The organism is Microbacterium sp. F2 (genome assembly GCF_052274505.1).
Taxonomy (GTDB): Bacteria; Actinomycetota; Actinomycetes; order Actinomycetales; family Microbacteriaceae; genus Microbacterium.
Genome location: NZ_JBNVBV010000007.1, coordinates 113,373 through 162,206 on the forward strand (window position 1 = coordinate 113,373; position 48,834 = coordinate 162,206).

The 48,834-nt window shown below is 66.1% G+C and carries 49 protein-coding genes and 2 tRNA genes (1 of these 51 cut by a window edge); 31 read left to right on the forward strand and 20 right to left on the reverse strand.

Annotation, left to right across the window (positions count from 1 at the left end):
- Positions 1 to 766: the 5' portion of an NtaA/DmoA family FMN-dependent monooxygenase gene (locus ACQVDU_RS12735; RefSeq protein ID WP_443477324.1), read on the reverse strand. It extends 590 nt beyond the left edge of the window; 766 of the gene's 1,356 nt are visible here — the first part of the coding sequence; its start codon is at positions 764 to 766; its stop codon lies off the left edge, out of view.
- A gap of 214 nt (positions 767 to 980) precedes the next feature.
- Between ACQVDU_RS12735 and ACQVDU_RS12740 the strand changes: the two genes are divergently transcribed.
- Positions 981 to 2,387, forward strand: a complete 1,407-nt coding sequence (locus tag ACQVDU_RS12740) for an SIR2 family protein (protein WP_300591760.1) — start codon at positions 981 to 983, stop codon at positions 2,385 to 2,387.
- A 407-nt stretch (positions 2,388 to 2,794) separates the two neighbouring features.
- Here the strand turns inward: ACQVDU_RS12740 and ACQVDU_RS12745 are convergent.
- Both ACQVDU_RS12745 and ACQVDU_RS12750 read right to left on the reverse strand, forming a co-directional pair.
- Positions 2,795 to 2,867: transfer RNA gene (locus ACQVDU_RS12745), tRNA-Ala, on the reverse strand.
- 10 nt (positions 2,868 to 2,877) lie between these two features.
- Positions 2,878 to 2,951 (reverse strand) — tRNA-Ile (locus tag ACQVDU_RS12750).
- Between the two features lie 145 nt (positions 2,952 to 3,096).
- Here ACQVDU_RS12750 and ACQVDU_RS12755 point away from each other — a divergent pair.
- Positions 3,097 to 3,810: a VIT1/CCC1 transporter family protein gene (locus tag ACQVDU_RS12755; protein WP_300591335.1), complete on the forward strand. Its 714-nt coding sequence runs from the start codon at positions 3,097 to 3,099 to the stop codon at positions 3,808 to 3,810.
- A gap of 38 nt (positions 3,811 to 3,848) precedes the next feature.
- On the opposite strand, the gene ACQVDU_RS12760 is transcribed toward ACQVDU_RS12755, so the two are convergent.
- From ACQVDU_RS12760 to dnaA, 7 genes are all read right to left on the reverse strand, one after another.
- Positions 3,849 to 4,250, reverse strand: coding sequence for a DUF3566 domain-containing protein (locus tag ACQVDU_RS12760; protein WP_292712685.1), 402 nt, complete (start codon positions 4,248 to 4,250; stop codon positions 3,849 to 3,851).
- The gene (gene gyrA / locus ACQVDU_RS12765; RefSeq protein WP_443477325.1) at positions 4,247 to 6,814 is read right to left on the reverse strand and encodes a DNA gyrase subunit A; all 2,568 of its coding nucleotides are present in this window, start codon (positions 6,812 to 6,814) and stop codon (positions 4,247 to 4,249) included. Before gyrA ends, ACQVDU_RS12760 begins: the two co-directional genes overlap by 4 nt.
- Before the next feature lie 38 nt (positions 6,815 to 6,852).
- On the reverse strand, positions 6,853 to 8,892 hold the full coding sequence (gene gyrB, locus ACQVDU_RS12770; RefSeq protein WP_443477326.1) for a DNA topoisomerase (ATP-hydrolyzing) subunit B: 2,040 nt from the start codon (positions 8,890 to 8,892) through the stop codon (positions 6,853 to 6,855).
- Positions 8,893 to 9,013: 121 nt separating this feature from the next.
- Entirely contained in the window at positions 9,014 to 9,511 is a 498-nt protein-coding gene (locus tag ACQVDU_RS12775) for a DUF721 domain-containing protein (protein ID WP_300591331.1), read from the reverse strand.
- Positions 9,508 to 10,677 (reverse strand): DNA replication/repair protein RecF, encoded by a 1,170-nt coding sequence (gene recF, locus ACQVDU_RS12780; RefSeq protein ID WP_443477327.1) that lies wholly within the window; start codon positions 10,675 to 10,677, stop codon positions 9,508 to 9,510. The genes ACQVDU_RS12775 and recF overlap by 4 nt, the downstream gene beginning before the upstream one ends.
- A 46-nt stretch (positions 10,678 to 10,723) precedes the next feature.
- A complete protein-coding gene (dnaN, locus tag ACQVDU_RS12785) occupies positions 10,724 to 11,875 on the reverse strand; it encodes a DNA polymerase III subunit beta (protein ID WP_443477328.1) in 1,152 nt (383 codons plus the stop codon).
- Between the two features lie 452 nt (positions 11,876 to 12,327).
- Complete coding sequence (dnaA, locus tag ACQVDU_RS12790) at positions 12,328 to 13,746, reverse strand: chromosomal replication initiator protein DnaA (RefSeq protein WP_443477329.1); 1,419 nt, start codon at positions 13,744 to 13,746, stop codon at positions 12,328 to 12,330.
- A 296-nt stretch (positions 13,747 to 14,042) separates the two neighbouring features.
- Between dnaA and rpmH the strand changes: the two genes are divergently transcribed.
- The 9 genes from rpmH to ACQVDU_RS12835 all read left to right on the forward strand — a co-directional run bounded on the left by rpmH (position 14,043) and on the right by ACQVDU_RS12835 (position 19,632).
- Positions 14,043 to 14,180: a 50S ribosomal protein L34 gene (rpmH, locus tag ACQVDU_RS12795; protein ID WP_193597422.1), complete on the forward strand. Its 138-nt coding sequence runs from the start codon at positions 14,043 to 14,045 to the stop codon at positions 14,178 to 14,180.
- A gap of 7 nt (positions 14,181 to 14,187) precedes the next feature.
- Complete coding sequence (gene rnpA / locus ACQVDU_RS12800) at positions 14,188 to 14,523, forward strand: ribonuclease P protein component (protein WP_300595143.1); 336 nt, start codon at positions 14,188 to 14,190, stop codon at positions 14,521 to 14,523.
- Positions 14,520 to 14,870: a membrane protein insertion efficiency factor YidD gene (gene yidD / locus ACQVDU_RS12805; RefSeq protein WP_300595141.1), complete on the forward strand. Its 351-nt coding sequence runs from the start codon at positions 14,520 to 14,522 to the stop codon at positions 14,868 to 14,870. Before rnpA ends, yidD begins: the two co-directional genes overlap by 4 nt.
- Before the next feature lie 6 nt (positions 14,871 to 14,876).
- The gene (yidC, locus tag ACQVDU_RS12810; RefSeq protein WP_363494948.1) at positions 14,877 to 16,034 is read left to right on the forward strand and encodes a membrane protein insertase YidC; all 1,158 of its coding nucleotides are present in this window, start codon (positions 14,877 to 14,879) and stop codon (positions 16,032 to 16,034) included.
- Positions 16,035 to 16,050: 16 nt separating this feature from the next.
- Complete coding sequence (locus ACQVDU_RS12815) at positions 16,051 to 16,563, forward strand: Jag family protein (protein ID WP_300595139.1); 513 nt, start codon at positions 16,051 to 16,053, stop codon at positions 16,561 to 16,563.
- Positions 16,564 to 16,587: 24 nt separating this feature from the next.
- Positions 16,588 to 17,214, forward strand: coding sequence for a 16S rRNA (guanine(527)-N(7))-methyltransferase RsmG (gene rsmG / locus ACQVDU_RS12820; protein WP_363494676.1), 627 nt, complete (start codon positions 16,588 to 16,590; stop codon positions 17,212 to 17,214).
- Between the two features lie 130 nt (positions 17,215 to 17,344).
- Positions 17,345 to 18,316, forward strand: a complete 972-nt coding sequence (locus tag ACQVDU_RS12825; RefSeq protein WP_363494674.1) for a ParA family protein — start codon at positions 17,345 to 17,347, stop codon at positions 18,314 to 18,316.
- Positions 18,316 to 19,245 (forward strand): ParB/RepB/Spo0J family partition protein, encoded by a 930-nt coding sequence (locus tag ACQVDU_RS12830; protein ID WP_443477330.1) that lies wholly within the window; start codon positions 18,316 to 18,318, stop codon positions 19,243 to 19,245. Before ACQVDU_RS12825 ends, ACQVDU_RS12830 begins: the two co-directional genes overlap by 1 nt.
- A 48-nt stretch (positions 19,246 to 19,293) precedes the next feature.
- Positions 19,294 to 19,632 (forward strand): tryptophan synthase subunit alpha, encoded by a 339-nt coding sequence (locus ACQVDU_RS12835; protein ID WP_300593591.1) that lies wholly within the window; start codon positions 19,294 to 19,296, stop codon positions 19,630 to 19,632.
- Between the two features lie 89 nt (positions 19,633 to 19,721).
- Here the strand turns inward: ACQVDU_RS12835 and trxA are convergent, their stop codons facing one another.
- From trxA to ACQVDU_RS12855, 4 genes are all read right to left on the reverse strand, one after another.
- Entirely contained in the window at positions 19,722 to 20,045 is a 324-nt protein-coding gene (gene trxA / locus ACQVDU_RS12840; RefSeq protein WP_292712659.1) for a thioredoxin, read from the reverse strand.
- A 76-nt stretch (positions 20,046 to 20,121) separates the two neighbouring features.
- A complete protein-coding gene (trxB, locus tag ACQVDU_RS12845; RefSeq protein ID WP_443477331.1) occupies positions 20,122 to 21,105 on the reverse strand; it encodes a thioredoxin-disulfide reductase in 984 nt (327 codons plus the stop codon).
- A gap of 106 nt (positions 21,106 to 21,211) precedes the next feature.
- Positions 21,212 to 22,810 (reverse strand): murein biosynthesis integral membrane protein MurJ, encoded by a 1,599-nt coding sequence (gene murJ / locus ACQVDU_RS12850; protein ID WP_443477332.1) that lies wholly within the window; start codon positions 22,808 to 22,810, stop codon positions 21,212 to 21,214.
- The gene (locus tag ACQVDU_RS12855; protein ID WP_443477333.1) at positions 22,807 to 24,984 is read right to left on the reverse strand and encodes a DUF6049 family protein; all 2,178 of its coding nucleotides are present in this window, start codon (positions 24,982 to 24,984) and stop codon (positions 22,807 to 22,809) included. Before ACQVDU_RS12855 ends, murJ begins: the two co-directional genes overlap by 4 nt.
- A 105-nt stretch (positions 24,985 to 25,089) precedes the next feature.
- Between ACQVDU_RS12855 and ACQVDU_RS12860 the strand changes: the two genes are divergently transcribed.
- Both ACQVDU_RS12860 and ACQVDU_RS12865 read left to right on the forward strand, forming a co-directional pair.
- Positions 25,090 to 26,634 (forward strand): DUF7059 domain-containing protein, encoded by a 1,545-nt coding sequence (locus tag ACQVDU_RS12860; protein WP_443477343.1) that lies wholly within the window; start codon positions 25,090 to 25,092, stop codon positions 26,632 to 26,634.
- Positions 26,635 to 26,881: 247 nt separating this feature from the next.
- Positions 26,882 to 28,324 (forward strand): CCA tRNA nucleotidyltransferase, encoded by a 1,443-nt coding sequence (locus tag ACQVDU_RS12865; protein WP_443477334.1) that lies wholly within the window; start codon positions 26,882 to 26,884, stop codon positions 28,322 to 28,324.
- A 97-nt stretch (positions 28,325 to 28,421) separates the two neighbouring features.
- Here the strand turns inward: ACQVDU_RS12865 and cofD are convergent, their stop codons facing one another.
- Positions 28,422 to 29,432: a 2-phospho-L-lactate transferase gene (cofD, locus tag ACQVDU_RS12870; protein ID WP_443477335.1), complete on the reverse strand. Its 1,011-nt coding sequence runs from the start codon at positions 29,430 to 29,432 to the stop codon at positions 28,422 to 28,424.
- 106 nt (positions 29,433 to 29,538) lie between these two features.
- Here cofD and ACQVDU_RS12875 point away from each other — a divergent pair, with 106 nt between their 5' ends.
- The 8 genes from ACQVDU_RS12875 to rplI all read left to right on the forward strand — a co-directional run bounded on the left by ACQVDU_RS12875 (position 29,539) and on the right by rplI (position 35,640).
- Positions 29,539 to 30,903, forward strand: a complete 1,365-nt coding sequence (locus ACQVDU_RS12875) for a GAF domain-containing protein (protein WP_443477336.1) — start codon at positions 29,539 to 29,541, stop codon at positions 30,901 to 30,903.
- Positions 30,904 to 31,052: 149 nt separating this feature from the next.
- Positions 31,053 to 32,603, forward strand: coding sequence for an acetaldehyde dehydrogenase ExaC (exaC, locus tag ACQVDU_RS12880; RefSeq protein WP_292712644.1), 1,551 nt, complete (start codon positions 31,053 to 31,055; stop codon positions 32,601 to 32,603).
- A 124-nt stretch (positions 32,604 to 32,727) separates the two neighbouring features.
- Positions 32,728 to 33,126, forward strand: a complete 399-nt coding sequence (locus tag ACQVDU_RS12885; protein WP_443477337.1) for a DUF779 domain-containing protein — start codon at positions 32,728 to 32,730, stop codon at positions 33,124 to 33,126.
- Between the two features lie 51 nt (positions 33,127 to 33,177).
- Entirely contained in the window at positions 33,178 to 33,840 is a 663-nt protein-coding gene (locus ACQVDU_RS12890; RefSeq protein ID WP_443477338.1) for a TMEM175 family protein, read from the forward strand.
- A 181-nt stretch (positions 33,841 to 34,021) separates the two neighbouring features.
- Positions 34,022 to 34,378, forward strand: a complete 357-nt coding sequence (rpsF, locus tag ACQVDU_RS12895) for a 30S ribosomal protein S6 (RefSeq protein WP_300594056.1) — start codon at positions 34,022 to 34,024, stop codon at positions 34,376 to 34,378.
- A 5-nt stretch (positions 34,379 to 34,383) separates the two neighbouring features.
- Positions 34,384 to 34,878 (forward strand): single-stranded DNA-binding protein, encoded by a 495-nt coding sequence (locus tag ACQVDU_RS12900; RefSeq protein WP_300594054.1) that lies wholly within the window; start codon positions 34,384 to 34,386, stop codon positions 34,876 to 34,878.
- 45 nt (positions 34,879 to 34,923) lie between these two features.
- Positions 34,924 to 35,178 carry a 30S ribosomal protein S18 gene (rpsR, locus tag ACQVDU_RS12905; protein WP_292712636.1) on the forward strand — a complete coding sequence of 85 codons (255 nt, stop codon included), beginning with the start codon at positions 34,924 to 34,926 and terminating at the stop codon, positions 35,176 to 35,178.
- 9 nt (positions 35,179 to 35,187) lie between these two features.
- Positions 35,188 to 35,640 carry a 50S ribosomal protein L9 gene (rplI, locus tag ACQVDU_RS12910; protein ID WP_228179191.1) on the forward strand — a complete coding sequence of 151 codons (453 nt, stop codon included), beginning with the start codon at positions 35,188 to 35,190 and terminating at the stop codon, positions 35,638 to 35,640.
- A 64-nt stretch (positions 35,641 to 35,704) separates the two neighbouring features.
- Here the strand turns inward: rplI and ACQVDU_RS12915 are convergent, their stop codons facing one another.
- Both ACQVDU_RS12915 and ACQVDU_RS12920 read right to left on the reverse strand, forming a co-directional pair.
- Positions 35,705 to 36,688 (reverse strand): hypothetical protein, encoded by a 984-nt coding sequence (locus ACQVDU_RS12915; RefSeq protein WP_443477339.1) that lies wholly within the window; start codon positions 36,686 to 36,688, stop codon positions 35,705 to 35,707.
- Between the two features lie 86 nt (positions 36,689 to 36,774).
- Positions 36,775 to 37,791: a hypothetical protein gene (locus tag ACQVDU_RS12920; protein ID WP_443477340.1), complete on the reverse strand. Its 1,017-nt coding sequence runs from the start codon at positions 37,789 to 37,791 to the stop codon at positions 36,775 to 36,777.
- A 569-nt stretch (positions 37,792 to 38,360) separates the two neighbouring features.
- Between ACQVDU_RS12920 and dnaB the strand changes: the two genes are divergently transcribed.
- Positions 38,361 to 39,734 (forward strand): replicative DNA helicase, encoded by a 1,374-nt coding sequence (gene dnaB, locus ACQVDU_RS12925; protein ID WP_292712629.1) that lies wholly within the window; start codon positions 38,361 to 38,363, stop codon positions 39,732 to 39,734.
- A gap of 159 nt (positions 39,735 to 39,893) precedes the next feature.
- On the opposite strand, the gene ACQVDU_RS12930 is transcribed toward dnaB, so the two are convergent.
- Positions 39,894 to 40,244 carry a hypothetical protein gene (locus ACQVDU_RS12930; protein WP_005052795.1) on the reverse strand — a complete coding sequence of 117 codons (351 nt, stop codon included), beginning with the start codon at positions 40,242 to 40,244 and terminating at the stop codon, positions 39,894 to 39,896.
- Between the two features lie 60 nt (positions 40,245 to 40,304).
- On the opposite strand from ACQVDU_RS12930, the gene ACQVDU_RS12935 reads away from it, so the two are divergent.
- The 6 genes from ACQVDU_RS12935 to ACQVDU_RS12960 all read left to right on the forward strand — a co-directional run bounded on the left by ACQVDU_RS12935 (position 40,305) and on the right by ACQVDU_RS12960 (position 45,192).
- Positions 40,305 to 40,778 carry a MurR/RpiR family transcriptional regulator gene (locus tag ACQVDU_RS12935; RefSeq protein WP_164743636.1) on the forward strand — a complete coding sequence of 158 codons (474 nt, stop codon included), beginning with the start codon at positions 40,305 to 40,307 and terminating at the stop codon, positions 40,776 to 40,778.
- Positions 40,694 to 41,284 carry an SIS domain-containing protein gene (locus ACQVDU_RS12940; protein WP_005052796.1) on the forward strand — a complete coding sequence of 197 codons (591 nt, stop codon included), beginning with the start codon at positions 40,694 to 40,696 and terminating at the stop codon, positions 41,282 to 41,284. The genes ACQVDU_RS12935 and ACQVDU_RS12940 overlap by 85 nt, the downstream gene beginning before the upstream one ends.
- A gap of 102 nt (positions 41,285 to 41,386) precedes the next feature.
- Positions 41,387 to 42,220, forward strand: coding sequence for an extracellular solute-binding protein (locus ACQVDU_RS12945; RefSeq protein WP_005052797.1), 834 nt, complete (start codon positions 41,387 to 41,389; stop codon positions 42,218 to 42,220).
- The gene (locus ACQVDU_RS12950) at positions 42,217 to 43,047 is read left to right on the forward strand and encodes a tyrosine-protein phosphatase (protein WP_005052798.1); all 831 of its coding nucleotides are present in this window, start codon (positions 42,217 to 42,219) and stop codon (positions 43,045 to 43,047) included. The genes ACQVDU_RS12945 and ACQVDU_RS12950 overlap by 4 nt, the downstream gene beginning before the upstream one ends.
- Positions 43,048 to 43,065: 18 nt before the next feature.
- Positions 43,066 to 43,971, forward strand: a complete 906-nt coding sequence (locus ACQVDU_RS12955) for a phosphodiesterase (protein WP_005052799.1) — start codon at positions 43,066 to 43,068, stop codon at positions 43,969 to 43,971.
- A gap of 54 nt (positions 43,972 to 44,025) precedes the next feature.
- Positions 44,026 to 45,192 carry an amidohydrolase family protein gene (locus ACQVDU_RS12960; protein WP_045245739.1) on the forward strand — a complete coding sequence of 389 codons (1,167 nt, stop codon included), beginning with the start codon at positions 44,026 to 44,028 and terminating at the stop codon, positions 45,190 to 45,192.
- 22 nt (positions 45,193 to 45,214) lie between these two features.
- Here the strand turns inward: ACQVDU_RS12960 and ACQVDU_RS12965 are convergent, their stop codons facing one another.
- Complete coding sequence (locus tag ACQVDU_RS12965; RefSeq protein WP_005052801.1) at positions 45,215 to 45,796, reverse strand: ABC transporter permease; 582 nt, start codon at positions 45,794 to 45,796, stop codon at positions 45,215 to 45,217.
- A 169-nt stretch (positions 45,797 to 45,965) separates the two neighbouring features.
- On the opposite strand from ACQVDU_RS12965, the gene ACQVDU_RS12970 reads away from it, so the two are divergent.
- Both ACQVDU_RS12970 and ACQVDU_RS12975 read left to right on the forward strand, forming a co-directional pair.
- Positions 45,966 to 46,809, forward strand: a protein-coding gene (locus ACQVDU_RS12970) for an IS5 family transposase (protein ID WP_241186004.1) whose coding sequence is annotated in 2 segments (ribosomal slippage) — positions 45,966 to 46,271 and positions 46,273 to 46,809 — 843 coding nt in all. Because the reading frame shifts where the segments join, the coding sequence is not laid out codon by codon here.
- A 58-nt stretch (positions 46,810 to 46,867) separates the two neighbouring features.
- Positions 46,868 to 47,521 carry a GNAT family N-acetyltransferase gene (locus ACQVDU_RS12975; RefSeq protein ID WP_005055300.1) on the forward strand — a complete coding sequence of 218 codons (654 nt, stop codon included), beginning with the start codon at positions 46,868 to 46,870 and terminating at the stop codon, positions 47,519 to 47,521.
- Between the two features lie 271 nt (positions 47,522 to 47,792).
- Here ACQVDU_RS12975 and ACQVDU_RS12980 read toward each other — a convergent pair whose 3' ends face one another.
- Complete coding sequence (locus tag ACQVDU_RS12980) at positions 47,793 to 48,086, reverse strand: hypothetical protein (protein WP_005055297.1); 294 nt, start codon at positions 48,084 to 48,086, stop codon at positions 47,793 to 47,795.
- 402 nt (positions 48,087 to 48,488) lie between these two features.
- Here ACQVDU_RS12980 and ACQVDU_RS12985 point away from each other — a divergent pair, with 402 nt between their 5' ends.
- Positions 48,489 to 48,773, forward strand: coding sequence for a helix-turn-helix domain-containing protein (locus ACQVDU_RS12985; RefSeq protein ID WP_139833211.1), 285 nt, complete (start codon positions 48,489 to 48,491; stop codon positions 48,771 to 48,773).
- Positions 48,774 to 48,834 lie beyond the last annotated feature (61 nt).

Here is a 48,834-nt window from a genome sequence, read left to right on the forward strand (position 1 = left end):
ATGCCGTGTGGCTCGGTGTCGTCGCCTGCACGAAGACGCACTCGGCGTGGCGGGCAGCAAATGACCTTCCGGCTGGGGATGTTCCAGCCTGAAAGAGCAGCGGCGTGCGTTGCGGCGTGGGCGGGGCGCCGTAGTACCCGCGGGAGCGGTAGTGGTCACCGTCGTAGACCACGCGATGGATGCCGGACCGCTGCGCGTACACTCCGGACTCACGGTCGGCCACGAGCGCGTCGTCGCTCCAGGCATCCTCCCAGTACCGCCGTGCGAGCGAGACATACTCTTCGGCCATCGCGTATCGGGTGTCGTGGGCAACCATCTCGTCGTGGCCGAAGAGTTCGGCCACCGCGTTCTGCGATGCGCCGGTGACGATGTTCCAGCCGATCCTCCCTCCCGAGATCGCATCGAGCGTCGAGAAGCGGCGGGCAAGTTGCACCGGATGGTCAATGCCGGTGGTCGCGGTGACGACGAATCCGAGGTTGGATGTCTCACGCATGAGCACGGGCAGGAGCGTCGCCGGGTCGTAGCCCGAGAAGTTGATGCCGTGCGCGACGGCATCCGCGCTGATGTCATCGCCGACGATCGGGTAACCGTACCCGTCGGCGAAGAAGAGGAAGTCGAAGCCGGTGGCATCCATCACCTTCGCAAGGCGCACCCAGCGCTCGGGGTCGGCGAAGTCGATCGAGTCGCTGAGCGGATGCGGCCAGCTGAGCGTGCCACCCACTTGCGGGCCGTAGACCTCGAAGACCCCAAACCGCAGCGCCGACACGTTCGCTCCCTTCGCCGCGCACGCGCGTGTCGCGGTGACGCAACGCTACGCGCCGGCTGTTTCACGCACGTGACGCTGTGCAAGAGGCAGGAGTGCCTCGGGGGTTCGACAGATGAGTGCCAATCTCACGGTGAACGAGTTTCCCAGATCTTCGAGGGCCTCGGCCGTCGGTGTGGTGGTGCGGTATGTCTGGGGCCATCGATAACGTGAGATCGTGAGTGCACCCGACATCGACCGGAAGGTCATGGAGAGTTTCGCCGCGCTTACTGGTGACACCCATCTGACTGTCGTGCTTGGGGCGGGCGCGTCAGCACCCTCCGGTCTCCCGACTTGGGACGACTTCGCCACGCGAATCGCGGTTCTGAGCGGACTCGTGACGACCTCCACTGCAGCCAAGGTGCTGCTCAGCAAGCAAGATCCCATGATCGTGCTAGAGGCGGCGCACGCACGCTCTGGATCGAGCTGGGCCGCTCACCTAAATGAGGCGCTGTACGGCCGACCTCCTAGTAGCGCCGACCCCTCGCCGCTTCACCTTGCGGCAGCGGGTCACTTTGCTGCAATGCCGGGGGCAACCACGCTCGCCACCCTGAATTTCGACGATCTCTTGGAGTCGGCGGCGCTAACTAGCGGCGCACCTGTAGTAGTCATGGATACTGAGGGTCAAGCAGAGCCCGACGTGCCAACTGTTCACCATCTTCATGGGGCGGTGTTCGGCGGGAACGAGTACTCAGCTGTCGTTGGTTACAACGACTTCGCAGAGCTTGTCGCCGACCCTCACGCATGGCAACGACAGTTCTTGTCCTCGGCTCTCGCACGCGGCCCTCTACTCCTTGCCGGGACGTCCTACCGCGATCCGGACATCCGCCATTGGCTGCATCTCATTGTTCGCGACGAGAAGCCGAGATACCGTGCCCTAGTAACAATTGTGCGCGAGGGACTCGGTCTTGACCGTGAAACGTTCGAAACAATCGAGGATGCGCTCACCTCAGAGTGGGAGTCAATCGGTCTACAGGCACTAACCCTGCACGACCTCGCCGATGTAGCCCTCGTGATCCGAGAACTGAGGCACGCAGGGAGTGATAGCTACCTAACCCCGGCTGAGCGATCACGCCGCATATGGGACGCCCACACTCGGAGATTCGGAACACTTCAACGCGAGTATGTTGAGCAACTCGAAGCAGATGCAGAGATGATCGCGGCAGCGCTCGGCAGTCCCGCGTACCGGGCCACATTTTGGTTGGCCAATGCACGAGGCAAGCTCGCTCGATGGGCATCGGAGGGCACGTATTACGCCGGTGTGCGGCAGCTGAAGCTCGTGCCGACCGGACACGATAGTCCATGGATCGCGGGCGAGGCGATCGGATCCGAAGAGGTCAAGCTCAGGGACGTGGAGCGCGCCGCGGGTGTTAGTCCAACGTGGCGATCAGTATTGGCTATCCCCGTCTTTGCTGGTGACGGAACCCACCCCGACTTCGCAACGGGCGTCCTCACGTTTGGACTAGCTCAAACAACATCGGCGCTGCTTGCGCGCCAAGACGAGTGGATCAATGCTGCCTCCGAGTTGAGCGCAGCGTGGGGAACACGCATCAACGGTGTCGCGTTCTCGACGAAAGATAACTAGCCTGAGGAAAAGAGTAGGAGTCGCCCATGGCCGCCAAGAAGAGCACTGCCGCGCGTAACGCAAAGACGGGTTCCTACACTGTGCACGTGCCGAAAAGCGCCGCGACTGGAAAGTTCGTGTCGGAGTCCAGCGCCACGGGACGCATAGTAGTCCGTGGGTCTGCGAAGAAGGCATCCTAGTAAATCCGTGCGCTGCTTCGGCGCAAAGGGCTCAGCGACCCATTTCACCTCGCGGCAGCGCCCATGTTGTCCAACTAAGTTCGAGGTGCGAACGGATGGTGGCCCAACAACACGGACACTGAGCTTTCCTAGCGGGCGATCTGATCTACGACATAGATGCCCGCCGAGGCGGGAGTGATTCAGCACAACGCATCAGTCAAAGGATGCGCACGATCTATCAAAAATGCGTGGAGCCTAGGAGATTCGAACTCCTGACATCCTGCTTGCAAAGCAGGCGCTCTACCAACTGAGCTAAGGCCCCGGGGCTTGCGTGGGGCTACCAGGACTTGAACCTGGGACCTCTTCATTATCAGTGAAGCGCTCTAACCGCCTGAGCTATAGCCCCGTGTGGTGCCGGCACATCGCACCGTCAACCTCCAAGACTTTACCCGAAGCGACGCGGTTTCCACGAATCCGGATGCACGCTGGCCGGAGTTCGCTTAGCCGATCCTTCATTGCGCGCCGTCTTGGCGGGTTGTTGACTGAGCGGCGTGACCGATGCAACGCACGCCCACGAACCGCACGCGACCGGCGTCAGCCAGAAACTCAACTGGCTACGTGCCGGCGTTCTCGGTGCCAATGACGGCATCGTCTCCGTCGCCTCGCTCGTGGTCGGTGTCGCCGGTGCGACCACCGACACTCCTGCCCTCTTACTCGCGGGTGTCGCGGGCCTGGTGGGTGGGGCGATCTCGATGGCCCTGGGCGAATACGTGTCGGTCAGCAGCCAGCGCGACAGCGAGAGAGCGCTGATCGCCAAGGAGCGGAGCGAGCTCGCCGAGATGCCCGAGGAAGAGCTCGAGGAGTTGACCCAGCTCTACCAGGATCGCGGGCTGAGCCGGGACACCGCGGTGCAGGTCGCGAAAGAACTCACGGCCCACGATGCCCTCGCGGCTCACCTCGAGGTGGAGCTGCACATCGACCAAGACGATCTGGTGAGCCCGTGGCAGGCAGCGTTCTCCTCCGCCGTCGCGTTCACGTTCGGTGCGCTCCTGCCCCTGCTGGCGATTCTTCTTCCGCCGCCGGAGTGGCGGGTACCGGTCACTGTCGTGGCAGTCCTCATTGCACTGGCCGTCACGGGTTCGATCTCGGCACGCCTGGGAGGCTCGTCACAGGGACGTGCGGTGCTGCGGCTGGTCATCGGCGGTGCGCTCGCGCTGGCAGCGACCTATGGGATCGGCACCTTGCTGGGCACGACCGTCGTATAGCCCGGCCTTCGCCGGCGACGTCGCGAATGCGCGGCGCGTCAGTTCGAGGTGAATCCGACGAGCAAGCCGCCCGTGACCTTCACCGCGAGGTTGTAGATACCGGCAACCACGGCGCCCATGACGGTGACGACCACGAGGTTCAGGATCGCGACGATCGCCGAGAACGCCAGCACCTGCGGGAGAGACAAAACTGCCGACAGCGAGAACGTGCCGTCGGTGAAGCTACCGATGAACGCGTCAGCCTGGCTGATCAGACCCGTCGTCTGCAGGATGAGGAAGATCAGCACGAAGAAGACGACGGTTGCGATGGCGATCGCCACGGCAGCCAAGAACGACAGCTTCACGGCCGACCAGAAGTCAAGGTAGACCAGGCGCAGGCGCACCTGCTTCGTCGTGGTCTTGCTGGATTTCTTGGCGAGTTTGTCGGCTACCGTCGTCATGCGTCGGGACTTCCTTCAACGATCTGGGGGGAGGCGGCGTCATCCGACGCATCCGTGGCCGCGGCATCTTCTGCCACAACCCGCTCTCCGTTACGCGCGACCGCGATGATGCGATCCTCGTCATCGGGGCGGGCGAAGACGACACCCATGGTGTCGCGACCCTTGGCGGGGACCTCGGCCACGGCAGAGCGTACCACCTTGCCGCTGGCAAGAACCACCAAGACCTCGTCGTCCTCCGAGACGATCAAACCGCCCGCGAGGACCCCGCGATCCTCGGTCAACTTCGCGACTTTGATGCCCAGGCCGCCTCGGCCCTGCTCGCGATACTGGGCGACATCCGTGCGTTTCGCGTAGCCGCCCTCAGTCACGACGAACACGTATCCCTCGTCACGAACCACGGATGCCGACAGCAGGCAATCATCTCCACGGAACGACATTCCCTTGACGCCCTCGGTCGCCCGTCCCATGGGGCGAAGCGCCGAATCCGTGGCCGTGAACCGCAGCGACATGCCCTCGCGGCTGATCAACAGGATGTCGTCACCCTCGTCCACGAGCATCGCGGAGGTCAGTTCGTCTCCGGCATCCTCACCCTCGCCGGCGCGCAACTTGATGGCGATGACGCCGCCCTGGCGGTTGGTGTCGTACTCGGTCAGGCGCGTCTTCTTCACCAGTCCGTTGCGGGTGGCAAGCACCAGGTAGGGAGCTGCCTGATAGTCACGGATGTCGAGGATCTGGGCGATCTCTTCCTCGGGCTGGAGCGCGAGGAAGTTCGCGACGTGCTGGCCCTTCGCGTCGCGGCCGGCCTCGGGAAGCTCGTACGCCTTCGCGCGGTACACGCGGCCCTTGTTCGTGAAGAACAACAGCCAGTGGTGGGTCGTCGTCACGAAGAAGTGCTCCACGACGTCGTCAGCCCGCAACTGCGCACCCCTCACACCCTTACCGCCGCGGTGCTGCGACCGGTAGTTGTCGCTGCGGGTGCGCTTGATGTACCCGGCACGGGTAACGGTGATGACCATCTCCTCTTCGGGGATGAGGTCTTCGACCGACATGTCGCCGTCATAGCCGGGCAGGATCTCGGTGCGTCGGTCGTCACCGAAACGCTCGACGATGGCGGTGAGCTCCTCCCGGATGATGGAGCGCTGGCGCATCGGGTCGGCCAGGATCGCCTGGAAGTCCAGGATCTGTGCCTCGAGCTCGGTGGCTTCGTCGATGATCTTCTGCCGTTCGAGGGCGGCAAGGCGGCGCAGCTGCATCTGCAGGATCGCGTCGGCTTGCACGTCGTCGATCTCGAGCAGGTCCTTCAGACCCTCGCGCGCATCATCGACGGTCGCCGAGCGACGGATGAGCGCGATGACCTCGTCGAGCGCGTCGAGCGCTTTGAGGTATCCGCGCAGGATGTGCATCCGCTCTTCGGCCTTGCGGAGGCGGAATCGGGTGCGCCGGACGATGACCTCGACCTGGTGCTCGATCCAGTAGCTGATGAATCCGTCAAGCGGCAGCGTGCGGGGCACGCCGTCGACGATCGCCAGCATGTTCGCGCCGAAGTTTTCCTGCAGCTGCGTGTGCTTGTACAGGTTGTTGAGCACGACCTTCGCGACGGCGTCGCGCTTGAGGACGATGACCAGGCGCTGACCGGTGCGGCCCGATGTCTCGTCACGGATGTCGGCGATGCCGGTGATCTTGCCCTCGCGGGCAAGGTCGCCGATCTTCACAGCGACGTTGTCGGGGTTGACCTGGTAGGGCAGTTCGGTGATCACCAGGCAGGTACGTCCCTGGATCTCCTCGACGCTGACCACTGCGCGCATCGTGATCGATCCGCGGCCGGTGCGGTAGGCCTCCTTGATGCCCTTCGTGCCGAGGATCTGCGCGGCAGTCGGGAAGTCGGGTCCGGGGATGCGCTCCATGAGCGCTTCGAGGAGTTCCTCGCGGGTCGCCTCGGGGTGTTCGAGCGCCCACAGCGCGCCGGCGGAGACCTCGCGGAGGTTATGCGGCGGGATGTTTGTTGCCATGCCGACCGCGATACCCACGGAACCGTTGACCAACAGGTTCGGGAAGCGGGCCGGCAGGACGATCGGTTCCTGCGTCTGTCCGTCGTAGTTGGGCTGGAAGTCGACGGTCTCTTCTTCGATGTCCCTGACCATCTCCAGCGCGAGGGGCGCCATCTTGGTCTCGGTGTATCGCGGTGCAGCGGCGCCCTGGTTTCCTGGGGTCCCGAAGTTACCCTGGCCGAGAGCGAGCGGGTAACGCAGCGCCCAGGGCTGCACCAGTCGGACGAGAGTGTCGTAGATCGCCGAGTCACCGTGCGGGTGGTACTGACCCATCACCTCACCGACGACACGCGAGCACTTCGAGAAGGACTTGTCGGGGCGGTACCCACCGTCGTACATGCCGTAGATCACGCGGCGGTGCACGGGCTTGAGGCCATCGCGCACGTCGGGAAGGGCGCGACCGACGATGACGCTCATCGCGTAGTCGAGGTAGGACCGCTGCATCTCCAGCTGCAGGTCGACCTGGTCGATTCGACCGTGGTTGTGCTCCGGCTCGGGACGTTGTTCGTCTGCCATGTCTGTCTCTACTTCGTCGTTTCGATGTGCTCGCGTACTCAGATGTCCAGGAAGCGGACGTCTTTCGCGTTTCGCTGAATGAACCCGCGGCGCGACTCCACGTCCTCGCCCATGAGAATCGAGAAGATCTCGTCGGCGGCCGCCGCGTCATCGATCGTGACCTGCCGGAGCGTTCGGGTCTGGGGATCCATCGTGGTTTCCCACAGTTCCTCGGCGTTCATCTCGCCGAGACCCTTATAGCGCTGGATCGCGTTGTCTTTCGGGATGCGCTTACCCGCGGCGGCTCCCTCGGTCAACAGCGCGTCACGCTCCCGATCGGAGTAGACGTACTCGTGGGGAGAGTTCGACCACTTGATCCGGTACAACGGGGGTTGGGCGAGGTACACGTAGCCGGCTTCGATGAGACCGCGCATGTAGCGGAACAGCAGGGTCAGCAGCAGCGTCGTGATGTGCTGACCGTCGACGTCGGCATCCGTCATCAGCACGATCTTGTGGTACCGCGCCTTAGCGATGTCGAAGTCCTCACCGATTCCCGTGCCGAAGGCCGAGATCATCGCTTGCACTTCCTTGTTGCCGAGAGCCCGGTCCAGGCGCGCCCGCTCGACGTTCAAGATCTTTCCGCGAAGGGCAAGGATCGCCTGCGTGTGAGGATCGCGACCACCGACAGCCGAACCGCCGGCCGAGTCCCCCTCCACGAGGAAGATCTCACTGATCGACGGGTCCTTCGAGACACAGTCCTTGAGCTTGTCGGGCATCGCCGCCGACTCGAAGACGCTCTTGCGCCGTGCCGTCTCGCGAGCCTTGCGCGCAGCAAGTCGCGCGCTCGCGGCGTCGATGGCTTTGCGGATGACGTTCTTGGCCTGCGCAGGATTGCGATCGAGCCAATCCGTCAACTGGTCGCCGACGACCTTCTGCACGAAAGCTTTGGCCTCGGTGTTGCCGAGCTTCGTCTTGGTCTGGCCCTCGAACTGGGGTTCGGAGAGCTTCACTGAGATGACAGCGGTCAAGCCCTCGCGGATGTCCTCACCGGTGAGGTTGTCATCCTTCTCCTTGAGCATGCCCTGGGCACGTGCGTACCGGTTCACGAGCGTCGTCAACGCGGCTCGGAACCCTTCTTCGTGGGTTCCACCCTCGTGAGTGTTGATCGTGTTCGCAAAGGTGAACACGTTCTCGGTGTAGCTCGTTGTCCACTGCATCGCCAGCTCGAGCGAAATGTGGCGCTCGGTGTCTTCGGACTCGACCTCGATGATCTCGTCATTGACGACCTCGGTCTTGCGCACCTTGTTGAGGTACTCGACATAGTCGACGAGCCCGCGCTCGTAAAGGTAGTCGTCGTGCGGCTGGGTGGCGCTGGTGTTTCCCGACTGATCATCGACAACGTAGGCGGATTCGGGGCGCTCATCGCGAAGCGTGATGCGCAGCCCCTTGTTCAGAAACGCCATCTGCTGGAAGCGAGTGCGAAGAGTGTCGTAGTCGAAGTCGACAGTGTCGAAGATTCCGGCATCCGGCCAGAAGGTGATGGTCGTTCCGGTCTCGTCGCTCGGCTCACCCTTCTCAAGCGGCGCAACCGGGGTTCCGCCGTCACGGAACGACTGCCGCCAGACGAATCCCTGGCGCTTGACCTCGACCTCGAGCCGCGTCGACAGGGCGTTCACGACAGAGGAGCCGACGCCGTGCAAACCACCGGAGACCGCGTACCCGCCGCCGCCGAACTTGCCGCCGGCGTGAAGCACCGTCAGCACCACCTCGACGGTGGACTTTCCCTCGGTGCGGTGCATATCGACGGGGATTCCGCGGCCGTTGTCGACCACCCGAACGGCACCGTCTTCGAGGATCGTGACAGTAATGGTGTCGCAATAGCCGGCCAGGGCCTCGTCGACCGAGTTGTCGACGATCTCGTACACGAGGTGATGAAGGCCCCGCTCACCGGTCGACCCGATATACATGCCGGGACGCTTGCGCACCGCCTCCAGTCCCTCGAGGACCTGGATCGCGTCAGCTCCGTACTCGTTCTGGACCTTGCCGGCGTTTGCGAGCTGCGGATCTTCGGGAACGCTTTCAGGGACTTCTGAGGGCATGGTGAGAGGCGCTCCACATCGACGATAGGACTGTGGGCCAGTCTATCAAGTCCAGACTCTGTTCGAGCGCTCTACGGTCCTGTGGCGCGATGAAATTCGTCGCGACGTCCCGGGAGGTGGTTCAGCCGTAGGTATCGCGCGGACCGCGGCCTGGAACGGCTCTCGGCCCCCATTTCCAGGAGGGGACGTCCGGCCCGATGAAGCGGACGCTCTCGACCCCGGCGTCCGGGAACCGACGAATGATCTCGGTGAGGATCTGTGAGCGCATGTTCTGCAACTGCCGAGCCCACGCCGTCGAATCAGCCTGGACGGTGAGGATGCCGTCGACAAAGCCCACCGGACGGGTATGGCGCGCCGTCTCAGCCCCGGCCACCTCGTTCCAGGTGAGAACCACATCTTCCCGGGCAAGCTGTGCGTCCCATCCGGCCTCCCGGGTGAGAGCGGTGAGGACATCGCCGACACCCTTCGGATCCCGGCCCGGCGTGAACGGCTCGTTCTCGTCATCCATCCGGCGCCGTCGGCGGCGAGCGACGCGGGCAGTGGGGGCAAGCCCTCGCAGGCGCAGGTACGTCGCGATCGTTTCGGGTACCGAGGATGCCTGCTCCGCGTCCACGGTCATGACACTTCTCGATCAACCGGACCGCTACCACTCAGGGTGCCCGCCTCGACACGGACGGTGCCGACGCGAAGCTCAGCAGGAACATCCTGCTCAACTGCGGCAGTCACGATCACCTGTTCGAACTCGCCCACGATGTCGGCCAGCCGCACCCGGCGGCCCGCGTCGAGTTCGGCAAAGACATCATCAAGGATGACGATCGGGTCACCGAGCTGCGACTCGGCTCGGAGCAGATGAGCCGACGCGATGCGCAGCGCCAGAGCCAGAGACCAGGATTCGCCATGCGAGGCGTACCCGCGCGCCGGCAGACCGCGAAGCGAGAGCACAAGGTCGTCGCGGTGCGGACCCACGAGGTTGACCCCGCGCTCCAGTTCTGCGCTGCGCTTCTCACGCAGGGCTGCGCGGAACCGCTCGAACAGGTCGCCGGATTCGGTGACACCGGCCGTGCCCTCGTCGTCATCGGGGTCGGCGCCGTCCACGGAGAGCACCCACCGCGCGTCCGGAGCGTGATCGGCCCCGGCGATCGACGCGTAGGCGTCAGCGATCGGTCCCGCGAGATCCCTCACGAGTGCTTCGCGCGCCCGGATGATCTCGACCCCGAGAGCGACGAGTTTGTCATCCCACACGTCCAGGGTTGGCAGGGCATCAGTGCCCAGGCGCCTGGCGCGGGCTGATTTCAGCAGCGCACCGCGCTGCTTGAGCACGCGATCGTAGTCGGCGAGCGTCGCCGACAGTCTCGGGTATCGCTGCACGAGAAGCTGGTCGGCGAAGCGGCGCCGGGCACCCGGATCACCGCGGACGATCTGCAGGTCTTCCGGCGCGAACAGTACGACATGCGCATAGCGACCGAGTTCGCCCGTACGGATGCCGGTTCCATTCACCTGTGCGCGGTTCGATCCCTGGCGGTTGATCTGGACATCGACGTTCAACCGACGCTCCCCGTGCGCAAGGGTTGCCCGAACGATGGCGAAGTCGGAACCGTCTCGCACCAGTGGTGCGTCTGAGGAGACTCGGTGTGAGCCGGCCGTGGCGAGATACGCGACGGCCTCAGCGAGGTTCGTCTTGCCCTGCCCGTTGCTTCCGACCAGAACTGTCGGCCCGCTGGAGAGCTGGAGATCGGCGCGCGCGTAGTTGCGAAAGTCGGTGAGACTCAGCCGCTCGACGATCATCGGTACAGGCTATCCGCCACGACTGACGCCTGACCCGCGCCAGAACTCAGCGCAGCAGCAGGTTCGGCTGCAACAGGTACTTGAAGGAATCCTCGCCCGACCGGTCGACCGAGGTCTGCGCCGTGATGAGCACGGGGCTGAGCTTGTTGGCGTTGTCGCTGGAGGTGAAGGTGACCCGTGCGAACTCGCTGCGAACTGCACCGAGCGCCTCGAGCAGATACTGGGGGTTCAGGCCCAGCGTCACATCCTCCCCGCTCAGCGTCGCATCGACGGACTCAGTTGCCCGGGCCTGTTCGGTGCCCGCGGCATCCATCGACACGCCCTCTGCAGTGAAGGTGAATCGCAGCGGTGCGGACCGATCCAGAACCAGCGACACACGCCGGACCGCTTCGGCGAACTCCGAGGTGCTTACGACGGCGTGATGTTCGGTCTGCTCCGGGAAGAGCCTGCGCACCGGCGGGAAGTTGCCCTTGATCAGCAGCGACGTGACGGTCTTGTTGCCCGCGGTGAACGCGATAATCTCGCGATCGCCACTACCCGAGAACGCGATGGAGATCTGCCCCGAGTGCGCGAAAGTCTTGCCGACCTCGGTGAGAGTGCGCGCGGGAACGAGTGCCGTCGCGCCCTCTTCGGATGCTCCTCCAGCGGGATCCCACGGGATCTCGCGCAGCGCGACACGATAACGGTCGGTGGCAACCAGACTCAGGCGGGTACCCGAAACCTCGAGCTGAACGCCGGTGAGCACCGGGGTGACATCGTCGCGAGAGGCCGCGAACGCGACCTGCGCAATCGCGGTGGCGAAATCTTCGGCCGGGACGAGACCCGACTCGCCGGTGACCTCGGGGATTGCGGGGTACTCAGCGACCGGCATGGATGCCAGCGTGAAGGTCGCTGACCCGCAGGTGAGCAGGATGCCGCCGTCATCGTCGACGCGGACGGTGACCGGAGCGTTCGGCAGTCGGTTCGCGATCTCGGACAGCAGTCGTCCGTGGACGAGGATCGTGCCCGGGTCATCGACAGTCGCCTCGATGAGGGTTCGCGCCGATGCCTCGTAGTCGAAGGCCGAGAGCGAGAGGCCGTCTGCGCTGGCCTCGATCAGGATGCCCGCGAGGATCGGCTGCGGGTTGCGTTGTGGCAGCAGCTTGACGACGAACGACACAGCCTCGCTGAACACATCGCGGTTTACTTCGAACCTCACGTGCGCTCCCTCGATCCGGTTGGGCTCTCCCATGCTAGTGCCCTCATGTCTTGTGACCTCAAGAGATCCGCGGGCGCTTACGCCCGAAGTGCACGCTCGCACTCAAGGTCATCGAACCGGATTCATTTAAGAAGTTCTTTGTCATGGTGTTAACACCTGTGGGAACTGTGGATGAATCGCACGATCCCTTGCGCCGAGCCGAAACCACATTCGTGTCATTTGTGGACGGGCTGCGGATGAATCGCGTGAAGCCTCGTGCTGGAGCTCACTGCCAACGCTCGTGTTCCACAAGTGACGGTCGCTTCACTCACAGCTGAGAGTGCTGCTTCCACACTTATCCACAAGTTATCCACACTGTGGGGAACGCGTATTTTTGTGGAGGGACAGCGCGGTGTCAAGTGAGAATCCATGAGGCTCCTATGAGCCCTGGTTTGCGCGGGCGGGAAGACGGGTCAGCGACCGTTTCGACCGAGCTGAGCGGTGATCTCGGAGACCTGGTTGTAGATCGAGCGCCGCTCCTTCATGAGGTCGCTGATCTTCTTGTAGGCGTACATCACCGTCGTGTGGTCTCGGTTTCCGAAGAGCTGACCGATCTTGGGGAGCGAAAGACTCGTCCGTTCGCGGCACAGATACATCGCGATCTGACGAGCGGTGGCGACGGCCTGCGAGCGGCTGGACCCGTACAGGTCATCGACCGAAAGCTTGAAGTAGGTAGCGGTGGCCGCGATGATGTCGGTCGGTGAGACGACGTTCGCGTCATCCTGATCGATGATGTCGCGCAGCACGGTCTGAGCCAGCGAGATATCGAGGCTCGAGCGGTTCAAGCTGGCAAAAGCCGACACCCGGATCAGCGCGCCCTCCAGCTCACGGATGTTCGACGAGACCGCGGTGGCGATGTACTCCAGCACCTCATCGGGAATGTGGAGCCGCTCGCTCTGCGCCTTCTTGCGGAGGATTGCGATGCGGGTTTCCAGGTCGGGCGCTTGAACGTCTGTGATGAGCCCCCACTCGAACCGGCTCCGCATCCGATCTTCGAATCCGGTCAGGTGCTTGGGCGGCACGTCGCTGGTGATCACCACTTGCTTGTCGTGATCGTGGAGCTGGTTGAAGGTATGGAAGAAGGCTTCCTGGGTCTCTGCGCGACCCTGCAGGAACTGGATGTCATCGATGAGCAGGATGTCGACATCCCGGTATCGAGCCTGGAACGCGGCGCCCCGGTTGTTCGCGATCGAGTTGATGAAGTCGTTCGTGAACTCTTCGCTCGAGACGTAGCGAACCTTGATACCGGCATAGAGGCTGATCGCGTAGTCACCGATCGCGTGCAGGAGGTGGGTCTTGCCGAGCCCGGAGTCTCCGTAGATGAAGAGGGGGTTGTAGGCCTTTGCGGGAGCCTCGGCCACGGCCACGGCTGCTGCGTGCGCGAACCGGTTGGACTGGCCGATGACGAAATTGTCGAAGGTGTACTTCGGGTTCAAGCGCGTGTCGGTGCGTGAGGAGGTACTCGTGGATTCGACGGGTTCCTCGGCAGTGCGGTGCATGGATGCCGCGGGCGGCGCCGCCAACGGCAGGACCGCTGTCAGGTGGGACTCGGCCAGGTCCGGATTTACGACGACACGGAAGGCCGACACGCTCTCGCCACTGCCATCTTCGGCGTGTGCGAGCGCCTCGAGGATCGGCGCGCGCATCCTCTTGTTGATCTGCGCGGCGGTCAGTTCGTTCGGAACATCCAGGTAGAGGGTGCCCCCCATGACGCCCTGAGCTACCGCGAGATTGAGGAACCCCTCCAGCTGCGGGGTGATCCGATCGTCTCCACGCATGATCTCTAGCGCGGCGGTCCAGACCGGAACATCCGGAATCTCCTGGGTCGACATGGCCCCCCTCAGGCTTCAGCGGCATCGGTGCGGCGAGCCCGTCCCCGGCTGTGGATAACTTTCGGAGCAACGGTAGTCAGCGGCATCCGTCAGCGCAAAATCAACTGTAGACGCCATGCGCGTGTCGTCTCCAGATGGTGGATGACGCTGGGGATAATGTCCCTTCGCCTCCACTCGGTTTGAGTTCGAGCGCTGCGCCACGTACCCTTAGTCGGTTGACTTGTGCCCTCGCGGCAGTCCCCGATTCATCGTCCCGGTGTGAGCATCCCGGCGACACCTCATCCGGAAGTGATCTCATGAGCAAGCGTACGTTCCAGCCCAACAACCGCCGCCGCGCCAAGAAGCACGGCTTCCGCGCCCGCATGCGCACCCGCGCCGGCCGTGCCATCCTCTCGGCTCGCCGCGCCAAGGGTCGCAGCGAACTTTCGGCCTGACCTCACAGTGCTTGCGCGCGCCCACCGGATCACCCGGGGCGCGGACTATCGTTCCGTCGTCCGCCGGGGTCGCAGGTGTGTGGGCGCGCATCTCATGAGCTACACGGCGGTTTCGGTGGATGCCACTCCGTCGCGGTTCGGGTTCATCGTCAGTAAGCAGGTGGGTTCTGCTGTCACCCGCAATACGGTGCGCCGCCGGCTGAAGGCGATCAGCGCGGGTCTCGTGGACGAGATTCGCCCCGGCTCGCAGGTCGTCATCCGTGCCTTGCCCGCCGCAGCCGACGCACCGTACGAGGTCCTCGCGGGCGAGGTCAGGCGTTGCCTCACGGGAGAGCACCGATGAGTGAGTTGCCCTCGTACGCGCTCGGCCATGCTCACCTCGACGCTGTCGACGCGGCGCGTGCGCTCCCGCTTGTTCCTCGTAACGCTGTGCTCGCGGTGCTCCACGGGTATCGCGCGACGATCTCCCACCTGTACGGCGACGTGTGCCGGTACTATCCCTCGTGCTCGGCCTATGCCGTGGGTGCAGTACAACAGCACGGCGCTCTCAAAGGATCGGCGCTTGCTGCGGCACGGCTGAGCCGATGCCACCCGTGGGCCGAGGGTGGCGTCGATGACGTTCCGCCCCACGAGCACTTCCGATTCGATCTCACCCGGCACGGGTTCGTCGTGCCACGCAGAAAGGACTGATCCTTGCTGGATCTCCTCGCCAGTGCGACACCCTCCCCGTCCCCCACCGCGGCGGCTGGAGGCGGCTTCGACCTGTTCGCGATCATTCTGTGGCCGCTGAAGTGGGTCGTCGAACTCATCCTCGTCGCGTGGCATTGGCTCTTCACCGCGATCGGACTGCCACCGGCCGACGGCATCACCTGGGTACTCGCGATCGTCGGACTCGTCGTGGTCGTGCGCGCCGCGCTCATCCCGCTGTTCGTCAAGCAGATCAAGTCGCAGCGCAAGATGATGGAGATCGCTCCGGAGCTGCGGAAGATCCAGGACAAATACCGCGGCAAGAAGGACCAGCTCTCGCGAGAGGCCATGAGTCGCGAGACGATGGCGCTCTACAAGAAGCACGGGACGAGCCCCGTCTCCGGTTGCCTTCCACTGCTGGTGCAGATGCCGGTCTTCTTCTCGCTGTATTCGGTGCTGAGCAGCGTGAAGGTCAACGCGGAGCTGGGTCTCGGTGGCGTCGGAGCCCTCAGCCCCGAACTTACGAAGCAGTTCTATGACGCTTCCCTCTTCGGCGTCGCATCGCTCCACGAGACCCTCATCGATGCCTGGAACACGGGTAACACCCCGGCGGTCATGATCCTCGTGGTGCTCGTGGTTCTGATGATCGCGTCGCAGTTCTTCACCCAGCTGCAGATCATTTCGAAGAACCTCTCCCCCGAGGCAAAGACCGGCCAGGCCTACCAGATGCAGCGCATCATGCTGTGGGTACTTCCGTTCGCGTTCGTCTTCTCGGGCGTCTTCTTCCCGCTGGGTGTCGTTCTGTACTGGTTCACGAGCAACATCTGGACGATGGTTCAGCAGTTCATCGTCATCCGCGAGATGCCGACCCCCGGCTCTGAGGCGGCGAAGCAGCGCGAGGAGCGACTGGCCCGCAAGGGGAAGGCCATCGACTCCAGCGGCAAGGTCGTTCCGATGGACAAGTACCTGGCCGAACAGCAGCGACTGCTGGAAGAGGCCGAGAAGGCTAAGGCTCAAGCTCCGAAGCGTGAGCAGCCGATGAGCAAGCAGCGCGCGAAGAAGCAGGGCCAGCGGCCGACGGGTGGGACCAGTTCCCGGCCGCAGAACCAGCGTCCCCCAGGCAGTGCGGCGGAGGGCTCATCACCCACCCCGGAACCGAACAACTAGGAATATGAGGGTGGAGATGACAACGACCCCCGACACCGCTTCGTCTCGCGCGGAGGCGACCATCGAGGAGCTGGAGCAGGAAGGCGACGTCGCCGCTGATTTCCTAGAAGGCCTTCTCGATATCGCGGATATCGACGGCGACCTCGCATTGGACGTCCGCAACGGTCGTGCCTACGTGTCGATCGAACGGGACGGTGGAGAAGGAGCCGCGGGCCTCGGCGCTCTCTCCGACCCGATGACCGTGCAGGCGCTGCAGGAACTCACCCGCATCGCGGTCCAGAATCAGACGGGCCGTTTCTCCCGCTTGATCCTGGACATCGGTGGGTCGCGCGACACCCGGCAGCGAGAGCTCGACACTCTCGTCGATCGCGCCGTAGCTCGGTTGGACGAAGGAGCATCGCAGGCCTCACTCCCGCCGATGTCCAGCTACGAGCGCAAGCTCATCCACGACCTCGTTGCTGAGCGTGGCCTGGTTTCGGAGTCGTACGGCGAGGGCGCCGATCGGCACACCGTCATCCGTCGCGCGTAAGTGCATGTTTCACGTGAAACATCGATGAGCACTCTTGAGGCAGAGCCTCTGGCAGCCGCGGGTCTCTTCGGCGATCGCATCGGTCTCGCCCGTCTATTCACCGCAGCGCTGGCCGATCAGGGCGAGACCCGTGGGCTCATTGGACCCCTCGAGCTGCCGCGGCTGTGGACGCGACACATCCTGAACAGTGCGATCGCTGCCCCGCTGTTCCAGGGGCACGTCGCCGACATCGGTTCGGGCGCAGGACTTCCCGGGATCGTGCTGGCGATCGCGAGGCCTGATGTCAGGTGGACACTCGTGGAACCGATGGAGCGGCGTGTTGCCTGGTTGACGGAGCAGGCTCATGCGCTGGGGCTCGACAACGTCGCGGTCGTTCGAGCACGCGCCGAAGAGTGGGCTCCCGCGGAGCCCGTGGACGTCGTTACGGCGCGTGCTGTGAGCGCGCTTCGCACACTGATCCCGATGACAGCTCCACTCGTGCGTCCTGGGGGCAAGCTCATCCTGTTCAAAGGACGTGGCGCCGAGGCGGAGATTGACGCCGCGCAAAAGCAGATCCGCCGATTCGGGCTTACCGACGTCGGGGTGCTGACCCTTGGTGAAGGCGTTCTCGATGAGACGACTCGCGTCGTGCACGCCACGGTGGGTGACTGAGTGTGCGAAGCAATGACGACTGCGAAGCGGATGTTTCACGTGAAACGGTGAGCCGCCACGACCGACCCGGGGTCGATTCGGTACCCGCACATAGAGTAGAGAAGCCCTTGACCCGATCGGAGCGTTTCACGTGAAACACGACGAGGATCCCGCGACGGACTCGTTCTACGACACCCCCTTGGCGCGCGAACTCGCAGACCTCACGGCACGCCGCCGAGCCCTTGACGCTATCCCGCTGGAGTACTCGGGTCGGCGACGGATCTTCACGGTGTCGAATCAGAAGGGTGGGGTCGGCAAGACCACGTCGACCGTCAACCTCGCAGCTGCATTCGCGCACATGGGTGCCACGGTGCTGGTCGTCGACCTCGACCCGCAGGGCAACGCGTCCACTGCGCTCAGCATCCCGCACAATGCGGAGACACCGAGCGTCTACGACGTTCTCGTCGAGGAGCGACCACTGTCAGAGGTCGTCCAGCAGAGCCCTGAGTCCCCCAGGCTCTTCTGTGCTCCGAGCACGATTCACCTCGCGGGAGCTGAGATCGAACTCGTTTCTCTCGTGGCTCGCGAGCGGCGGTTGCGGACAGCACTGGAGAAGTATCTGTCCACGACGGGCGCGGACATCGACATCGTGCTGATCGACTGCCCACCCTCCCTCGGCCTGCTCACCATCAACGCGTTCACCGCCGCCGACGAGGTCCTCATTCCTATCCAGTGCGAGTACTACGCGCTCGAGGGGCTCAGCCAGCTGATGGGAACGGTATCCATGATCCAGAAGCACCTGAACCCCACGCTGGAGCTCTCGACGATTCTCCTCACGATGTACGACGGCCGCACCCGTCTCTCGCAGCAGGTGGCTGATGAGGTTCGTGCGCACTTCGCTGATCAGGTGCTCACCACGGTCATCCCGAGGTCGGTTCGCATCTCCGAGGCGCCGAGCTTCGGGCAGACTGTGATCGCCTACGATGGGCAGTCCGTCGGAGCGGTGGCGTATCGCGAGGCTGCCGTGGAAATCGTCCGGCGTGATCAGCACCCGGATGTCGCGACCGCGGAAGCCGCTGGGATATCTCCGCACGATCGTGGCACTGAAGAGAGGGACGCGTGATGGCCAAGAGAACAGGGCTTGGGCGGGGAATCGGCGCACTCATTCCCACCACCGATCAGGGCGAGAGCCGCCCCGTCGACGTGTTCTTCCCCGAGGCGGCGCCCGCCGAGGATCTCGTCACGGTGCCGGGAGCGCGGCTGATCCACGTCGATCCGAACACGATCGTTCCGAATCCTCGGCAGCCTCGCACCAACTTCGACCCGGACGAGCTCGCGGAACTCGTCCACAGCGTGCGCGAGTTCGGTGTGCTCCAGCCTGTCGTTGTCCGCGATCGGGGCGATGGGACCTACGAGCTCATCATGGGCGAGCGCCGCACCCGGGCCTCTCGGGAAGCGGGTCTCGACTCGATCCCGGCAATCGTCCGCGATACGGCAGACGAGAACCTGCTGCGAGACGCTCTGCTCGAGAACCTGCATCGCTCGCAGCTCAACCCGCTGGAAGAAGCGTCCGCCTACCAGCAGCTGCTCGAGGACTTCGGCATCACGCAGGAGGAGCTCGCGGGGCGGATCGGTAGGTCCCGACCTCAGATCAGCAACACGATCCGCCTGCTGAAGCTCCCGATCCCCGTGCAGCAGCGGGTAGCAGCTGGTGTCATCAGTGCCGGCCACGCCCGCGCGATTCTGTCGGTGGAGGGCGAAGCGGCCATGGCTCGGCTCGCTGACAAGATCGTCAACGAGGACCTTTCGGTGCGAGAGGCGGAAGCTGCAGCGAAGGGCGCAGCATCCGCCGGCCGAAAGACAGCCAAGCCGCAGGCTGGTGGCCGTCGCGGTCACCTCGACGAACTCGCCGAGCGGCTCGGTGATCGCCTCGACACCCGTGTGAAGATCACCCTTGCTGCGAAAAAAGGGCAGATCAGCATAGATTTCGCAAGCATTCAGGATCTCAATCGCATTCTCGCGGAGCTCGGTGTTGACGGCTTCGGGTCCTGATCATCCACAGCTGGGCAACCTGGGCTCACGGCGACGTACGCTGGAGTCATGACGCGCGAGAATTCGGCCCCGACCCGTCGGGCGAGTCTCGAGTTGTTGCGTGCTGAAGCGGCTGACGAACTGTCGGTTCTGGTCGAGGAGAGGCTGCGCGCGGGTGAGGATCCGTGGGAGTTCATGGAGGATCTCCCCACGGTGGATGAGCTCGTCGTGTTGATGCTGCGCGCCGAGAACATCCTCACGACCGGGTTGCCCTCCACCGGCATCCGGCATTACCGCGTACTCCGGCAGATAGCGCTCGACTATCCACCGCTCACCCGAGCTGTGTGGCGGCTCCTCGGCTCCTCGCGCCACCGCACCTGGGACGCGCTGCTACCCGACGTCCCCTGACTCGTACGTGTCAGCTGTCGCTCTGAGCGCAGAAAGACGGATGCCGCGGCCCCCTGGAGGGAACCGCGGCATCCGCGTGGTGGCGAAGATCAGCCGATGAACTCGGCCAGATCCTGCTCGAGGGCGTACTTCGGCTTGGCGCCGATGATGGTCGTCTTGACCTCGCCGCCCTGGAAAACCTTCATCGCCGGGATCGAGGTGATCTGATACTTCATCGCGAGATCGGGGTTCTCATCGACGTTGAGCTTGAGAATGGTGATCTTGTCGGGGTGCTCGGCCTGGATCTCATCCAGCACCGGGGCGACCATGCGACACGGGCCGCACCACGCTGCCCAGAAGTCGACAAGAACGGGGCCGTCGGCCTGCAGGACATCTTGGTCCCACGTCGCCGAGGTGGTTGCAGCGGCAGTCATGTGTTCTCCTTCGTCAAAGCTTTCGGTTGTGAAAACGCGTCAGTGGGCGCGATTGTTCCTGGGCAAACCCCGGCGCTCAGGCCAAGGCCTCGCTGGGGACGTCGACAGGCTCGTCAGGCAGCGGGTCGGTGGCGTCCTCGAGCAGGGCGGCGAGGTAGTGCTCAACGTCCAGGGCAGCAACCGCGCCCGATCCGGCGGCGGTGACTGCCTGTCGGTAAGTCGGGTCGATCACGTCACCGGCGGCGAAGACGCCGGGAAGTGACGTGCGCGAGGAGCGGCCTTCGAGCTGGATCGTGCCATCCTCGGTGAGGTCGAGCACGCCATGCACGAGGTGCGTGCGCGGGTCGTGGCCGATCGCGACGAAGATTCCGTCGAGCGCGAGCTCGGAGGTCTCGCCGGTGGTGGTGTCGCGCAGCGTCGCACCGGTCACCTGGTCGCCACCACTGATGTCGATGATCTCGCTGTTCAGGATGAACTCGATCTTCTCGTTCGCGAACGCGCGATCCTGCATGATCTTCGATGCGCGCAGCTCATCGCGGCGGTGAATGATGTACACCTTCGAGGCGAATTTGGTGAGGAACGTCGCCTCCTCCATGGCGGAGTCGCCACCGCCGACCACCGCGATCACGCGCTCGCGGAAGAAGAACCCGTCGCAGGTCGCGCAGTACGAGACTCCGCGGCCGGAGAAGGTCTTCTCGCCCTCGATGCCGAGCTTGCGGGGGGCGGAGCCTGTTGCGAAGATCACGGCGTGAGCCTCGTGCACCGCTCCCGACCCGAGGGTGACGGACTTCACGGGCCCGTCGAGCGACACGGAAACGACGTCGTCGTAGACAATCTCAGAACCGAATTTTTCCGCCTGGACCTGCATTTTTGCCATCAGGTCAGGACCCATGATGCCGTCGGGGAAGCCGGGGAAGTTCTCGACCTCGGTCGTATTCATGAGTTCGCCACCGGCTTCGACAGAGCTGGCGATGACGAGTGGCTGGTGCCCACCACGGGCCGCATAGATTGCTGCGGTGTATCCGGCAGGGCCGGACCCGATGATGATGACGTTGCGCATGAGCGACCCTTCGTTGCGGTTCCGGATGCTTCAACACATGCTATCCGCGCGGCATTCCCCGGTCCCGGTGGCTTGGAGTGTCGTTCACCGTTCGGAGGAGAGACGTTCACCGTCGAGAGATGATCCGCCGGACGGTCTGCCATGCCGCGATGAGTTCGGGAACGCGCAGCAGGGCCAGGATGCCGACATACACCGCTAGGGCGACGACGCCGATCAGAGCCGAGCCGAGTGCGCCGGTGAACTGATTCTGGAGCATCCAGCTGGTTTCAGCGCCGGACAGAAGGTACACACCCCAGCCGACCAGTCCGGCTGGCACGGCAGCCGCGGCAAAGAGCGCAAGGGACGGCATCCATCGTCTGATTCCGATGCGGGAGAGGCGGCGACGGAGGAACCAGGTGGCCAGGGCCAGCTGGACGCACACCGCGATGGACTGGCCGAGGGCGATGCCGGCGGTGACGAACGCTGTCGGCAGGTTCAGTGCGAGCACCGCCGTGATGATGACGATGCTCGCCTGCACGAGGGTGAAGAAGAACGGGGTTCGGGTGTCGTTGTAGGCGTAGAAAACGCGCCCGATGATGAACAGCACGGTCTGGGGGATGAGCCCGACCAGGAAGGCGAGCAAAACCCACGACGCATCCACTGCGTAGTCCGCTGTGGTGGTGAAGATTCGGGAGGCCGGTACTGCGGCGGCGGCGAGGACCGCGGTGGAGATCACCATGAACAGGCCGAGAAGACGGATGCTGCGCGCGATGTCGGCGCGGACCTCTTCGTCTCGGCCGGCGGCTGCGTGCTCGCTCAGCTGCGTGAAGTAGGGGGTACCGATCGACAGGACGAACACCGAGAAGGGCAGCATGTACAGCAGCCACGCGTTGGCGGCGACGGTGGCGGCCGGAGCGTCACCCGACACGACCGACATGATCTGGCTCTGCACGATCCCCGCGACCTGACCGACCACGACCATGAGGAAGGTCCAGCCTGCGAGGCGTCCGATGTTGCGAAGGCCCACGCCTCGCCACGCGAAGTCGGGGCGCAGGTGCAGCCCGGCCCGCACCCAAAAGACCATGAGCACTGCGGCCTGCACGACGATGCCGAGGGTGGCGGTGCCTGCGAGCAGCGCGATCATCGTCGGTGTCCAGTCGACGACCTCCGTGACCGGGCCTCCGAAGATCACGATGAAGACACCGAAGCCCGCGATCGAGATGACGTTGTTCGCGATCGGGGCCCAGGTGAACGGGCCATACACACGCCGGGCATTGAGGATCTCGCCGAGGAGCGCATACAGCCCGTAGAACAGCAGCTGCGGGATGCACCAGTAGGCGAACGCCGTCGCGAGGGCGAACTGATCTGGGGTGAACTGCGAGGCATACAGCTGCACGAGCAGCGGCGCGGCGATCGTGCCGACCGCGGTGGTCACAACGAGGGCGACAGTGCCGAGGGTGAAGAGCTTCGAGATGAACGCGCGACCGCCGTCGGCGTGCGCGGCAGCCTGGACGATCTGCGGCACGACGACAGCGGTCAGCAGGCCCGTAGAGATGATCGCGTAGAGGTTGTTGGGCAGCTGGTTCGCGATCGTGAAGGCGTCGGCGGCGCGGCTGCCCACGGAACCGACGGCTGCGACCAGTACGACCGAGCGCAGGAACCCGGTGAGCCGGGACACGAGTGTGCCGGCGGCGATGAGGGTGCTCGCGCGTCCAATGGAACTCACGACCGCTCCCTGGGACCGGCGCTGTCGGCATCCGTCGAGGCCTGCGCATCATCCGACTCAGCGCCCTCCTCTTCAGGGCGGCGACGGATGCGGCGGACCGTTCGAACGGCACCGAGAGCCAGGAACGCCGCCGCTAGAACCGACAGGATGACCAGACCGATCGTCTCCCAGTCGGCGCGCACGTTGACTTCCAGTGACTGGTCGTCGCCGATGCGCACGCCCGTCGGGCTTGTCAGCGACAGATCCACTTCGACGGATCCGCTGCCAACCCGCGCCTTCACCGGGAGCGAGGCCCGCGTACTCTGCTGCGGTCCGATCTCGACCTCGATGCTCTCGGTGACCTCGAGCCGCAGGTCGTCGCTGTGGGCGTGCAGGGTGACGGTGACGGGGTAGGGCAGGTCATTCTTGATGCCCACGGGGATCTCGGCGTCGGCGGCGACCAGCTGAATGGGGCTCGGCGGCAGGATCGCAACCGACGACAGGGTAGCCTCGGTGGCTGCGGCGTGGGCATCGAGTGCTTCCTCCCACGCGGCATCCTGCCCCGCCCAGCCGAGACTCAGGAGCTGCAGAATCTCAGCGCGTTCGACGCCGGTCAGCAGCAACGGGTCGGCGATGACGCTGGCGAAAGACTCGATGCGCTGCTCACCGTCGAGCAGCGCGGGCACGGCCTCGACCCGCGCAGTCGCGAGGGATTCATCGGTGATGGACACCTCGCTCGGTGCGCTGCCGATAAGGGAGCTGAGTCCGAGGGGCTGGGCACCCGGCACCGTCTGAGCGCCGTCGATGGCGGCACGCAGCGCAACGGCATTGCGGGTCGGGTCGCGGTCGAGGGCGACAATGGTCGTCGTCCCCGTGAGCGGGAGGGCCTCGAGGGCGGACGCTTCAGCAAGGGCTGCCGCGCGGTCCAGGGCATCGGGGCTGGCAGCTGCCACTGAGAGCGCGGCGCTCACATCGGCATCCGCGACCAGCAGGCCGGCGTTACCTGCGCGAGCACGAGCCGCGGGCGAGGAGGTCGCGATGGCCGTCGTGTCGGTGAGCGTCAGCGCGCCACCGGTGCCGACTGCCGCGACGACGTCGGCAGTTACCGCGTCGGGCCACCAGATGTCGGTCGTCGCGCCGACGTCCAGGAGCTCGTTGAGCGTCGGGAGCCCGGACTCGTCATCCGTGTCGGATCCGGACGGCGTCGCGGCGCCGGTTGGTGTGGGGGTTGGCTTGGGAACGTTTCCCGAGAAGCCGGCCGGGTCGATGTACGCGGCGAGCGAGGTCGGCACCAGCGGCGGCACAATCCCGGCGGCGACCTGGGCGGAGGGGTCGGCGTCGCCGAACTGCAGCGCGAACCGATCGTTGGGGAGCGCCTCGAAGCGTGCGAGCCAATTCCGTGCCGTCGCCGGGGCGGTTGTGCCGAGGACCCGGATCGCGGCGAGGATCGCGGGATCGATCGCGATGATCGCGTCAGTTCCCTGGATGCCGGTGAGCGCCGCGGTCAGTGCGCCGTCCTCCGCGGTCAGTGACGCTAGTGCCTCGGCGCTGAGCAGACCTCGTCCCGTCGGCGGGGCCGTGATCGGCACGATGACCGCGACATCCGCGGCGGCCCCGGTGGGGACGACGAATACTGACGCCGACTGCAGGGTCCGCCCCGCAACCGTGACGCTCGCGAGCACGGGATACACGCCCGGGGCTCGGTCGGTGAGCACTGGGTCGCTTGCCAGGACGCGCACGATGGCGCTTGCTCGCTCGCCGGCCGCGGCAGGGTCGAGCGAGGCGGTGCCGACGATCGTCGGCGCGCGCTCGCTACGGGGGGAGGTGAGCCAGTTGCCGACCTCTGCCCGTGTGGACAGGGGTTCCGTGCCAATCGCGACCGTCGCCTGGGTGGCGGGCAGCGGCACCGAACCTGCCGTGAGACCGAGAGAGATGGCCAGCGAGTCGCCGGGTGAGACGACACCGCCGCCGAGTGAAGCGGCCACGAGCTGCGGATCAACGGCTGTTGCGGTCGGGGCCGGCGTTGCTGCCGCAGCGGCCGGCGCGGCATCCGTCGTGAGCCCACCGGCTGCGAGAAGAACCCCGATCACGACCGTTGTCGACAGGCGCCGGACGAGTCGTCTCAGACCGGTGCGGCGGCGCGGCACAGGGTGGCCGGGGGGCACGGATGCGGGGAGCGGGGTGGGCGCGGTCATGTCGTGTCGCGGGACGACCGCTGTTCGTGCGGATCCCGCCGGAATTCTACGGTCCGCGGCTCGGAGCATCCCGCAGGCCGTCCGCGCTTGAATGGATCCGTGACGATGCCCCTTCATCCCGACCCCACAATCTGCGCCGCCCTGGCCTCTGACCTCACCGCGGCCGGATTCACCGCTGAGGCCCTGCGCAACGCCTGGGGACCTGTCGGTGATGCCGCGATCGGGCGTGGGCTGCGCGGACCAGCGATCCGTGCGCTCGCGGGACGCGACGACGCTCTTGCGACGCTCGCGCGCATGCTTGGACTCGGGATGCCGCAGCCGGTGACCGCCGTCGATGCCGCGCTCCCGCGCACCGGCGTGGCAGGACTCGTCTTGCTCGGCCTCGCCGCGATCGACGGTGACACTGCCAGGCCGATCGCCCTCATCAGACCGCAGGAGTGGAGCGGCGAGGCGGATGCCGGTGCCGGCGAGTGGTGGATCGCGAGCGACCTCGACGAAGCGGCCCTCGAGGGCGCGTTGCCGACCGACCATGTGCTCGGAGTCGGTGGAGCGTCGCTGACCCTGGCGGGCCTGCAGCTGCCTGCGCCGACGGGGCGCGTGCTTGACCTCGGCACCGGATGCGGCATCCAGGCCCTTCGTGCCCGCCTCTACGCCGACGAGGTCGTCGCCACCGACATCTCGACCCGCGCGCTGGGATTCGCCAGCCTCACTGCCGCGCTCAACGGCGTCGACGGCCTCGAGGTGCGCCACGGCAGTCTCTTTGAGCCGGTCGCCGGTGAACGGTTCGACCGTGTGGTCTCCAATCCGCCGTTCGTCATCACGCCCCGCGGTGCGACCGCCGGAGGTATCTCGGTTCCCGCCTACGAATACCGCGACGGTGGTGCGGTCGGGGACGATCTCGTGCGGCAGGTCGTCACCGGAGTGGCCGGCGTGCTCGCCGACGGCGGCATCGCGCAGTTCCTGGGCAACTGGGAGTATCGCAGCGGCCGCGATGGCCTCGACCGCGTGCGGGAATGGGTGGCCGCGGCATCCGTGCCGATGGATGCCTGGATCATCGAACGCGAGATCCTCAGCCCCCTCGACTATGCGCAGTTGTGGGTGCGCGATGGCGGTACGCCGCCGGGCTCGCCCGAGTACGCCGCACTCATCGACCTGTGGCTGGAGGATTTCGAGGAACGCCGGGTGACCGGCATTGGCTTCGGCTACATCCTGCTGCGCCGGCCCGGCTCGGGCACGGCGCCCCTGTCACGTTTTGAGCGCGTGAGCTCGCCTGCTCCGCAGGAGGGGCTGGGCGCGGATCTTGCCCGGGCCCTCGCGGTGCACGATGTGCTGGGCACTCGCGATGACGTCGGGCTTGCAGCATCCGCCTTCACGACCCCCGCCGATGTCACGGAGGCGCGCCACTTCGTTCCCGGTGCCGAGGACCCGACCATCATCGAGCTGCGTCAGGGTCGGGGCTTCGGCCGCACGCTCGCGGTCGATCCGGGGCTCGCGGCGCTCGTCGGCGCGTGCGACGGCGAGCTCCCGATCGGGGTGCTGATCGATGCGATCGCCGAGCTGCTCGAGGTGGATGCCGCAGCGCTTCGCGCCGATCTGCTTCCTCGCGTTCGCGAGCTCGCGTTCCTCGGCTTCCTCGACCCCGTCGCCTGAACCGCGGGAGGCACCGGGTCTGGCGGCCGGAAGCTGGCACCCACACTGTCCCTGAACCGCAGAGTGCGGCATCCGCCCGGAATCCGGGAGCGGAGCGGGGTGCCGGGGAGGGGGCTGGCACCGGGTCTGGCGGGAGCCGGCGCAGCCGGCGAGGGCATGTCCCCCTCCCCGGCACCGCGCGCAGCGGACTCCAGGACCGGCGCAGCGGACTCCAAGACCGCGGACCCCCACCGGTAGGCTCGAATCCATGCTGAACATGGCTGAGGGTGTCGCGCGCCTGGGCGCCCTTGCCACCTCTCCCGTCGTCGCTGCCGTTGCGGCGGCGTTCGAGGAGGCGGGCTTCGAGTTGGCGATCGTCGGCGGTCCCGTGCGTGATGCGCTGCTGGGCCGAACCACGCACGATCTCGATTTCACGACGAACGCGCGACCCGACGACATCCTGCGCATCGTTGCACCGTTGAGCACCGCGCACTGGGATATCGGGCGCGATTTCGGCACGATCGGGGCGCGGATTGCGCTTCCCGGTGGCGGTGCCGAGCAGGTGGAGATCACGACGTATCGCGCCGACAGCTATGACGGCGTGACCCGCAAACCGACCGTCGAGTTCGGTGACACGCTCGAGGGCGACCTGGTGCGGCGCGACTTCACCGTCAACGCCATGGCGCTGCGGGTTCCGTCGCAGAAGCTTGTCGATCCGTCCGGCGGAGTCGAGGACCTCCTCGGGCGGCGGCTGCGAACGCCGGCTGATCCCGCCGTGAGTTTCGGTGACGACCCGCTTCGGATGCTGCGCGCCGCTCGGTTCGCCTCCCAGCTCGAGTTCGACGTGGATGCCGACACCGTCTCGGCGATGCACCGGCTGCGCGAGAGCATCCGGATCGTCAGCGCTGAGCGCATCCACGGTGAGCTCGTGCGGCTCATGCAAACCGATGACCCGTTGCGCGGCATCCGTCTGCTTGTCGAGACGGGGCTGATGGAGCAGTTCCTGCCCGAGGTCCCGGCGCTGCGGCTCGAGATCGACGAACACCACCACCACAAGGATGTCTACGAGCACTCGCTCACGGTCGTGCGTCAGGCGATCGAGCTCGAGCACGAGCGGCATCCGGATGCCGAGCCCGACGTGCCGCTGCGGCTTGCTGCGCTGCTGCACGACATCGGCAAGCCGGCTACGCGCCGCCTGGAGCCGGGCGGCGGTGTGACGTTCCACCACCACGACATCAAGGGTGCGCGGATGGCGCGTAAGCGCCTGAAGGAGCTGCGGTTCGATGCGGCGACGATCGACACGATCACGACGCTCATCGAGCTGCACCTGCGGTTCTTCGGGTACGCGGAGGGGGCGTGGACCGACTCCGCGGTGCGGCGATATGTGCGGGATGCCGGCGATGAACTCGAGCGCCTGCACATCCTGACCCGCGCCGATGTGACGACCCGCAATAAACGCAAGGCTTCGCGTCTGGCATCCGCGTACGACGACATCGAACGACGAATCGCTGAACTTGCCGCGCAAGAGGAGCTCGACGCGATGCGCCCCGAGCTCGACGGGAACCGGATCCAGGAGGTGCTGGGTATCGGTCCCGGCCGCGAGGTTGGCGAGGCTTACCGGTTCTTGCTTGACCTGCGGCTGGATGAGGGAGTGCTCGGCGAGGCCGAGGCCGAGAAGCGCCTACGCGAGTGGTGGTCAGCCCGGGGCTGATCCCGGACCAAAGCTCCCACCGTTCGACTGTCACAGAACGCTGATTTCGAGCCCCGCAAGACGCAGTCTGTGACAGCGGAACCGGGCGATGAGGGCGTCAGCGGAGGTCGCGCGCGAGCGCGATGGCGTCGCCGGCCAGGGCGGCCGAGGTGTCGGCATCCCGCATCCACAGCGGAACCGCGCGGGTCGGGATGCCGTCCGCGACGAGTCCGTCGACGGATGCCGCGTCCTCCTCCGCGACGAGCCAGCCGTCCAGCACGCCACCGGCGCCGCGGGCGCCATCCGCGCCGCGAGCTGCGTAGTGGCGGGCGACGGCTGCGGCATCCGTGTCGACGCCGATGGCGGTGAGGCAGGCGTCAGCCATTCCTCGCACGACCCTGCCCCCGATGACCGGCGCGACTCCGACAACCGGAGCGGATGCCGCGCGGAGTGCGTCGCGCATCCCCGGGATGTCGAGGATCGGACCGATCGAGACGACGGGGTTCGAGGGGGCGAGGAGGATCACGTCGGCATCCGCGATGGCTTCGAGGGCCTCGACGGCTGGCAGCGCCCTCTCGATACCAGCGTTCTCGAAGCGCACTGCCGGGATCGTCGCACGGTGCCGGGTCCACCATTCCTGAAAGTGCATCCGCTGCCCATCGGCAGTGTGCACGTGGGTGTCGATCTCATCCTCGGTCGCCGGGATGAGAGTCGCTCCGAGGGGCCAGCGCGTCCCGAGTCTGCGGTAGACCTCCCTCAGTGGCACCCCGCTTCGAAGCCAGGCGGTGCGCGCGATGTGCACGCCGAGGTCGAGGTCACCGAGAGTGAACCAGTCGGGTGTCACACCCCAGGTCTGAAGCTCCGACGCGACGCGCTCGGTCTCGTCGCGCCGACCCCATCCGCGGTCCTGGTCGTTCTGACCGCTCAGCGAATACAAGAGCGAGTCGTGGTCGGGCGCGATTCGCAGGCCCGCCAGCCACCAGTCGTCTCCGGTGTTCACGACGACGCGGATGTCGTGAGCAACGTCAGCGGGAAGGCCCCGCGACACGGCATCCCGGCGCGCCCACTCGCGGACTCCGCTCACGAAACGAGCCCCGCCGACACCACCCGAAAGCACCGTGATCCGCACGCAGCCACGCTACCCGGCGACACCCGACGCCGCCGCGCCTACACTGGACCGCACCGGCGCGCACAGACGCTCGCGCCCATCACGATCAGTGCCGATCGGAGTCCGCATGCCCTCGCCGTGGTCCCCCGGGTCGGGTACCACCCCCGACGCCTCGAGGCTGATCATCGAGCGCGCCCGCGAGGAGTTCGTGCTCGGCAACGACACGGACGCGCGGGTCGGCGATGTGCGAGGTGTCGTGCGTGAAAGCTGGCGGCGTTCGCGCGATGGACGCGTCGGCGTCGAGGGTCTTCCTCCCCTCGCCCTGAGCGCCGAAGAGCTCGAACTGCTTCGGGCGCAGCATCCGCTCGGCTCGGTCATGGAGATGATCCGGGGACTTCTGATCCCGGGAGCTGCCGAGGACTCGGGTGTGATCGTCGCGGTCGGGGATGCCGCGGGACGGCTGCTGTGGGTCGAAGGCGACCGCACGTTGCGATCTCTCACCGGCGACATGGGGTTCGTGCCCGGCGCCGACTGGTCAGAGAAGGCTGTTGGCACGGCAGCGCCCGGGACCGCGCTCGCGCTTGACCGTTCGGTGCAGATCCGCGGCGCCGAGCACTTCAACCGACTCGTCCAACCCTGGTCGTGCACCGCGGCGCCTGTGCACGACCCCGAAACGCGCCGCCTGCTCGGGGTGATCGACGTGACCGGAGGCGACCCCGCAGCCTCGGCCCAGGCCCAGCTGCTGGTGGATGCGACAGCCCGTGCGGTCGAAGGCGAGCTGCTCCTCTCTCGCCTGCGGGAGCGGGCTTCCGCGCCCCGCATCGGCGTGGACCCGGCGGATTCCGACACACCCAAACCCCGGCGAGCCCGGCCGGCTTCGGCATCCGTCGTGGCGACCCTTCGGGTGCTCGGCCGTGACCGTGCGCTGCTCGAGACCCTCTCGGACGGACACCTGCGCGTGAACGAGCTCACCACCCGCCACGCCGAGATTCTGCTGTGCCTCGCGACCCACCGCCAGGGAGTCTCCGCCGAAGCCCTCGGCGAACTCGTGTACGGCGACCCGGATGCGGGAACGACCCTGCGGGCCGAGATGGTGCGGCTGCGCAAGATCCTGGAGCGGATCGCGCCGTCGCTCGCCCCGGAGTCCCGCCCCTACCGGCTCACGATGCCGCTCGAGACCGACGCGCACCAAGTGCTCTCGCTTCTTGACCGGGGCGCGCACCGGGTCGCGCTCGCGGCGTATCGCGGCGATGTGCTCCCCGACTCGGCGGCCCCCGGCGTCGAGGAGTTCCGCGACACCGTTCGCGTGACACTCCGCGAAGCGCTGCTCGCTGAGGCGAGTCTGGATGTGTTGCTCGCCTTTGCCGACACGGATGCCGGAGCCGACGATGTCGAGGTGCTTCGCCTGTGCCTGTCCATGCTCCCAGCGCGTTCCCCCAAGCGCGCTGGCCTGGTTGCCCGCATCGATCGTCTCGAGCGCGCCGAACCCTGACGCGAACGTCGCTGGCGAGGCCGGGAGCGCGGCATCCGTTTCACGTGCAACGGATGCCGGCAGAAGGCCTGCAACGGAATGCAACCTTGCCTCACCTACCGTCGACCCATCGCGACGACGGCCGTCGCGCGCAGTCGAAGGAGACTCACATGACGATTGTTGAAGAGGGCGTCTCGAGCGTGTACGCCGCCCCCGGCCAGCGCGGGGCGCTCGCCGACTACCGGGCCCGCTACGGCCACTACATCGGCGGCGAGTTCGTCGAACCGCTCAAGGGCCAGTACTTCGAAAACATCACCCCCGTCACCGGCAAGCCGTTCTGCGAGGTCGGCCGCGGCACCGTCGAAGACATCGACCGGGCTGTGGATGTCGCCTGGAAGGCGTTCCAGAGCTGGAAGCGCACCACTCCCGCCGAGCGGGCGAACATCCTCAACAAGATCGCCGACCGCATGGAGGCGAACCTCGAGTCCATCGCGGTGGCCGAGACCTGGGAGAACGGCAAGCCCGTCCGCGAGACGCTCGCCGCCGACATCCCGCTCGCGATCGATCACTTCCGATACTTCGCCGGGGTGCTCCGGGCACAGGAGGGATCGCTCAGCCAGATCGACGAAGACACCGTCGCCTACCACTTCAACGAGCCGCTGGGCGTGGTCGGTCAGATCATCCCGTGGAACTTCCCGATCCTCATGGCCACGTGGAAGCTCGCCCCCGCGCTGGCTGCCGGCAACTGTGTCGTGCTCAAGCCCGCCGAGCAGACTCCGGCGTCGATTCTGTTCCTGTTCGACATCATCGGTGACCTGCTGCCGGCAGGTGTCGTGAACATCGTCAACGGCTTCGGTATCGAGGCAGGTGCCCCGCTCGCGCAGCACAAGGGCATCCGCAAGGTCGCCTTCACCGGTGAGACCACGACCGGGCGCCTGATCATGCAGTACGCCTCGCAGAACCTCATCCCGGTGACCCTCGAGCTCGGTGGCAAGAGCGCGAATGTGTTCTTCGAGGATGTCGCCCGCGAACGCCACGACGACTACTACGACAAGGCTCTCGAGGGCTTCACGTTCTTCGCCCTCAACCAGGGTGAGGTCTGCACCTGCCCCTCGCGCGCGCTGATCCAGCGCTCGATCTACGACCAGTTCCTCGGCGACGGTCTGGAGCGGGTCGGCAAGATCGTGCAGGGCAACCCGCTGGACCCCGCCACGATGATCGGCGCGCAGGCATCCAATGACCAGCTCGAGAAGATCCTGTCCTACATCCAGATCGGCAAGGATGGCGGGGCCAAGCTTCTCGCCGGTGGCGAGCGCGTCGACCTCGGCGGCGAGCTGAGCGGCGGCTACTACGTCGCCCCGACGGTGTTCGAGGGCACCAACGACATGCGGATCTTCCAGGAAGAGATCTTCGGCCCGGTCGTCTCGGTCACCTCGTTCGACGGGTTCGATGACGCCATCCACATCGCCAACGACACCCTCTACGGTCTGGGTGCGGGCGTGTGGAGCCGGTCCGGTGACACCGCGTACCGCGCCGGCCGCGCGATCGAGGCCGGACGTGTCTGGACGAACACGTACCACCAGTACCCGGCTCACGCCGCGTTCGGTGGTTACAAGCAGTCGGGGATCGGTCGCGAGAACCACCTGAAGATGCTCGACCACTACCAGCAGACCAAGAACCTCCTGGTCTCCTACGCCGAAGGCCCGATGGGCTTCTTCTAAACCGGCACCGTCGGGGCGGCATCCATCAGGGGTGTCGCCCCACGTGCCGAACGCAGGATGAATCACGCAGTCGGCGCCGGTTCATCCTGCATTCGGCACCGGCCACCTTGAGCAAGGAGACAGCATGGTCAGCATCGGAACCTACGAGCGGGTCGCGGTCACCGACGAGGCTGCGGCGCTGCTGCGGGAACTCGCGGTGCACCACGGCGCGCTCATGTTCCACCAGTCGGGCGGATGCTGCGACGGCAGCGCGCCCATGTGCTACCCGGTCGGGATGTTCCTGACCGGTCCCAGCGACGTGAAGCTGGGCATCCTCGAGATCGACGGGATCGATCCGATCGATTTCTTCATGTCGGAGTCACAGTTCGAGTACTGGAAGTACACGCACTTGACCGTGGACGTGGTCCCGGGCCGGGGCGCCGGGTTCAGCGTCGAGAGCCCGACGGGCAAGAGGTTCATCATCCGCTCCCGAATGCTGAACGACGCCGAGCTCGAGTACTTCGGCCTCGGCCCCACGGACTGAGCGCGCGGCTCAGCGCGGATACGGTCCCGGCGCGAGTAGTACGGTGTCGGCATGACGGATGCCGACTCTCGCGCGGACGAGCAGCGGGCGGCGGATGCCGAGCTGCCCTCTGCGGAACGGCTGAAGGCCTTCACGGATGCCGTCGTAGCGATTGCTATGACGCTCCTGATCCTTCCGCTCATGGACAGCGTCACCGATGCAACGGAGTCGAGCGCGGGGGCTTGGGTGGCGGCGGAATGGCCGAGCCTGCTCACATTCATGCTGAGCTTCGTGCTCATCGCCAACTTCTGGCTCACCCACCACCGAATGTTCGCTCGAGTCACCCATGTGGACCAGGGCCTGTTGTGGCTCACCATCGGGTGGATGTTCACGATCGTGTGGCTGCCCGTTGCGACCGCAATCACAAGCACATTCGACTCCGACCCGATCGAGAAGCTCCTCTACGTCGGATCCCTCATCTTGACGAGCTTCGTACTCACCGTTACGCGGGTCTATCTCATCCGGCACCCGGCACTGCATCACGAATCGCAGGCCAAATTCCGGGACGGCCTGGCCGTCGGGGTGATTATCACGGTCCTGTTCGGGGTGGCACTGTTGCTGATGTTCGCCATCCCGGCCCTGAACTATTGGTGGCTGTTCGTGTTGTTCCTGACACGCCCGATCTACGCGATCGTCGTGCGCACGCGGGATCGCAGGACCCAGCCCCGCGCCTGACGGAAAACGGCCGGTTGGGACGCGGATGCCGCATCCGATACACTGTGAAGGTTGTCCGGCATCTGTTCGTATCGAATCAGCCCGGACACGTGCACACACCCTCCTGCTGTCGGGAAATGCCCGACAGCCGTTCTAGTCCGAAGGAGGTGGGTCAGTGACGCACACACACCAGTACGAACTCATGGTGATCATCAACCCTGAGATCGACGAGCGCCAGGTCCCCACGACCCTCGACAAGTTCCTCGCAGTCATCACCAACGATGGTGGCTCGATCGAGAACGTCGATGTCTGGGGCAAGCGCCGGCTCGCATACGAGATCCAGAAGAAGACCGAGGGCATCTACGCCGTCGTCAACTTCACCTCGACCAGCGACGCCGCGCAGGAGCTCGACCGTCAACTCAAGCTGAACGAGCAGATCATGCGCACCAAGGTGCTGCGCGCCGAAGAGGCCATCGCGATGATTGCTTCCGAGGCCAAGCGCGCCGAAGAGAAGGCTGCCCGCAAGGCTGCCGCGCCGGCACGGGCTGCGAAGGCGTAATCGTCATGGCCGGCGAAACCGTCATCACCGTGGTGGGCAACCTCACGGCTGATCCCGAGCTGCGCTACACGCAGAACGGGCTTCCGGTCGCGAACTTCACGATCGCATCGACGCCGCGCACTTTCGACCGTCAGGCCAACGAGTGGAAGGACGGCGAAGCGCTGTTCCTCCGCGCGAGCGTCTGGCGTGACTTCGCCGAGCACGTCGCCGGCTCGCTGACCAAGGGATCCCGCGTCATCGCGACCGGGCGCCTCAAGCAGCGCAGCTACCAGGACCGCGAAGGCAATAACCGCACCGCCATCGAGCTGGAGGTCGACGAGATCGGCCCCTCGCTGCGCTACGCGACCGCTCAGGTCACGCGTGCCGCGAGCAGCGGTGGCGGCGCCGGCGGCGGCCAGTCCCGCGGCCAGGTCGCCGACGAGCCCTGGTCGACCCCCGGTTCCTCGAACGCCGACGCCTGGGCTGCCCCCGGCACCTACGGCGACGACACCCCGTTCTAAGCACCACGGATGCCGCGGCATCCGGTTCACACGTAAGGAAAACCCATGGCTGGAAAGTCAAGCGGCGATCGCCGCAAGCCGCGCAAGGGCGGCAAGCCGGTCGCCCCGGCAAAGGCAATCCGGGTCGGCCTCATCGACTACAAGGATGTCGCCACCCTCCGCAAGTTCATCTCGGAGCGCGGCAAGATCCGCGCCCGTCGTATCACCGGTGTCTCGGTGCAGGAGCAGCGTCTGATCGCCCGTGCGATCAAGAACGCGCGCGAAATGGCTCTCCTGCCTTACGCCGGCGCTGGCCGCTAAGGAGTCCCCATGTCGAAGCTCATTCTCACGAACGAGGTCGCCGGGCTCGGTAGCGCCGGTGACGTTGTCGAGGTCAAGGACGGCTACGCCCGTAACTACCTCATCCCCCAGGGATTCGCCGTGGCCTGGAGCCGCGGTGGCGAGAAGCAGGTCGCCTCGATCCGCGCCGCCCGCGAGGCGCGTGCGATCCACGACCACGAAGAGGCTGTTTCGCTCAAGCAGAACCTCGAGTCGAACAAGGTCAAGCTCGCCATCAAGGCCGGCGCCGAAGGCCGCCTGTTCGGTTCGGTCAAGCCCGCGGATGTCGCAGACGCCGTCAAGGCCGCCGGTTTCGGTGACCTCGACAAGCGCAAGATCCACATCACCTCGCCGATCAAGTCGGTCGGCGAGCACGAGGCCACGATCCGTCTTCGCGACGACGTGACCGCCGTGATCACGCTGCAGGTCGTCGCCGCGAAGTAATCGCGAGACGCCACGCCGGGGCGGATGCCGCAGACACGCAGTCTGCAGCATCCGCCCTTCTGCGTCAGCGGCGAGCAGGGCGTCGGGCGAGCAGTGTCGCGGCGACACCCGCGACGAGCAGTGCCGCCGCAATGCCCCACAGCGGCGCGGTGCCGCCGGTGCTGGCAAGGCCCGTTGCGCTCAGCGCTGCGGACTGGCCGCCGCCGGTGATCCCGCCATCCGGGTTACCGGGTTGGCCAGGGCTACCCGGGGTGCCGGGGTCACCGGGGTTGCCGGGGTTGCCGGGGTCACCGGGGTCACCGGGGTCGCCAGGGTCGCCAGGGTCACCAGGACCGGCAGGAGTCGTGGAACCGCTGGTCTCCGAGTCGCCGATCACCGAGATGGCGTTCCCGCCCAGGGTCACGGGGACGGACAGCGGAAGCGCGAACTGCGTGCCACCCAAGATCCCGTCCTGCCCCGAGCTCACCGGGGTAGCGGTCCCGCTGCCGGTGGGTGCGGTGGTGTCGGCATCCGTGCTCTGGCTGTCGCCGATGACCGAGATGGCGTTGCCCCCCACCGTCACCGGGACCGTCGCGTCGACGAGGGCCTGGGTGCCGCCGAGAATGCCATCCTCGCCGGAGGTCTGCGGGTTCACCGCGACCTCGGGCCCTGCCGGCTCCGTCGGCGCCGTGGCAGCATCTGTGCTCTCGCTGTCGCCCGCGACCGAGACGGCGTTGCCGCCGACGGTGACCGGCACCACAACCGACACCAGAGCCTGGGTGCCGGATGCCGCACCGTTGTCTCCGTCAGTCGTGGCCGCAGGCGCGGAGCCCGCGTCGGTGCCGCCCGGGGCTGTGGTGGCAGAGTCGGTGCTCGATGAGTCGCCGAGCACCGAGATGGCGTTGCCACCCACGGTGATCGGCACCTCGATGCTCGGCAGGATCTGGCTGCCCGAGAGCAGACCGTCCTCGCCGTCGGTTTCGGCAGCTTGAGCCATTCCGGCCCCAGCGATGGCGATGCCGCCGCCGATGAGAACTCCGAGGAGCGCTCGCTTGATGAAAGTACGCATGAGAATCTCTCCTGATCGATGAATGGGGGAACGCGTGCCGGATGGCGCGCGCGGTCGCCTGCCGCACGAATGCGGCGCGACCCCCGTCAATCAGGAGAGACGTCGGTGGGGTAAGTCGGGGCTGCCGGAAGGGCATCCGAAGACACGGATGCCGCGGCCCCGGCGCTCAGGGTTGACACGGGCCCCGCAGCCAGGGCGGCATGAAGGGCCCCGGCACCGGCACCGGCCGAACCACCACCGGCGCTGCAGAATCCGGGAGGGGTGGTTGCTCCGCCGCCGGGTGGAGTTGCGACGGCGGGTGGATGGCTCAGACCGGCAGGTGGATCTGTCGCGGACCCGCCCGCGCTCGCCCCGAGGGCACGCACGGATGGATCCCGGCTGTCACCCGGGGGCCTCAGCGCTGTGATCACAGAGGACTCCGCCGAGTCAGCGCCCGGGCCGGCGCCGGTCGGGACGGGCGCGGAGCCGGGAGCCGTCGGAGACACGGGAACGATGACACCGACGATGCCGTCAAGAATGCCGGTGGGGACCTCGGGAATAGTCACCGCCGGACCCACGGAGTCGCCCACCACAGCCTCCAGGGCGTAGTCGAGTCGAGATGAAACGCTCGACACGACATCCATGACGGTCGACGCGAGGCTGGTGTCCACAATGACACCGGCGATCGGCACCTCAGCGGCGCCCGAAACCACGCCATCAGTGACCGACGCGACGGGCTCCGACTCAACCACCTCATCAACGGCGGTGACGGCGGTATTCGCCGCAGACCCCAGCTGGTCGACGACCGACTGGGTCACACTCTCCGCACTCTCCACGACGGGCGGCACGACAGCTGCGGCCGGGGCAGGAGCGACAGTCTGCACCACCGTGAGCACCGGCTCGGCGACTTGCGCCGTCGTAGCGACGACATCAGTCAGCGTCGCGTCGATATCAGCGACTGTCGAGCTCACGGCATCCGTGACGCTGGCCACCGCGCCGAGCAGTCCTCCGGAGTCGGTGTCGTCATCGGCGGCGTTCGCGGCGCTCGCGCCCACGAGCGAAAGAGCGAAACCCGCGGCCAGCGATGCTCCGCCGAGCAGGAGCGCGCGACGGAGGGACCCCATCCGCCGATGCTGCGTGTCCATCACTCACCTCCGTTCGCCGAATGGGCCGGCCTGTGGACGCACGATTTGCGAGGCATGGTACGCCGATTCGCTTCGAGTGCAACCCCCCTTGCTTCTGCAGGGTGCTGCACTTTTCGGTCGTCCTACTTGCACGTTCACGGGGTGGCTGGTATGAGAATCCCCCGCAGTTTGTACACAGTGAACGGTCCTCGGCTGAACCTTCAATCCCAGGTTCAACCACAACCTTGTCCACACTCTGTGTGAAAAACAAAGACCAGATCAGATGGATATTCGGTGGCCGATATCCGATAACCCCCAGGCTTTATCCACAGGCACTTCTCACAAGCTCCACGGCGTTTCCCGCACCTTATCCCCAAAGTTATCCACAGGCCGTGTTGCGGGTGTCGGACCCCATCCCTAGCGTGGTCCTGCCCGGTGGGGAGGCGATCCGGATTCGGCGCGGAAACCGGATGGCGGCACGGCCTCGGCACCCAGCCCGAAGCGGTGGGCCCATCGAGCCGCGGCAGTGAACGTAAGACGGTCAACGTCATCACAGCGAAGGGGGACACATGTCGATTGCGGACATCTCGGAGGATCGGCTCGGCGGACCCCGCGAGCACGAGCGCACTCCGCCGCACGACATCCTCGCCGAGCAGAGCGCACTCGGCGGCATGCTGTTGTCGAAGGATGCCGTCGCCGATGTCATCGAGACCCTGCGGGGTGCTGACTTCTACATCCCCAAGCACGAGCTGATCTTCGAGGCGATTCTCACCCTCTACTCGCACGGTGAGCCGACGGACGTCATCACCGTCACCGACGAGCTCATCAAGACGGGTGAGCTGCAGCGTGCTGGCGGCGCCGACTACCTGCACACCCTCACCTCGATCGTCCCGACCGCCGCCAACGCCGCCTATTACGCGTCGATCGTCGCGGAGCGCGCGCTGCTGCGCCGTCTCGTCGAGGCCGGGACCCGCATCGTTCAGATGGGTTACGCCGGGCAGGGCGAGGCGGTAGACCTCGTCAACAGTGCGCAGGCCGAGATCTACTCCGTCACCGGCGCCGACGCCGCTGAAGATTACGTGCCACTTGAGATCGCGGTGGATGCCGCGCTCGAAGAGATCGAGGCTGCTCGAGGCCGCGATGGCAAGATGACCGGCATCCCGACCGGGTTCCAGGGCCTCGATCAACTCACCAACGGGCTGCACCCCGGGCAGATGATCATCATCGCGGCGCGTCCCGCTATGGGTAAGTCGACGCTCGCCCTCGATTTCGCACGGGCCGCGGCGATCAAGAACAACATGCCGACGATCTTCTTCTCGCTCGAAATGGGTCGCAGCGAGATCGCGATGCGTCTCATGAGCGCCGAGGGCGCTGTGCCCCTGCAGAACATGCGCAAGGGCACGCTCGACTCCCGCGACTGGACGACGATCGCCGCGACCCGCGGCCGTATCAATGAGGCGCCGCTGTACATCGACGACAGCCCGAACATGACCCTCGTCGAGATCCGCGCGAAGTGCCGTCGACTCAAGCAGCGCGCGGGCCTGAAGATGGTCGTGATCGACTATCTGCAGCTGATGACCAGCGGCAAGCGCGTCGAATCCCGTCAGCAGGAGGTCTCGGAGTTCTCGCGGGCCTTGAAGCTGCTCGCCAAGGAGCTCGGTGTTCCCGTGATTGCCCTGTCGCAGCTGAACCGTGGTCCCGAGCAGCGCGCCGACAAGAAGCCCGCGCTGTCTGACCTGCGTGAATCGGGCTCGATCGAGCAGGACGCCGACATGGTCGTGCTGCTGCACCGCGAAGCCGCCTACGAGAAGGACTCACCTCGTGCGGGCGAGGCTGACCTGATCGTCGCCAAGCATCGTAACGGCCCCACCGACACGATCACCGTCGCTTTCCAGGGCCACTACTCGCGCTTTGCCGACATGGCCCCTGGCGACTTCGGGTAGTGTAGGGATCTTTCTGAAATGTCCATTTCGCAGTTGAAATGTCCACGCGATGTCCATATGGACATTTCGGACGCCGGCCGACCGTCGCGATCATGTGGGCGGCGGTTTCACAGCGCCTCAGCTTCTCTGCTGGATCGCGGCTACGCGATGTCTCCCCTTTCACGTCTGAGTGGCCATCGGTCTGATCGGGCCATGAGCAGGATCAGTTTCGCGCGTCGCCCCCGCCCTCTGGTTCCGCGCTGCGGGCGTCATCGTCGTGGCAGGCTTCTTCGCGTCGTTGGTTACCGGTGTCTGCTGCCCCGGCGCCCCCGCCAGCGGAACATCGACGTGCGGAACGTTCGAGCGCTTGACCGCCGGGATCGACAGATCACGTGGCTCTGGCTCGCACGGACGGTCATCGTAGGCGCCATCGCGGCGCTCGAGGTGGGCGTCTTCGGTCGAGTCACCCTTGGCCGACTTCCTTGCGGGCATGGCACTGTTCGGGAGCTCGAGCGGACGCAGGGAGGTCATGAAATTGCCTTTCGCGGATAGCGGAGGCGATGAACGCTGCGTTCACCTATGGTTGGGGTCGTGGTCGCATTGCGCCCATACGATGTGCGGCGAACCCGAAAGGTGATCACCGGCTACATGAACTCGCCCCTCAACGAGCCGCCGCTCGGCGGAACCATCGACCACATCCTCTCGATCCTGCCGTCGCTCGTACCGAGCGCGCAGCGCGTCGCCCGCATCTGCGCCGAGCGACCCCACGACGTGGTCGACATGTCGGGCGCCGACCTCGCCGAAGCCGCCAACACGTCGCCGGCCACCGTCAGCCGCACCGCCCAGGCGCTGGGGCTGCGCAGCTTTCAGCACCTGCGCATGCTGCTCGTGCGTGACCTCGCCGCCGACGCCACCGCCGCGCCCGACGCACCCGCCGGCACCGAGGGCTTTCTGCGGTGGCTGGCCGAGGGGCGGGTGGGATGCTGCAGACCGCGCTCGCCTCGATCGACCCGGTCGCGTTCGACGCCGCTGCCGACGCCATCGCCCGCGCGCCGCGCCTGCTGATCTCGGGCACCGGCGCCTCGCACGCCGCCGCCCAGGCGTCGGCCGTCGCGTTCGCCGTCAACGGCCGGCCCTGCGAAGCGCCCGCTGACGGCGTGGTCGCCCACCTCACCGCCCGCGTGCTCGCCCCCGGTGATGTGTGCCTCATCGTCAGCTCGAGTGGCGCCAACTCGGTGACCCTCGCGGTTGCGGACGCCGCCGTCGACGCCGGCGCCACCGTGATCGGGGTCACGAGCTTCGCCCGTACCCCGCTCACCACCCGCGCCGACCACCTGCTCGTCGCCGGTGCGCGCTTCCAGGCGTGGGATCAAGGCATTCTCGGCAGCGGGCTCGTACAGCTGCTCGTGCTCAACGCCCTGCAGATCGCCGTCGCCGACCGCATGAGCGACGCCGCCGACCGCGCGCGCCTCGCGGTGCGCGAAGAGGTGCTCGACATCGTCGCCGACGACGGCTCCGACGCCGAGGCATCCGACGTGCCAGACGTTATCGACCACGGCGATGGGCGTTGACACTCCGTTTGCAGGAAATTCACTTTCCTCGATTGCAATAGCTCTGCAAGCGGATTTCGCGGGAAGGCCCCGGTTCGTCAGGTCGCTTGCAGAAGGCGACTCATGGGAACGATCCAGCTCTCTGGTGTCGGTCGCTCCTTCAAGAGCACCGCCGCCGTCAGTGATATCGACCTGATCATCGAAGACGCCGCCGCGCAGATCACCGAGTCCACCGGTGCCCCCTCGATGAGCGCGTCGTGCGTGATCACCGGCGGCAGCTGGTGCATGCAGGGCCTCTTCCTCTCGAACGGCGCCCAGGTGCTGAGCGATGACCGCACGACGATCGAGTTCGGCTCGGACGCCGCGATCGATACGGTCGCGACCTTCACCGAGATGTACGAGGACGGCGTGCTCACCAACGAGGACTTCACCAGCCAGTACGAGGCGTTCGCGCAGGGGAAGACCGCGATCCACGTCAACAGCTCGGCCCTGCAGGGCGCGTTCATGATGGGCGCCGAGGCCGGTGGCTGGACCCTCGACGCTCACACCCTGCCCGCGTTCGGAGACCAGGCGGTCGTGCCCACCAACTCGGGCTCGTTCCTCGCGATGTTCGCCACCGACCCCGCCAAGCAGGCCGCCGCGTGGGAGCTCATGCAGTTCATGACCAGCCCCCGCGCCTACGAGATCATCTCGACCCAGATCGGGTACCTACCGCTGCGCAGCAGCATGGCCGACGAGGGCGGACCGCTCTATGACTGGGTCGAAGCCAACCCGCTCGTGAAGCCCAACCTCGAGCAGCTCGACGCGCTCGAGCCGTGGGTGTCGTACCCCGGCGACAGCTACGCCCAGGTCGACCAGGTGCTCGCCACCGCCATCGAAGACGCGGTCTTCTACGGCGCCGACCCGGCCGCCACTATGACCGAGGCCGCCGAGCGCGCGCAGGGGCTGATCGAATGACCATCGACCTCGACCTGACGCCTTCGGCGACGGATGCCGCGGCCGCTTCGTCGCCGGATGCCGCGACCGCGGCGCCTCGTGAGCGTCGCCACGCCGTGGCCGGCCTCTACAACCTGCGCGACACCGGCGGCTACCGTGCAGCCGGCGGCACCAGCCGGTGGGGCAAGCTGCTGCGGTCAGATGCTCTGCACCGCATCGACGCGACCGGTCGCGACCGGCTGGCCGAGATCGGCGTCGCCCACATCATCGACCTGCGCGGCGGCGACGAGCGCGCCACAGCGCCGAGCGCGGTCGACGGGCTCGAGGTCACCGTGCACCACCTGCCCGTGTTCGACGACGCCGACCCGGCCGCGCAGGCCACCACGCACGTCGGACTCGTGCCCGTCTACGACCACATCGTCGACGAGCGCGGGGCGCAGCTGGTCGACGCGATCCGGGTGATCATCGCGGCTGACGACGACGACGCGGTGCTCGTGCACTGCACCGCCGGCAAAGACCGCACCGGTCTCGTCGTGGCCTTCGCGCTCGCCGCCGCCGGGGTCGACCGCGACGACGTCGTGGCCGACTACGCCGCCACCGCCGAGAACCTGCGCGGCGAGTGGTCAGACGCGATGACCGCCGTCTTCGAACAGCGCGGCATCGAACTGACCGCGGGAATGGTCGAACTCATCACCGAGAGCCCCGCCGAGGTGCTCGAGGCGCTGCTCGAGCGCATCGACCGCGAGCACGGGTCGATCAGCGCCTACCTCCTCGCCCACGGACTCACCCCCACCGAGCTCGAGCGTCTCACCGCCGTGATCATCGACCCCGCCGCCACCGCGGTCTGATCGGAAGGAACACACACCATGTCGCACATCGCGAGCCAGCATCCCGCTCCCGAGCACTTCATCCTGCATGTCTCTGACACCCACTTCGTGGGCGACGGCGACCTGCTGCACGAGCGCATCGACAGTGACAAGAACCTCGCAGAGCTGTTCGACGGCTTCACCAAGGCCAACGCCCGCCCCGAAGCGATCGTGTTCACCGGCGACCTCGCCGACACCGGCCGCCCCGACGCCTACGAGCGCCTGCGGGCCATCGTCGAGCCCGCCGCCGAGAAGCTCGGTGCCCAGGTGATCTGGGTGATGGGCAATCACGACGAGCGCGTCGCGTTCCGCCGCGGCCTGCTCGACGAGGAGGCCGACCAGTCCGAGCCCGTCGACCGCGTCTACGACGTCAACGGTCTGCGCATCATCGCGCTCGACTCGACGGTGCCCGGGCAGCACCACGGCGAGATCAGCGACGAGCAGTTGGCGTGGCTGCGCCGCGAGCTCGAAGTCCCCGCGCCCGACGGCACCCTCATCGCGCTGCACCACCCGCCCGTGCCGAGCCCGATCGGGCTCATCGCCCTGGTCGAGCTGCGCGACCAGGAGCGCCTCGCCGAGGTCATCCGGGGCACCGACGTGCGCGGCATCCTGGGCGGTCACCTGCACTACTCGACCACCAGCACGTTCGCGGGCGTGCCCGTGTCGGTCGCGTCGGCGACCTGCTACACGCAGGACCTCGCCGTCGCCTACCCCGGTGCCCGCGGCCAGGACGGCGGCCAGTCCTACAACCTCGTGCACGTCTACGGCGACCGGGTGCTGCACTCCGTCGTGCCGATCGGGCAGTTCCCGACCGTCTACGAGATGACTCCCGAGATGCTCGAGGCGTTCATGAACATGACCCCCGACGAGCAGCTCGCCGCCGTCAACGCGTCGGCGGGAGAGTAGTCAGCCCGTGAACAATAATGTCTCGTATCTACATCTCCTCGAACGGAGCAGTTCATGACGGATTCCACGCTCGGCGCAGTCTCTGCGACCGCGATCACGAACACCAGGGTCTTCGACGGACACAGTCTGAGCGCCCCCACGACGGTCGTCGTCCAGCCCGACGGGCGCATCGGTGACGTATCAGCGGATGCGGTCGTCGTCGGTGCCGCTGTCGTCAACGCGGAAGGTACGGTGCTCCTTCCTGGCCTGATCGACTGTCACATGCACCTGAAGGGGCGCGAGTCCCTCGAGACGCTCGCCACGTACGGTGTCACCACCGGCCTGGACATGGCGACATGGCCCGCATCACAGTTCCAGTCGTTGCGGGGACTGAGGGGAGTCGCTGACTTCCGCACCGCCGGCATGGCGGCGACATCTCAGGGCAGCACGCACAGCCGCATTCCGACCTATCCGGACGTCGCGCTGGTCGATTCCCCCGACAAGGCGGAGCGGTTCGTCGAGGTGCAGGTGGCAGACGGGGTGGATTACATCAAGATCATCGCCGATCTGCCCGGTCCCACCCAGGACGTGCTCGATGCACTCGTGGCTGCTGCGCACGCGCGGGGGCTCAAGGTCATCGCGCACGCAGCCCTGTACGAAGCTGTGCGTATGAGCCTCGCTGCGGGGGCCGACATGATCACCCATGCTCCACTCGACCGCGCGCTCGACGATGCGACGGCTGAGACGATGCTCGCCCAGGGCACGGTGTTCATCCCGACCTTGACGATGATGAAAGGCGTCGCCGCGAATCTCACCGCAGCGGGCGTTCCCGGTGTGAGCTATGCACACGCCCACGAGAGCACGCGCGCGATGCATGCCGCGGGCGTTCCGGTCCTGGCCGGCACCGACGCCTACATCGGGTCCTTCACACGGGCATCGCCGCCATACGGCGAGAGCATGCACGACGAAGACGCCTACATCGGGCTCCTCGAACGGGCAATGCCGCCATACGGCGAGAGCATGCACGACGAACTCGCTCTGCTCGTGGACGCCGGCCTGTCAACAGCCGAAGCGCTGCGCGCTGCCACCTCGACGGCCGCGCACGCGTTCTCACTCGACGATCGGGGGGCGATCACCCCCGGATTGCGAGCCGACCTCGTGCTGGTGGACGGCGATCCGCTCACCGACATCGCTGCCGCGCGTCGCGTTCTGCGTGTGTGGTGCGGCGGCATCGAGGTGTGAGGGCGTCCTCTCGACCGCGGTGTCACTCCACGGCGGTGTTCGCGCCGTGGTGCCACGCGAGCACCCGGTTCTCGACGACGATGAGCAGCAGGTTGAACACGTACCCGAAGATCCCGATGAGCACGATGCCCGACCACATGTCCGTGATCGCGAACGACCTCTGCGACTGAAGAACGAAGACGCCGATCCCGTTGCCTCCCGCCATCATCTCGCTCACGACGACCATGATGAGCGCGAGCGAAAGACTCGTGCGCATTCCGGCAAAGATCTGCGGAGCTGCCGCGGGAAGTGCGACCTGCAACTCGTAGCGGAACCAGTGGATGCCGTACACCCGGGCGGTCTCGCGCAGTCCGGGGTCCATTCCTCTGATTGCAGCTTCGGTATTGAGGAGCACGGGCCAGAGGCAGATGAAGGTGATCAGAATCACCTTCGCGGTGTCGTCGAGGCCCAGCACGATGATGACGAGGGGAATCAACGCGACCGCAGGGATCGCGCGCAGGAACTCGAGCACGGGTGCGAACATCGCCTGGAGGCGGTGCGCCTGACCGAGAACGAACCCCACGACCACGCCGATGACCACAGCGCCGATGAACCCGATCATCATCCTGGAAAGACTCGGCAAGACGTCGCTCGCCATCCGCGCGAAGAGCCAGTTCTCCTGGAAAGCGACTAGGGCGTGTCTCCCAAAGGTTTGGGCTGGTCGCTGGAACGCTCGGTGTGTGTCTCGAACGGAGTTGCTGACTGATGCGCAGTGGGAGCTGATTGCTCCGTTGATGCCGTCCTCGCAGGGGCGTCGTGGTCGGCCGTTCGCCGATCATCGCACCGTGGTGGAGGGCATCATCTATCGCTACCGGACCGGGATCGCGTGGCGGGACTTACCCGGGTGCTTCGGGCCGTGGCAGACGGTGTGGAAGCGGCACCGCCGCTTCAGCGGTGATGGGACGTGGGACAAGATCCACAGCGTCCTGCTGGCCCATGCCGACGCCGCCGGGCTGATCGACTGGGAAGTCTCGGTGGACTCCACGATCAACCGCGCCCATCAGCACGCCACCAACCTGCCCCGGGACACAGGGGGACCTGACGAATTACACGAATCTGCGCATCGAGCCGCCTGATCACGCCATCGGCCGCTCCCGCGGCGGCCTGTCGACGAAGATCCACCACCTGTGCGACGGGAACATGCGGCCGCTGGTGATGCTGCTCGGGCCCGGGCAGGGCGGGGACTCCCCGATGTTCGAGCACGTGATGAACGCCCTGCGGGTACCGCGCCTGGGTGGGGGCCGGCCACGCACCAGGCCCGACCGGGCGCTGGGTGACAAGGCTTACTCTTCCCGGGCCAACCGCAAGCTGTTGCGCCGGCGCGGCATCCAGGCCGTCATCCCCGAACGCGATGATCAGATCGCCAACCGCAAGCGCCGCGGCGCCAAGGGTGGTCGCCCGGTCACCTACGACACCGAGGCCTACAAGCGCCGCAACGTCGTCGAGCGCGGATTCAACATCTTCAAGCAATGGCGCGCCTTGGCCACCCGCTACGACAAACTCGCCCTGACCTATCGCGGCGGCGTCGTCCTACGCGCCATCACCATCTGGCTCAAGGCTTTAAGAGACACGCCCTAGCGCCCGGGTATTGTCGGCACGATGCCGTTGCCGCGTATCCGTTGTTGAAGGGGTGAGTATGTCTGCTGTTGTTGCGCGACTTGACGTGGACCTCACGGATATTGAGTGCATTGTGAAGGTCACGCGGCCACTGGTCGGAGTACCGGACTCCGTGAACTGGACGGAGTTGCCGTCGGGCGTCGCGAAGATCTCCGCTGACGCGACGTTGTACATCTTCGATGACGACGACGAGGGGGAGCCGGAGCGTCGTGTCATCGCGCGCGCTACTGCGTACACCGTCGACCTCGACCGGGTGGGTGACGTCGTTGACGTGTTCGATCAAGTAGGCGGCGAAGCATTCGAGATCACCGAGTCGATTCTCGGTGATGAGAACGTCTTCGAGTGGCTCGACTCCCGCGATCCGCTGGTTGGCGAGCAGGTGTCGCAGCTCGTGATCGTCGAGGGCGTCTTTGTGGAGCCACCGTACCGGGGTCAGCGCCTTGGTCCACGTCTGCTCACGACGCTGGTGGAGACGGTGACCGGCACGGGGAGGGAGACTCTCATCGTTCTCCGCGCGCAACCGGTGCCGTGGGAGCACCTGTCCGAGATCGAGTTTCGGCGCTCCCGAAAGAAGGTCGCTGCGTCGTACGAAAGCGTCGGGTTTGCGCACTTCCGGGACAACATCTATTGGCGTCACAACGCGTTCGTCGGGACCGAGAACCTCGAGGCGTGAGTCACGCCCCCGGGTATTTGGGAACCTTCAGGTCGACCTCCCCGGCCAGGTGGCGAGCGTCGTCGGGCGGGTCCAGTTGCGGCGGGCGGTGCGCTCCGTGGTGAGATCGTGCGGAGCGGCAACGATCCACACGGTCGCTTCCCGCGTCGATCAGATCCGACGAGCCCTCACTGACTATCACCACGATGGCTCACCAACGTCTACGACGAAGACAACCCGGCCGGATCCTCCACCACACCAGGGGACAGGACCATCAATCAAGAAGGGTTTCTCATGCAGTCAGCGCCTCGAGGATGAGACCGCGCACGTGATCAAAGTCGAGGTCGGCCGGAAGCTGGAGCCACGCGTTCTTCTGACCCTTGTAGTGTGTCCCGACGCCGGCGTCAACGAGAGCCGCCGTGCGCATTGGGTCAAGCTTCACCACCACCTGCCCGCCGCTGGTCATGGCGCGCACGGCGCCACTGCTGCTTCCCGAGACGATGAGACTGCCGCGGTGGTTCCGTGACACACCGTCAAGCGCAGTCATCTCGTGAGCGATCGTGTCGAACACTTCATCCCCAGTCATCACGGTTCTCCCTTCATGCGCGGTCGACGACCCCAAAGCGATCCCTACAGGTGGCCCTCAGAAGAAGTGTCCCACTCAGGCTCCTTCACGCGGAAGACCACGGCGCGCAACGCTTCGGGCGCAGAGCTGCGGATCAAGGCCGCCGGGTTACCGGCTCGCAAAACGTTGGAGGACTTCGATTGGGATGCGCAGCGGAGGGCGCTCGCAGACCAGTTCTGACGACCGACAGCAGTTCATCGTCAGCCGGTTCCTACAGATGTCACGCTCCGAGTTGTCCATTTCGCAGGGGAGATGTCTACGCGATGTCCATATGGACCTTTCGGGGCATTGGGGCGAGTCGCTTCGGTGGGATTCGCAAAAAACGTCGAGACGCCGACTGACCGGCGCTCGTAGATTCGAAGCGTGTCCTCAGTCGTCCTTCCACTCACCGCTCAGCGGCATGCGGAACGTGTGAGCCGGGCACTTCACTGGATGGAGGAGCGTCTCGAGGAGCCGGTGACCCTCGCCGAGATCGCGGCGGTCGCTGGTCTTTCGCCGCATCACTTTCACCGCGTCTTCCGTGCGGTCGTGGGTGAGAACCCGAAAGCGCACCTGCGCCGGTTGCGGCTTGAGCGAGCGGTCTACCGACTCAAAGTCAGTACGGACACGGTGCTGCACATCGCGTTGGAATCGGCCGCGTCCGTTTGAGTGGTGGTCTTTCGCTTCGTTGCGATGATCAGCTGTCGTTAGTTTAGGCGGCGGTGATCTC

Coding starts and splice junctions, on each gene's coding strand:
- ACQVDU_RS12875 (WP_443477336.1), top strand. CDS start 29,539: ATGCCCTCGCCGTGGTCCCCCGGGTCGGGTACCACCCCCGACGCCTCG.
- rpmH (WP_193597422.1), top strand. CDS start 14,043: ATGAGCAAGCGTACGTTCCAGCCCAACAACCGCCGCCGCGCCAAGAAG.
- ACQVDU_RS12965 (WP_005052801.1), bottom strand. CDS start 45,796: ATGATGATCGGGTTCATCGGCGCTGTGGTCATCGGCGTGGTCGTGGGG.
- rpsR (WP_292712636.1), top strand. CDS start 34,924: ATGGCTGGAAAGTCAAGCGGCGATCGCCGCAAGCCGCGCAAGGGCGGC.
- ACQVDU_RS12855 (WP_443477333.1), bottom strand. CDS start 24,984: ATGACCGCGCCCACCCCGCTCCCCGCATCCGTGCCCCCCGGCCACCCT.
- ACQVDU_RS12890 (WP_443477338.1), top strand. CDS start 33,178: ATGACGGATGCCGACTCTCGCGCGGACGAGCAGCGGGCGGCGGATGCC.
- ACQVDU_RS12860 (WP_443477343.1), top strand. CDS start 25,090: ATGCCCCTTCATCCCGACCCCACAATCTGCGCCGCCCTGGCCTCTGAC.
- yidD (WP_300595141.1), top strand. CDS start 14,520: ATGAGTGAGTTGCCCTCGTACGCGCTCGGCCATGCTCACCTCGACGCT.
- ACQVDU_RS12930 (WP_005052795.1), bottom strand. CDS start 40,244: ATGACCTCCCTGCGTCCGCTCGAGCTCCCGAACAGTGCCATGCCCGCA.
- exaC (WP_292712644.1), top strand. CDS start 31,053: ATGACGATTGTTGAAGAGGGCGTCTCGAGCGTGTACGCCGCCCCCGGC.
- rsmG (WP_363494676.1), top strand. CDS start 16,588: ATGAGCACTCTTGAGGCAGAGCCTCTGGCAGCCGCGGGTCTCTTCGGC.
- ACQVDU_RS12940 (WP_005052796.1), top strand. CDS start 40,694: ATGCTGCAGACCGCGCTCGCCTCGATCGACCCGGTCGCGTTCGACGCC.
- gyrB (WP_443477326.1), bottom strand. CDS start 8,892: ATGCCCTCAGAAGTCCCTGAAAGCGTTCCCGAAGATCCGCAGCTCGCA.
- recF (WP_443477327.1), bottom strand. CDS start 10,677: ATGATCGTCGAGCGGCTGAGTCTCACCGACTTTCGCAACTACGCGCGC.
- ACQVDU_RS12900 (WP_300594054.1), top strand. CDS start 34,384: ATGGCCGGCGAAACCGTCATCACCGTGGTGGGCAACCTCACGGCTGAT.
- rplI (WP_228179191.1), top strand. CDS start 35,188: ATGTCGAAGCTCATTCTCACGAACGAGGTCGCCGGGCTCGGTAGCGCC.
- ACQVDU_RS12830 (WP_443477330.1), top strand. CDS start 18,316: ATGGCCAAGAGAACAGGGCTTGGGCGGGGAATCGGCGCACTCATTCCC.
- ACQVDU_RS12920 (WP_443477340.1), bottom strand. CDS start 37,791: ATGGGGTCCCTCCGTCGCGCGCTCCTGCTCGGCGGAGCATCGCTGGCC.
- trxA (WP_292712659.1), bottom strand. CDS start 20,045: ATGACTGCCGCTGCAACCACCTCGGCGACGTGGGACCAAGATGTCCTG.
- ACQVDU_RS12955 (WP_005052799.1), top strand. CDS start 43,066: ATGTCGCACATCGCGAGCCAGCATCCCGCTCCCGAGCACTTCATCCTG.
- ACQVDU_RS12760 (WP_292712685.1), bottom strand. CDS start 4,250: ATGACGACGGTAGCCGACAAACTCGCCAAGAAATCCAGCAAGACCACG.
- gyrA (WP_443477325.1), bottom strand. CDS start 6,814: ATGGCAGACGAACAACGTCCCGAGCCGGAGCACAACCACGGTCGAATC.
- trxB (WP_443477331.1), bottom strand. CDS start 21,105: ATGCGCAACGTCATCATCATCGGGTCCGGCCCTGCCGGATACACCGCA.
- ACQVDU_RS12945 (WP_005052797.1), top strand. CDS start 41,387: ATGGGAACGATCCAGCTCTCTGGTGTCGGTCGCTCCTTCAAGAGCACC.
- ACQVDU_RS12975 (WP_005055300.1), top strand. CDS start 46,868: ATGTCTGCTGTTGTTGCGCGACTTGACGTGGACCTCACGGATATTGAG.
- ACQVDU_RS12980 (WP_005055297.1), bottom strand. CDS start 48,086: ATGACTGGGGATGAAGTGTTCGACACGATCGCTCACGAGATGACTGCG.
- ACQVDU_RS12865 (WP_443477334.1), top strand. CDS start 26,882: ATGCTGAACATGGCTGAGGGTGTCGCGCGCCTGGGCGCCCTTGCCACC.
- ACQVDU_RS12885 (WP_443477337.1), top strand. CDS start 32,728: ATGGTCAGCATCGGAACCTACGAGCGGGTCGCGGTCACCGACGAGGCT.
- dnaA (WP_443477329.1), bottom strand. CDS start 13,746: ATGTCGACCCAGGAGATTCCGGATGTTCCGGTCTGGACCGCCGCGCTA.
- ACQVDU_RS12815 (WP_300595139.1), top strand. CDS start 16,051: ATGACAACGACCCCCGACACCGCTTCGTCTCGCGCGGAGGCGACCATC.
- ACQVDU_RS12950 (WP_005052798.1), top strand. CDS start 42,217: ATGACCATCGACCTCGACCTGACGCCTTCGGCGACGGATGCCGCGGCC.
- rpsF (WP_300594056.1), top strand. CDS start 34,022: ATGGTGATCATCAACCCTGAGATCGACGAGCGCCAGGTCCCCACGACC.
- dnaB (WP_292712629.1), top strand. CDS start 38,361: ATGTCGATTGCGGACATCTCGGAGGATCGGCTCGGCGGACCCCGCGAG.
- ACQVDU_RS12915 (WP_443477339.1), bottom strand. CDS start 36,688: ATGCGTACTTTCATCAAGCGAGCGCTCCTCGGAGTTCTCATCGGCGGC.
- ACQVDU_RS12960 (WP_045245739.1), top strand. CDS start 44,026: ATGACGGATTCCACGCTCGGCGCAGTCTCTGCGACCGCGATCACGAAC.
- ACQVDU_RS12775 (WP_300591331.1), bottom strand. CDS start 9,511: ATGACCGTGGACGCGGAGCAGGCATCCTCGGTACCCGAAACGATCGCG.
- ACQVDU_RS12835 (WP_300593591.1), top strand. CDS start 19,294: ATGACGCGCGAGAATTCGGCCCCGACCCGTCGGGCGAGTCTCGAGTTG.